General features: G+C 71.4%; 42 protein-coding genes and 1 pseudogene (1 of these 43 running past the window's edge). 20 read left to right on the forward strand and 23 right to left on the reverse strand.

From position 1 onward, the window contains the following. The coding region (locus ACWCYO_RS17695; protein WP_449784703.1) for a hypothetical protein at positions 1–478 on the forward strand (478 nt) is incomplete at its 5' end. Positions 479–1,123: 645 nt separating this feature from the next. Here ACWCYO_RS17695 and ACWCYO_RS17700 read toward each other — a convergent pair. Then, positions 1,124–1,306, reverse strand: a complete 183-nt coding sequence (locus tag ACWCYO_RS17700) for a hypothetical protein (protein ID WP_449784704.1) — start codon at positions 1,304–1,306, stop codon at positions 1,124–1,126. A gap of 98 nt (positions 1,307–1,404) precedes the next feature. Between ACWCYO_RS17700 and ACWCYO_RS17705 the strand changes: the two genes are divergently transcribed. From ACWCYO_RS17705 to ACWCYO_RS17715, 3 genes are all read left to right on the forward strand, one after another. After that, positions 1,405–1,722, forward strand: a complete 318-nt coding sequence (locus ACWCYO_RS17705) for a heavy-metal-associated domain-containing protein (protein WP_449784705.1) — start codon at positions 1,405–1,407, stop codon at positions 1,720–1,722. Between the two features lie 67 nt (positions 1,723–1,789). Next, positions 1,790–2,110, forward strand: a complete 321-nt coding sequence (locus tag ACWCYO_RS17710; RefSeq protein ID WP_449784706.1) for a metal-sensitive transcriptional regulator — start codon at positions 1,790–1,792, stop codon at positions 2,108–2,110. A gap of 101 nt (positions 2,111–2,211) precedes the next feature. Continuing rightward, entirely contained in the window at positions 2,212–2,580 is a 369-nt protein-coding gene (locus tag ACWCYO_RS17715; RefSeq protein WP_449784749.1) for an aromatic-ring hydroxylase C-terminal domain-containing protein, read from the forward strand. 37 nt (positions 2,581–2,617) lie between these two features. Here ACWCYO_RS17715 and ACWCYO_RS17720 read toward each other — a convergent pair whose 3' ends face one another. Next, positions 2,618–3,040, reverse strand: a complete 423-nt coding sequence (locus ACWCYO_RS17720) for a DUF4345 domain-containing protein (protein ID WP_449784707.1) — start codon at positions 3,038–3,040, stop codon at positions 2,618–2,620. A 119-nt stretch (positions 3,041–3,159) separates the two neighbouring features. Between ACWCYO_RS17720 and ACWCYO_RS17725 the strand changes: the two genes are divergently transcribed. Next, positions 3,160–3,777 (forward strand): TetR/AcrR family transcriptional regulator, encoded by a 618-nt coding sequence (locus tag ACWCYO_RS17725; protein WP_270148500.1) that lies wholly within the window; start codon positions 3,160–3,162, stop codon positions 3,775–3,777. Between the two features lie 277 nt (positions 3,778–4,054). Here the strand turns inward: ACWCYO_RS17725 and ACWCYO_RS17730 are convergent, their stop codons facing one another. Then, on the reverse strand, positions 4,055–5,254 hold the full coding sequence (locus tag ACWCYO_RS17730; RefSeq protein ID WP_449784708.1) for a Dyp-type peroxidase: 1,200 nt from the start codon (positions 5,252–5,254) through the stop codon (positions 4,055–4,057). A gap of 31 nt (positions 5,255–5,285) precedes the next feature. Here ACWCYO_RS17730 and ACWCYO_RS17735 point away from each other — a divergent pair, with 31 nt between their 5' ends. From ACWCYO_RS17735 to ACWCYO_RS17775, 9 genes are all read left to right on the forward strand, one after another. Further along, positions 5,286–6,635, forward strand: coding sequence for a right-handed parallel beta-helix repeat-containing protein (locus tag ACWCYO_RS17735; RefSeq protein ID WP_449784709.1), 1,350 nt, complete (start codon positions 5,286–5,288; stop codon positions 6,633–6,635). Between the two features lie 181 nt (positions 6,636–6,816). Continuing rightward, positions 6,817–8,013: an MFS transporter gene (locus ACWCYO_RS17740; protein WP_270148496.1), complete on the forward strand. Its 1,197-nt coding sequence runs from the start codon at positions 6,817–6,819 to the stop codon at positions 8,011–8,013. A 43-nt stretch (positions 8,014–8,056) separates the two neighbouring features. Continuing rightward, positions 8,057–8,479 carry a GlcG/HbpS family heme-binding protein gene (locus tag ACWCYO_RS17745; RefSeq protein WP_270148495.1) on the forward strand — a complete coding sequence of 141 codons (423 nt, stop codon included), beginning with the start codon at positions 8,057–8,059 and terminating at the stop codon, positions 8,477–8,479. A 250-nt stretch (positions 8,480–8,729) separates the two neighbouring features. After that, a complete protein-coding gene (locus ACWCYO_RS17750) occupies positions 8,730–9,458 on the forward strand; it encodes a TSUP family transporter (protein WP_449784710.1) in 729 nt (242 codons plus the stop codon). Between the two features lie 133 nt (positions 9,459–9,591). Beyond that, positions 9,592–10,842, forward strand: a complete 1,251-nt coding sequence (locus ACWCYO_RS17755) for an MFS transporter (RefSeq protein ID WP_449784750.1) — start codon at positions 9,592–9,594, stop codon at positions 10,840–10,842. 113 nt (positions 10,843–10,955) lie between these two features. Further along, positions 10,956–11,582 carry a hypothetical protein gene (locus ACWCYO_RS17760; protein WP_449784711.1) on the forward strand — a complete coding sequence of 209 codons (627 nt, stop codon included), beginning with the start codon at positions 10,956–10,958 and terminating at the stop codon, positions 11,580–11,582. Positions 11,583–11,614: 32 nt separating this feature from the next. Beyond that, positions 11,615–11,968, forward strand: a complete 354-nt coding sequence (locus ACWCYO_RS17765; protein ID WP_449784712.1) for an ArsR/SmtB family transcription factor — start codon at positions 11,615–11,617, stop codon at positions 11,966–11,968. Between the two features lie 131 nt (positions 11,969–12,099). Next, a complete protein-coding gene (locus ACWCYO_RS17770) occupies positions 12,100–13,464 on the forward strand; it encodes an MFS transporter (RefSeq protein WP_449784713.1) in 1,365 nt (454 codons plus the stop codon). A gap of 164 nt (positions 13,465–13,628) precedes the next feature. After that, complete coding sequence (locus ACWCYO_RS17775; protein ID WP_449784714.1) at positions 13,629–15,086, forward strand: hypothetical protein; 1,458 nt, start codon at positions 13,629–13,631, stop codon at positions 15,084–15,086. A 43-nt stretch (positions 15,087–15,129) separates the two neighbouring features. Here ACWCYO_RS17775 and ACWCYO_RS17780 read toward each other — a convergent pair whose 3' ends face one another. The 4 genes from ACWCYO_RS17780 to ACWCYO_RS17795 all read right to left on the reverse strand — a co-directional run bounded on the left by ACWCYO_RS17780 (position 15,130) and on the right by ACWCYO_RS17795 (position 17,331). After that, positions 15,130–15,456 (reverse strand): hypothetical protein, encoded by a 327-nt coding sequence (locus ACWCYO_RS17780; RefSeq protein ID WP_270148485.1) that lies wholly within the window; start codon positions 15,454–15,456, stop codon positions 15,130–15,132. A 10-nt stretch (positions 15,457–15,466) separates the two neighbouring features. Beyond that, positions 15,467–15,664, reverse strand: coding sequence for a helix-turn-helix domain-containing protein (locus ACWCYO_RS17785; protein WP_270148484.1), 198 nt, complete (start codon positions 15,662–15,664; stop codon positions 15,467–15,469). A 38-nt stretch (positions 15,665–15,702) separates the two neighbouring features. Next, positions 15,703–16,701, reverse strand: a complete 999-nt coding sequence (locus ACWCYO_RS17790) for a DUF3048 domain-containing protein (protein ID WP_449784715.1) — start codon at positions 16,699–16,701, stop codon at positions 15,703–15,705. Between the two features lie 150 nt (positions 16,702–16,851). Continuing rightward, complete coding sequence (locus ACWCYO_RS17795; protein ID WP_270148481.1) at positions 16,852–17,331, reverse strand: hypothetical protein; 480 nt, start codon at positions 17,329–17,331, stop codon at positions 16,852–16,854. A 193-nt stretch (positions 17,332–17,524) separates the two neighbouring features. Between ACWCYO_RS17795 and ACWCYO_RS17800 the strand changes: the two genes are divergently transcribed. After that, a complete protein-coding gene (locus ACWCYO_RS17800; RefSeq protein ID WP_449784716.1) occupies positions 17,525–18,511 on the forward strand; it encodes an IS481 family transposase in 987 nt (328 codons plus the stop codon). A gap of 315 nt (positions 18,512–18,826) precedes the next feature. On the opposite strand, the gene ACWCYO_RS17805 is transcribed toward ACWCYO_RS17800, so the two are convergent. Further along, positions 18,827–23,515: a DEAD/DEAH box helicase gene (locus tag ACWCYO_RS17805; RefSeq protein ID WP_449784717.1), complete on the reverse strand. Its 4,689-nt coding sequence runs from the start codon at positions 23,513–23,515 to the stop codon at positions 18,827–18,829. Between the two features lie 45 nt (positions 23,516–23,560). After that, positions 23,561–26,623 carry a hypothetical protein gene (locus ACWCYO_RS17810; protein ID WP_449784718.1) on the reverse strand — a complete coding sequence of 1,021 codons (3,063 nt, stop codon included), beginning with the start codon at positions 26,621–26,623 and terminating at the stop codon, positions 23,561–23,563. Between the two features lie 239 nt (positions 26,624–26,862). Here ACWCYO_RS17810 and ACWCYO_RS17815 point away from each other — a divergent pair, with 239 nt between their 5' ends. Then, the gene (locus ACWCYO_RS17815) at positions 26,863–28,392 is read left to right on the forward strand and encodes a sigma-70 family RNA polymerase sigma factor (protein WP_449784719.1); all 1,530 of its coding nucleotides are present in this window, start codon (positions 26,863–26,865) and stop codon (positions 28,390–28,392) included. A gap of 22 nt (positions 28,393–28,414) precedes the next feature. On the opposite strand, the gene ACWCYO_RS17820 is transcribed toward ACWCYO_RS17815, so the two are convergent. From ACWCYO_RS17820 to ACWCYO_RS17840, 5 genes are all read right to left on the reverse strand, one after another. Beyond that, positions 28,415–30,631, reverse strand: coding sequence for a UvrD-helicase domain-containing protein (locus tag ACWCYO_RS17820; RefSeq protein ID WP_270148476.1), 2,217 nt, complete (start codon positions 30,629–30,631; stop codon positions 28,415–28,417). Then, the gene (locus tag ACWCYO_RS17825; protein ID WP_449784720.1) at positions 30,565–37,251 is read right to left on the reverse strand and encodes a DEAD/DEAH box helicase; all 6,687 of its coding nucleotides are present in this window, start codon (positions 37,249–37,251) and stop codon (positions 30,565–30,567) included. The genes ACWCYO_RS17820 and ACWCYO_RS17825 overlap by 67 nt, the downstream gene beginning before the upstream one ends. Positions 37,252–37,260: 9 nt before the next feature. Next, the gene (locus ACWCYO_RS17830; RefSeq protein WP_449784721.1) at positions 37,261–42,255 is read right to left on the reverse strand and encodes an Eco57I restriction-modification methylase domain-containing protein; all 4,995 of its coding nucleotides are present in this window, start codon (positions 42,253–42,255) and stop codon (positions 37,261–37,263) included. After that, positions 42,252–45,224: an SNF2-related protein gene (locus ACWCYO_RS17835; protein ID WP_449784722.1), complete on the reverse strand. Its 2,973-nt coding sequence runs from the start codon at positions 45,222–45,224 to the stop codon at positions 42,252–42,254. The genes ACWCYO_RS17830 and ACWCYO_RS17835 overlap by 4 nt, the downstream gene beginning before the upstream one ends. A 113-nt stretch (positions 45,225–45,337) precedes the next feature. Then, positions 45,338–46,534 (reverse strand): serine/threonine-protein kinase, encoded by a 1,197-nt coding sequence (locus ACWCYO_RS17840; protein WP_270148470.1) that lies wholly within the window; start codon positions 46,532–46,534, stop codon positions 45,338–45,340. Positions 46,535–46,612: 78 nt separating this feature from the next. On the opposite strand from ACWCYO_RS17840, the gene ACWCYO_RS17845 reads away from it, so the two are divergent. After that, positions 46,613–47,047 (forward strand): transposase, encoded by a 435-nt coding sequence (locus ACWCYO_RS17845; protein ID WP_270148467.1) that lies wholly within the window; start codon positions 46,613–46,615, stop codon positions 47,045–47,047. Here ACWCYO_RS17845 and ACWCYO_RS17850 read toward each other — a convergent pair. The 3 genes and pseudogenes from ACWCYO_RS17850 to rpe form a co-directional block, all read right to left on the reverse strand. After that, a pseudogene (locus tag ACWCYO_RS17850) lies at positions 46,993–47,414 on the reverse strand (transposase); the annotation flags it as partial. The gene ACWCYO_RS17845 and the pseudogene ACWCYO_RS17850 sit on opposite strands and share 55 nt — an antisense overlap. Before the next feature lie 149 nt (positions 47,415–47,563). Then, positions 47,564–48,523: a pirin family protein gene (locus tag ACWCYO_RS17855; RefSeq protein ID WP_270148466.1), complete on the reverse strand. Its 960-nt coding sequence runs from the start codon at positions 48,521–48,523 to the stop codon at positions 47,564–47,566. Positions 48,524–48,713: 190 nt separating this feature from the next. Beyond that, complete coding sequence (gene rpe, locus ACWCYO_RS17860; protein WP_270148465.1) at positions 48,714–49,397, reverse strand: ribulose-phosphate 3-epimerase; 684 nt, start codon at positions 49,395–49,397, stop codon at positions 48,714–48,716. Positions 49,398–49,611: 214 nt separating this feature from the next. Here rpe and ACWCYO_RS17865 point away from each other — a divergent pair, with 214 nt between their 5' ends. Then, the gene (locus ACWCYO_RS17865; RefSeq protein ID WP_270148464.1) at positions 49,612–50,475 is read left to right on the forward strand and encodes an SCO6745 family protein; all 864 of its coding nucleotides are present in this window, start codon (positions 49,612–49,614) and stop codon (positions 50,473–50,475) included. A gap of 200 nt (positions 50,476–50,675) precedes the next feature. Continuing rightward, positions 50,676–51,527, forward strand: coding sequence for an SCO6745 family protein (locus tag ACWCYO_RS17870; protein WP_449784723.1), 852 nt, complete (start codon positions 50,676–50,678; stop codon positions 51,525–51,527). A gap of 81 nt (positions 51,528–51,608) precedes the next feature. Here ACWCYO_RS17870 and ACWCYO_RS17875 read toward each other — a convergent pair whose 3' ends face one another. The 6 genes from ACWCYO_RS17875 to ACWCYO_RS17900 form a co-directional block, all read right to left on the reverse strand. Continuing rightward, positions 51,609–52,265: a C39 family peptidase gene (locus tag ACWCYO_RS17875; RefSeq protein ID WP_270148461.1), complete on the reverse strand. Its 657-nt coding sequence runs from the start codon at positions 52,263–52,265 to the stop codon at positions 51,609–51,611. Between the two features lie 36 nt (positions 52,266–52,301). Next, entirely contained in the window at positions 52,302–52,874 is a 573-nt protein-coding gene (locus ACWCYO_RS17880) for a DUF4188 domain-containing protein (RefSeq protein ID WP_270151367.1), read from the reverse strand. A gap of 94 nt (positions 52,875–52,968) precedes the next feature. Continuing rightward, the gene (locus tag ACWCYO_RS17885) at positions 52,969–53,595 is read right to left on the reverse strand and encodes a TetR/AcrR family transcriptional regulator (protein WP_449784724.1); all 627 of its coding nucleotides are present in this window, start codon (positions 53,593–53,595) and stop codon (positions 52,969–52,971) included. 407 nt (positions 53,596–54,002) lie between these two features. Next, positions 54,003–54,989, reverse strand: coding sequence for an aldo/keto reductase (locus tag ACWCYO_RS17890; protein WP_449784725.1), 987 nt, complete (start codon positions 54,987–54,989; stop codon positions 54,003–54,005). 60 nt (positions 54,990–55,049) lie between these two features. Beyond that, the gene (locus ACWCYO_RS17895) at positions 55,050–55,871 is read right to left on the reverse strand and encodes an ABC transporter permease (protein WP_449784726.1); all 822 of its coding nucleotides are present in this window, start codon (positions 55,869–55,871) and stop codon (positions 55,050–55,052) included. Beyond that, on the reverse strand, positions 55,871–56,860 hold the full coding sequence (locus ACWCYO_RS17900) for an ATP-binding cassette domain-containing protein (protein ID WP_449784727.1): 990 nt from the start codon (positions 56,858–56,860) through the stop codon (positions 55,871–55,873). The genes ACWCYO_RS17895 and ACWCYO_RS17900 overlap by 1 nt, the downstream gene beginning before the upstream one ends. 98 nt (positions 56,861–56,958) lie before the next feature. On the opposite strand from ACWCYO_RS17900, the gene ACWCYO_RS17905 reads away from it, so the two are divergent. Further along, a protein-coding gene (locus tag ACWCYO_RS17905) for a TetR/AcrR family transcriptional regulator (protein ID WP_270148456.1) crosses the window boundary here: on the forward strand, positions 56,959–57,671 show its 5' portion. The gene runs 22 nt beyond the window's last position; only the first 713 of its 735 coding nucleotides appear in the window; its start codon is at positions 56,959–56,961; the stop codon falls past the right edge of the window.

The following is a 57,671-nucleotide window of genomic DNA, read 5'->3' on the forward strand; positions in this document are numbered from 1 at the left end:
CGGCGGACGCGAAGGCGGCGGACGCGAAGGCGGCGGACGCGAAGGCGGCGGACGCGAAGGCGGCGGACGCGAAGGCGGCGGACGCGAAGGCGGCGGACGCGAAGGCGGCGGCCACGAGGGCGGCGGACGCGAAGGTAGGGGACGCGAAGGCGGCAAACACGGCCACCACCACAAGGAGGGAAGGATCTTCTTCAACGAACGTACGTTCTCCGCCCACACCGAGGGCTGCATCACCACGGCCAGCGGCCTGGGTGCCACCAGTTTCAACATCTTCAACGACAGCTGGAAGACCATCGAGGTCTTCCGCGGCTTCAACTGCGACCGCGGTGGTCCGGTCGCCACCGTGGGCCCCCACAGCTCCACCAACGGCGTGATGGCCCGCCACTTCGACGAGGACGAGTTCGGTTACGGTGGCGCCTTCGATTGCGATGGCGTCGTGGGCAGCTTCCGGGTGATCGGCCACCGCGGCGAGTGGTGACAGCACCGTCCGGAGCACGGGAGCGATCCCGGCCCGCCGGAAGCGGGCGCGACACGGCTGCGAGGCCGCCGCCCACTCGCATCAGCACCTGCCCCTCCTGGCCTCCGTTGGGACGGCCGCCAATGGGCACCGGAGTCGATCGCGGCCGACTACCCCGTTGCCCCGCGGGTGCTGAACGGGATCGAGGGCGATGGGGTGGTCCACATGTCGGCACCTCAGCCACGCAAGACCCGCGTGCGCAAGCAACCGCAAGACCTGATCCACCCGGGCACACGAGATGCCCCTCTCCGCTGCGAAGAGGGGCACCTTTGCGGCGCCCGGCGCCGCGTCCGACCTGACGAAGTCGCCGCGGGAGGTGGCGGTTCTACCCGGCGGTCGGTTGCGGGGCACAAGCGACGATGGCACCAAATCTCGAGCCCTGGGCGGCGCTGATGGCGCGCGAGACTCTGGCGGCGGACCGTGAGACCGCCGCGCAGCAGCTGCGGGACGTGGGACTGCGGGCGACCGGGCCCCGGCTGGAGGTGCCGCAGCTGCTCGCGGCCAGCCGCACCAGGAGTGACCCGCCGACGCCCCTGAGGTTCCGCAGCCACGTCCGTGCCGTACGGGCGCCGTCCCGCACGGTACGGACCTGGCCGCCGGGTCGGGTCAGCCGGCGGCCGGGACGGGGTGGCCGAGGTCGTGCAGAACGTCGAAGTAGCTGATCAGGTCGTAGTCGCGGCCGGGGAAGGCGTCGGCGGGGGCGACCTCGGAGCGCACCCGGTCGGCGAGGCCGGCCTGCCGGGCCAGCGGCCTTGGCGGAGAGCTTGCGGTGCCGAGCAGGCAGCGCACGTCCGTTACCCTAGGGGGGTATGGTATTTTCTCACACGAAGCAGCCGCCCGGGGCCGATCCGGAAGGCGTCGCACGCACCGACGACAGGGAGCACACCATGAGCGAGACCACCGTCACCGTCGACTCGTCCTCCGCCGAGGGCTCCTGCTGCGGCTCGTGCGGGACCGGCGTCGCCAAGGCCCCCGCCACCGCGGCCGCCGAGCGCGCCGTGTTCCAGGTGAAGGGCATGACCTGCGGCCACTGCGTCAGCTCGGTGACCGACGAGCTGAAGAAGGTCGCCGGCGTCACCGAGGTCGCCGTCGACCTCGCCACCGGCCAGGTCACCGTCGACAGCACCCGGCCGCTGACCGACACCGACGTCGCCGCCGCCATCGACGAGGCCGGCTACGACCTGATCGGGCGCCTCGGCGCCTGACCCCCCGTCGGCCCGGACGCCCCCCCGGACATCCGGGCCGACTCCCCGCCTACCGCGCCCCAGTAGAGTGAGGGAACTCCTCACCGCACAGGAACCGGAGGCGGCCATGGCCAGCTACAGCCCCCACAAGGACGACTTCCTCAAGCGGCTCCGCCGCATCGAGGGCCAGATCCGCGGCCTGCAGCGCATGGTGGAGCAGGACACCTACTGCATCGACGTCCTCACCCAGGTCTCCGCCGCCAGCCGCGCGCTCCAGTCCTTCGCCCTGCAACTGCTGGACGAGCACATCGAATGCTGCGTCCGCGACGCCATCGCCGAGGGCGGCCAGGAGGCGAACGCCAAGGTCCGCGAGGCCAACCAGGCCATCGCCCGGCTGGTCCGGTCCTGACCCTGCGGTACCGCACGCACGAAAAGGCCCTCCAGTTACCGAGGGCCGCCATCACCAGTTCGACCCGGTTCGGCCAGCGGCGGTAGAGCACCGGTTTGCTGGTGCGGGCCCGGGCGGCGACGCCGTCCATGGGTGAGCCGGCCGTAGCCGTTGGCGTCCGGGCCGGCGACCGGGCCCCGGACGCGCCCTGCACCACCGCGGACGGCACCCCCACCCGGCTGTTCGACCTGTTCCGCGGCCCGCACTTCACCCTGCTCGCCTTCGGCGACCACCCGGCCCTCGCCGAGCTCACCGACCTCCCCGGCGTACGGGCGGCCGCCGTCCACGACCCCGACGGCCACGCCGCCCACGGGTACGGGCTGCGCGGCGACGCCGTGGTGCTGGTCCGGCCGGACGGCTACGTCACGCTCACCGGGGCCACCGCCGACCGGGCCACCGTCGCCGAGCACCTGCGGACCTTCGGGCTCTGACCGTCGGGGGCGACGACGACCAGGCTGCCCGCCCTCCTCAGGCCCGGGCCGCCCGCTCGTCCGTCCGCTCGGACGTCCGCACGACCGCCCGCTCGTCCGCGTCGGCGAACCAGAAGTACACCGGCGGGAGCCCGAGTTCGATCCCCATCAGCACCAGCTGGAACCAGTGCGGCCGCCCGTCCACCGCGATACCCAGCACCCGGCCGAGCCCGCCCAGCAGGAACACCGCCGTGAGCCACCGCACCGCCCGCGCGGGCACCGGCGCCTGCCGGGCGGCCCAGATCCACGCCGCGCCGTACCCGGCGAAGATCGCGCCCATGAAGCGGCCGAAGCTGTCGACCGTCGGCCCGGGGTCCGCGATCCCGGGGAACGCGGCGCTCCCGCCCAGCAGGTGGAGGAAGCCGATCGCCACGCAGGCGACCCCCATCGTCCACGCGAGTACCCGCAGTGCCTTCGCCATGGCCCGACCACCACTCCGCTCGTCGTCCGGTTGACCTTGATCGACCGTCAGGTGTTAGTTGACACGCGTCTACCAAGCTAGCGCCCACTGGTAGACGCGTGTCAAGTAACCTGTCCGGCATGCCAGTCCACGAACGCCGCCGACGCCTCTCCCCCGACGAGCGCCGCGCCCAGCTGCTCTCGGTCGGCGCCCGGGCCTTCGCCGCCCGGCCCTACGAGGAGGTGCTGATGGAGGAGGTCGCCGAGCAGGCCGGGGTCTCCCGCGCCCTGCTCTACCGGCACTTCGCCGGCAAGCACGAGTTGTTCGCGGCGGTCCACCGACAGGCATCGGACGAGCTGCTGGCCCGGACCAGGTTCGACCCGGCGGACAGCCTGGTCGAGCAGCTGATCGAGGGCCTGGACGCCCACCTCGACTACTTCATCGCCAACCGGCACACCGTGCTGGCCGCCAACCGGGTGCTGGCCGGGGACCCGGTCATCCAGACCATCATCACCGAGGAGCTGGACGCCCTGCGCGGACGGCTGCTCACGGTGCTCCCGCTCGCGGACGAGGGCGCGCGGCTCGCGGTGTCCCAAGTGCTGCGCAGCTGGCTGGTGTTCGTCCGGGTTCTGGTGGTGGACTGGCTCACCGAGCCGAGCTGCACCCGCACCGAGCTGCGCGACACCTGCATCGGCGCGGTACTGGGCGCACTGCGCCCGCTGCTGCCGGTCGACCCGGCGCCCGAGTGGGGGCGTTGAGACGCCGCTTGGAGGGTTCGGGGGCGTACCATCGGGCCGAAACGGGAAGACGCCTGAAAGATCCAATTCCCTCAGAAAATACGACAGTTGGACGCCAGTGCCCCGCAGAGCCCCCGCACCCGAGCACCCTCCCGAACCGACCCCTCCTGCACCCGAGCACCCTCCCGGTCAGCGCCCCGGCCTGATCCGTCACCCGCTGCCACGACGCCCGGCCGGTCCTCGGCGGCCCCCGCCCCACCCGGACCGGCCTGCGCGGGTCAGCCGATGAAGCCCCGGCTCACGCCCACAGCCCCTCGCCCAGCACCCCGCCCTCCCGCACCCCCGGCAGCACGTACACCACCGCCGAAGCCGTGTGCACCAGGAACGGGTTGAGCGCGTCCTTGGCCGCCAGCCGGTTCTGCACCCGGGTGAACTGCTCCGGGTCCCGCACGAAGGCGCAGAACAGCAGTCCCCGGTCGTCGGGGCCGTCGTCGTAGCTGTAACCCCGGCGCAGCATCCGGGCGCCGGAGTCAAGCCGGGGGCTGGTGAGCCGGACGTGGGCGCTGTTGGGGATGACGTACGAGCCGTCCGGGTTCTTGGCGTAGATGTCCGGGTCGTCGCGCTCGGCCGTACCGGTCAGCGGGGCGCCGTCGGTGCGGCGGCGCCCCATGGCCAGGTCGCGGCGGTCCTCGGGCAGGGCGGCGAAGCCCGCGGTGTCCATCCGGATCCGGCGGTAGACCAGGACGGTGCCGTGCTCGTACGGGCCCGGCGGGCCCCAGACCCACTGCTTCGCCTCCGTGGCGTCCGGGTTGGCGGTGCCGTCCTTGAAGCCGAAGAGGTTGCGCGGGGTGGTGCCCGACGGCGTGCGCGGCAGGAAGCCGGGCTGGGTCCACCGCACGGTCGCGCCCGCCGATCGGGCCGCGGTGCCCAGGAGTTCGGCGACCACGGTCAGCGGCCAGCGGTCGGCCGCGCACAGCTGCACCAGCAAGTCCCCGCCCCCGCGCGCCGGGTCGAGCCGGTCGCCCGGGAAGGCGGGAAGCTCCGCCAGCGCAGCCGGAACGTTCAGCCCGAGCCGGGCGGCGAGCCCCGGCCCGACCCCGACCAGGCTGCTCAACTGCGCGGGCTCGCCGCCCTGGAGGCGCGGATCGGCCGAGGCCCCGCCCGCCGCCTCGGCCAGCACCCGGGTCAACTCGCCCAGCAGGGACCGCAAGGCGGCCCGCCCGTCCGAGGTCGCGGCGGGCGCCAGGTCGAGGGCCAGCAGCAGGGTGGCCGGCTGCTGCGGGGCGATCACCCCGGCCTGCCGCTCGCCGTGGAACGCCACCGCGGGTGCGGACGGTGGCGGCGGTGCGGCCGCGGTCCGCCCGCGCCCCAGCGCCACGACCCCCGCGCCGACCCCGGCGGCCAGCACCGCACCGCCGCCCGCGATCAGGGCCCGCCGGTCCACCCCGCCCCTGACGGCTCCCGGCTGTTCCTGCGCCTTTCCGGTTTCGGCATGCATGACCGACATTGGAGACGATAGAACACCCCGTATGCAACTTTTGACCGCCCGTCAACTCGCCTGCGGAGCATCACCACGCCGTGGCCACGGCCTCCCCGCCCTGCTGACCGCCGCCGCCCTCGCCCTCGCCGGCTGCTCCGCCGCCACCGGCCCGTCCTCCGACGCCCACCACCCGGACGGCACGGTGGTCCGCGTCCCGCAGGACTTCCCGTCCGTCCAGCAGGCGGTGGACGTCGCGCGCGAGGGCGACACCGTGCTGGTCTCCCCCGGGACGTACCGGGAGAGCGTGCGGGTCAGCAAGCCCCGGATCGTGCTGCGCGGCACCGACCGCAACACCGTGGTGCTGGACGGCGGCGTGAAGCTGGTCAACGGCGTCACCGTCACCGGCCCCGGCTCGGTGGTGGAGAACCTCACCGTGCACGGCTACCTCGCCAACGGCGTGCTGTTCACCGGCGTCACCGACGAGAAGCTCCAGCAGCGCGGCGCCGGCGGTTCCGCCTACAACCCGCTGGACACAACCCGCTTCCCCGCCCTCCAGGGCTTCCGGGCGACCAATGTCACCGCTTACGACAACGGGCTGTACGGCATCTACGCCTTCGACGCCCGGGCCGGGATCATCGAGGACTCCTACGCCTCCGGCGGCGCCGACTCCGGCATCTACGTCGGCCAGTGCAAGCCCTGCGACACCCTGGTCCGCGGCAACACCGTCGAGCGCAACGCGGTCGGCATCGAGATCACCAACGCCTCGGACAACCTCTACTTCCTCGGCAACCGGGCGACCGGCAACCGGGTCGGCGTCACCGTCAACTCCAACGACCTGGAGGCCCTCGCCCCCCAGCACGGCGCCGTGATCGCCGGGAACGCCGTCACCGACAACAACGCCTCCGACACCCCCGAACAGGCCGACGGCGGCTTCGGCATCGGCATCGGGATCGGCGGCGGCACCGCGAACCGGGTCGAGCGCAACCTGGTCCGGGGCAACCGCTCGGCGGGCGTCATCATCACCGACCCGCCCGGCCACCCGGCCAGTGCCAACCGGATCCGGGGCAACCGCACCGAGGGCAACGGCGCCGACCTCGTCCTCGCCTCCGCCGACCCCGCCAACTGCTTCACCGGCAACCAGCCCGGCACCCAGAGCCCCGACGACCTGGAAACCCTGGCCGCCTGCGACGCCCGGAGCCGCAGCCCGCTCACCGCCGGTCGCGCGGCCCCGGTCCAGGCCCCGCCGGGAGTCCCCTTCAACCAGGTGCCGGCCCCGCCCGCCCAGCCGTCCCTGCCCGATCCCAACGCCCCCGGCCGCCCGGCCACCGACCTTCCCGGCCCGGTCGACCCGGACGCCTACCCGCTCCCCGCCACCGCCGACGCAGTACCCCGACACTGAGCCGCGCCGGCATCCGCCCGGAACGGGCGGGCCCCAGCGCCGAAGTGCTGGGGCCCGCCCGACTTCCTTCACCGGCCGGCTGGAGGCCGCTCCGACCAATACCTGCTTTTGCAGTTATACGGCGCATGCAACTATTGTTGAGGCACGTAAGGCGCACTAGCAATCGCACGGAGGTCGCGCCATGCCCCTCGCACTACTCGCCCTGGCCATCGGGGCCTTCGGGATCGGCACCACCGAGTTCGTGATCATGGGTCTGCTGCCCCAGATCGCGGGCGACTACGGGGTGACCGTCCCCACCGCCGGCCTGCTGGTCACCGGCTACGCGCTCGGCGTGGTGATCGGCGCCCCGCTGATGACCGTGCTGGGCACCAGGATCAGCCGCAAGACCATGCTCATGCTGCTGATGGGCCTGTTCACGGTCGGCAACCTGCTGTCCGCCGTCGCACCGAGCTTCCCGCTGATGCTGGCGGGCCGGATCGTGACCTCGCTGGCCCACGGCGCCTTCTTCGGCATCGGCTCGGTGGTCGCCGCCGAACTGGTGACCCCGCAGAAGAAGGCCGGCGCCATCGCCACCATGTTCACCGGACTGACCGTCGCCAACATCGTCGGCGTCCCGCTGGGCACCTTCATCGGCCAGGCGGTCGGCTGGCGCACCACCTTCACCGTCGTCGCCGCCCTGGGCCTGGTCGGCCTGCTCGGCATCGCCAAGCTCGTCCCCGCCCTGCCCCGCCCCCAGGGCGCCCACCTGCGCGGCGAGCTGACCGCCTTCCGCAATCCCCAGGTCCTGCTCGCCATGGCGATGACCGTCCTGGGCTTCGGCGGGGTGTTCGCCGCGATCACCTACATCGCCCCGATGATGACCCACGTCGCCGGCTACTCCGACGGCGCCGTCACCTGGCTGCTCGTCCTCTTCGGCGTCGGCATGTTCCTCGGCAACCTGCTCGGCGGCAGGTTCGCCGACCGCCGGCTGATGCCGATGCTCTACGCCACCCTCGGCGGCCTCGCCCTGGTGCTGGCCCTGTTCACCCTGACCGCCCACGACAGGATCGCCGCCGCCGTCACCATCCTGCTGGTCGGCGCCCTCGGCTTCGCCACCGTCCCGCCCCTGCAGAAGCGCGTCCTCGACCAGGCCCACGGCGCCCCCACCCTCGCCTCGGCCGTCAACATCGGCGCCTTCAACCTCGGCAACGCCCTGGCGGCCTGGCTCGGCGGCATGGTCATCTCCGCCGGCCTCGGCTACACCGCCCCCAACTGGGTCGGCGCCCTGCTCGCCGCCGCCGCCCTCGTCCTCGCCCTCTGGTCCTCCGCCCTGGAGCGCCGCGACCACGCCCGCACCCCGGACCTCAGCGAGACCCCGCGGATACCCGCCCACCGCTGAAACCCCTCCTCTCCCCCTCCCGTCCCCCAGGAGAAGCACCACCGTGAGCACCACCACCGTCACCCCCCTCACCACCGCCGACGCCGAGACCCTGGTCGAGGCCGCCCGCACCGCCGCCGAGGCGGCCGGGGTCACCGTCAGCGTCACCGTCCTGGACGCCGGCGGGAACCTGCTGGCCTTCCGCCGCGACGACCGCGCCGTGCTGATCTCCGGCGAGACCAGCACCCGCAAGGCCTACACCGCGCTCCAGCTCGACGCGCCGACCGCCGACCTGGTCGACCTCGTCAAGCCGGACGGCCCGTTCCACTCGCTGCCGACCGCCCTGGACCGCCCGCTGCTCTTCATCGCCGGCGGCGTGCCGGTCCACCGCGACGGCCGGCTGATCGGCGCCCTCGGCATCGGCGGCGGCGCCCCGGACCAGGACCACGGCTTCGCCACCGCCGCCCTGCGGGCCCTCGCTTCCTGACGACTCACCGAACGGCCGTGGTCGGGTGGACGGTTCACGTGCCTCGTGAACCGTCCACCCGACCACAGTCCTTTCCCCGTCCTTTGCCCAAGCACAACCGGGCCCTGCGGCATGATCGGTACGGATCGACCGCCGACCGAGGAGCCCGGATGAACCACCCCGCACGCACCGCCGCCGCACCGACCGTGCCGACCCTGCTCGCCGCCGCCGGCTTCGCCGACTCCTCGCTCTCCGCCGGCCTCCCCCACTGATGGACGGCTGGGCCGGCGAGCTGGTCCTGGGGCTGGTGGTCCTGCTCGGCGCGACCGTCCAGCGGCTGGCCGGCATCGGCTTCGCCCTGGTCGCGGCGCCCGTACTGGTGCTGCTGCTCGGCCCGAACAGCGGGGTGACGCTGGCGAACTTCGCCGCGCTGGCGATCAGCGCGGTCGGGCTGGCGGGGAGTTGGCGTCGGGTCCGGCCCGGGGCGATGCTGCCGCTGCTGGTCGCCGCCGCCTGCGCGGTGCCCGCCGGGGCCTGGGTGGCGGCGACCGTACCGACGGCCGAACTGCTGGTCGGCATCGGCCTGCTGGTCAGCGCGGCCGCCCTGCTGGTGCTCCGCGGGGTGCGGGCCGCCGCGCTGCGCGGGGTCGGCGGGGCGGTGGTCGCGGGGGCCACCAGCGGGCTGATGAACTCGGCGGCCGGGGTGGGCGGTCCGGCGATGTCGCTGTACGCGGTGAACTCCGGCTGGACGGCTCAGGAGTTCGTGCCCAATGCCCAGCTGTACGGCGTGGTGGTGAACGCCTTCTCGCTGGCGACCAAGGGGCTACCCGAACTGAGTGTTCCCGCCTGGGGGTTGGTGACCGCGGCGCTGGCGGTCGGGGCGGCGGCCGGCCGGCTGCTGGCCGCCCGGGTGCCGGAGCGGCGAGCGCGGATGGTGGTGCTCGGACTGGCCCTCGCGGGCGGGCTGAGTACCCTCGTCAAGGGGGTTTCCGGACTCTGAGACCTCCGGCTGGGAATGGTCTGTGAAGGGACGTCCAAATCTGTAGCGGTCATGCCATACTGCGTCGGTGACCTCAGCCAGCCCAGCGACGCCCCCGAACCGCACCCGGCCCCAACTGGGCCGGAAATTCGCCATGCTGTGGTCGGCTTCGTCGATCTCAGCGGTCGGCGACGGCATGCGGGACTCATCGCTTCCGCTGCTCGCACTGGCCATCTCGGACTCCCCGTCCTCGGTGTCCGTGGTCGCCGTGGCCGGATCGCTGCCCTGGCTGCTGATGGCCCTGTTCGGCGGGGTCATCGCCGACCGCTTCGACCGCCGCCGGCTGATGTGGACGATCGACTTCGGACGCGCCGTCATCGTGCTGGGCTTCGCCGCCCTGGTCTTCTCCACCACCCCGCCGCTCGCCCTGCTCGCCGCCCTGGCCTTCGTCCTCGGCTGCGGTGAGACGGTGTTCGTCAACGCCGCCACCTCGAACATCCCGGACGTGGTCCGCTCCGACCAGCTGGACGTCGCCAACGGCCGGCTGCAGGGCGGTCTGCTGGTCGGCCGGATGGTCGGCCCGCTGGTCGGCACCACGCTGTTCGCCGTCGCCGCCGGCTACCCGTTCACGGTGGACGGCGCCTCCTTCGCGCTCGCCGCCGTCCTGGTCGCCGTGATCGGGCGCTCCGGCGCCCCCCGGGCGAAGTCCGAACGCCGGGTCATCGCCGAGGTCCGCGAGGGCGTCCACTGGCTGTACCGGCACAAGCAGCTGCGCCTGGTCGCCTCGCTCTCCGCCCTGGCCGGCGGCGCCTCCTCACTCGGCATCACCATGCTGGCGCTGCTGGTCACCCGCACCCTGCACGAACCCACCTGGGCGTACGGCGCCGTCCTCGCCACCGGCGTGGCCGGCGGCACCGCGGCCAGCATGGTGGCCGGGCGGATCAGCGAGCGGATGGGCCGACGGGCCCGGATCACCCTGTCCTTCGTGCTGATGGGTTCGGCGCTGCTGCTGATGGGCCTGAGCCCCTCGGTGTTCGTGGTGGCGCCGCTGTTCGCGCTCGGCAACTTCGGCGTGGTGACCTGGAACGTCCAGGCGATCTCGCTGCGCCAGCAGACCGTGCCGAAGGAACTGCTCGGCCGGGTCAACAGCTGCTACCTGATGCTGACCCGGATCGGGATGCTGGTCGGCGCGAGCCTCAGCGGTTGGATCGGCTCCACCGCCAGCGTCCGCACCCCGATCGTCATCTCCGGCGCGCTGCTCCTCGCCGCGCTGTTCGTGATCCCGCGACTGGGCGACCTCGAGCCCGCCCCGGCGCCGGCCGCCGAGGAGCAGCCGGCCGAGCCGTCGGTCGTGCAGCCGACCGAGCCGACGGTCGACCAGCCTGCCGAGCAGTCGGCGAACTGACCGGCCCGCTCCCCCGCCAGGGGGAGGCGGTTCCTCCCCCCGGTCGAGGTCCACCTCCCGGTCCGGCTGCGAGCGTTGGGGCACAGCCCTCCCGCCGGACCGGAGAACCCCGCATGACCACCGCCCACCCGTCCCCCGCCGCTGCCCACGCATCCCCCACCGCAGGCCGCCTGCGCACCGCCTGGGCCGCCGCCCACACCCCCGTCCCCGGCGTGCCGCGCTGGGCCCGGATCGCCGCCCGGGCGGTGCCGTTCACCGTGCTGCCGTCCAGCGCCTGGCGGATCGCCACCTGCACCTTCCACGTCCCGCTGGACGGCGGCGCGGTGCAGGACTCCGGCAACCTGCCGTGGTGGCTGCCGCTGGAGCTGTACGTGGTGCTGTTGTCGGTCGTCTCCGAGCTGTTCGCCTTCGCGGCGCTCGGCCTGGTCGCCCGCTGGGGCGAGGTGTTCCCGCGCCGCCTCCCGCTGCTGGGCGGACGCCCCGTCCCGGTCGCCGCGGCGGTCGTCCCGGCCGTGCTCGGCGCCACCGTCCTCACCGTCGGCACGGTGCTGTTCACGGTGATGCTCTCCACCGGCCGCACCATCCAGGGCCGGCCGCTGCGCGACGGCATCCCGGTGTTCACCGGCGACTGGCACACCGTCGTCCTGATCGCCTGCTACGCCCCGCTGCTGCTCTGGGGCCCGCTGCTGGCGGCCGTCACCGTCGCCTACCGGCGCCGCCGCCGCGCCCGGCAGTCGTGAACGCACATGCGCACGCGCTCTAGGATGGCGGAATGAGCTCCGGCACCGATCTGGCAGATGCACACCGCTCGCAGCAGCGGGCCGAGGCGCGGCTGGACGTCGCCGCGTCCGTGCTCGCCCTGCTGGCCGACCGCACCCGACTGGCGCTGCTGGAGCGGCTCGGCCGGGGCGAGGCGGACGTGACCACGCTGACCGAGGCGACCGGCGCCGCCCGGCCCTCGGTCAGCCAGCACCTGGCCAAGCTGCGCCTCGCCGGGCTGGTCACCACCCGTAAGGACGGGCGACGGGTGGTCTACTCGCTGCGGCACGGGCACCTGCGCCGGCTCGTGGACGAGGCGCTGAACGTCGCCGACCACCAGATCGCCCACCTGCCCCCGCACGACTGAGCTCAGCTACCGCGGCACGACCGAGCCCGCCCGCTCCGCCCGGGGCCGTTCGATCCGACCAATAGGTGCACACGTACGCACGCATTAACTATGCTGGACCCTGACCCCCATCGCCGCCCCGGGACGGGCCCATGCTGACCGTGCTGCGCAACCGCACCTACCGCCACCTGTTCACCGCCCAGCTCGTGGCCCTGATCGGCACCGGCCTGGCCACCGTGGCGCTCTCGCTGCTGGCGTACTCGATCGCCGGGCGCAACGCCTCCGCGGTGCTCGGCACCGCCCTGGCCATCAAGATGGTCGCCTACGTGACCATCGCGCCGATCGCCGGAGCACTCGCCGGGCGAATCCCCCGGCGCACCCTGATGGTCGGCATGGACCTCACCCGGGCCGGAGTCGCCCTCACCCTGCCGTTCGTCGACCGGGTGTGGCAGATCTACGTGCTGATCTTCCTGCTCCAGGCCGCCTCCGCCGCCTTCACCCCGACCTTCCAGGCCACCGTCCCGGACGTGCTGCCCGCCGAACGCGACTACACCCAGGCGCTGTCGATGTCCCGGCTGGCCTACGACTTCGAATCGTTGTTCAGCCCGGCACTCGCCGCCCTCCTGCTGTCGGTGGTCTCCTACGACTGGCTGTTCGCCGGGACGGCCGCGGGCTTCCTCGCCTCCGCCGGCCTGGTCGTCTCCGCCGTCCTCCCCAAGCCCCGACCGGTCGAACGCGGCGGCGGCCTGTACCGCAAGGCCGCCTTCGGCACCCGACTGTTCCGGGCCACCCCACGGTTGCGGGCCCTGCTCGCCCTGGACCTCGCCGTCGCGGCCGCCGGCGCGATCGTCTTCGTCAACACCGTCAATGTGGTCCGCGACCACTTCCACCGCCCGGCCGGAGCCGTCTCGCTGGCCCTCGGCGCCTACGGCGTCGGCTCGATGCTCACCGCACTGCTGCTGCCCCGACTGCTGGCCAGGGTCAGCGACCGGTCCGTCATGCTGCCCGCCGCCTTCGCCCTGCCCTGCGTGCTCGCCGCCGTCACCGCGATCACCGCCGCCCCGGCCGGCACCGGCAGCTGGCTCGCCCTGCTCGTCACCTGGGCCCTGGTCGGCGCCGCCAGCTCCGCCGTCCTCACCCCCGGCGGCCGGGTCATCCGCCGCTCCGCCGCCGACCCCGACCTGCCCGCCGCCTTCGCCGCCCAGTTCTCCCTCTCCCACGGCTGCTGGCTGCTCACCTACCCGCTGGCCGGATGGCTCGCCGCCGGCGCCGGCCTCCCGACCACCGCCGTCGTCCTGGGCACGATCGCCCTCGCCGCCGCCCTGTCCGCCACCACCCTGTGGCCCACCCGCGACCCGGACGCCCTCAGCCACCTCCACACCGACCTCCCCGCCGGCCACCCCCACCTCGCCGACGCCCACCCCACCCCCACGGGCGCCTGGCAGCACGGCCACCACTACGTCATCGACCAACACCACCCCACCTGGCCCCACCCCCACCGCGCCGCCCTCAACTGACCCGCCGCCCACCACCGGACACGGCGAGGCCGGACCGCTCCCGGCGCACGGCCGCGCCGCGGAGGATCAGGACCAGCCAGGATCAACCAGCCGCCGGGGTCTTCCCATTGCCCGTCACGGGCTGCACTGTGGTTGACGCGGATCCGTCGGACGGGGTGGGTGGCTTGGGCGATCAGCGCGACACACGGAACGAGATCAGCCACAGCACCATTCACGGCAACGTGTTCATGGGCGGCATCGTCTCCCTGCTGGGGGGCCGGCGACCGCGCCCGCGTCTGCTGGTGGCCGTGGTGTGCGCGCTGGCCCTGCTGGGCGCCGGTACGACGTACTGGGCGCTGCACGGGAGGACGGACGGAAGCAGCGGGCCGGAACTCAGCGCCCACTACGACCCCGAGCACGGTGACTCCAACACGACCGCGGTCGTCCCGAGGACCGTGAAGCCGACCGAGCTTCCCGCCGTCACCGACTGCGGCGGCGCCCGGGCGTGGTCGCACGCGCAGGGCGGCACGGATGTGGGAGCGTCGCCGCTCTCGGTCTCGATGGTCGGCAACGGCCACACCGTGGCGATCGAACAGGTGCGGGCGACCGTCGTGGGAGAGCCCCGGGACCCGATGCCCGGTACGGTCGTGGACTGCACCGGACAAGGGGAGGGCAAGAAGATCGACATGGGCGTCGACCTGGACTCCACCAACCCGATCGCGCTGATCGCGGGCCCCGGACCGGTGTCGTTCGCCCCGTACTTCACCGACAGGTACCTGTACCTGGAGAACCAGAAGCCCGAGATCGTCAGTCTCACCGTGCTCGCGACCCGGCACAGCTACGACTACGTGCTCACGGTCGAGGGCACGGTCGACGGCAAGCACCACACCTGGACGGTGCGGGACGGCGACCACCCGTTCCGCATCTCCGGGGTGCGGATGGAACGCGGCACCGTGCTGGACACCCTCGGGAGGGGCTGGGAGACCGTCTACGACAGGGGCTACGGTGAGCGCGTCCGGTGCAATCCGTGCTTCGACCAGGACGAGAAGGAGATCCCCGGCACCGCGGTCGCCGTCGCTCCGACCGGCTACACCTTCACCTCCGCGCCGGGAGCCGACCCCGCGGAGCCACCGGCCCCGCCGAAGGAGCGACCGGCCGCGCCGACACCGCCGCTGACGGTCGACGAGCACGACGCGGAGTCCGTCGGTATCGCCTGGGCGGTCACGTCGGGCAGCTTCGACCTGTCCCGCGGTGACACCGGGGCGGCGGTCCTGAGCCGGGTCCGCAGGTATCTGACACCCCAACTGGCCGACGCCGGAGGCGGGTTGAACGCGTGCGCGGCGGACAGCTCGGCCTGGCCGGCCGAGGTGACGGCGCATCGAGGCTGGTCGGTGGTCATGCGGGCGCGCGCGAGACCATTGGAGGGCCACCCGGATCCGCGCGAACTCACCGGTGACACAGTGGGGTTGGAAGTCCGGATCGACTGCGCCTACGTCGCGGAGGACGGCTGGTCCCACACGCCCAAGGGCCTGTTCGTCGCGCTCCTGCGGCTCCAACGCCAACCTGGCGGCGGCTATCTGATCTCCGACATCGGCAAGAAGTACGACATCCCGGCGCTCACCGACCCGACCTTGCAGCCCTGACCCGCCCGCCCACCGACCGGGGGTAGGGCTCGTCGAACCAGCCCTACCCCCGGGTCACCGCGATCCGGTGCTCGGCCAGCGCCGCCACCAGCCGGTCCGGGTCGTCCGGGGTGATGACCGGCTTGACCCGCCCGCCGAGGTCGACGACGAAGGCGACGCTCTTGTCCACCCGCCCCAGGTCGAGGTTGAAGTAGTGCACGAAGTCCCCGGTGCCCCAGATCCGCCACCGCCCGCCGAGCCGGGTCAGCGGCATCTGCTGCAACCCGCGGATCCGCCCGTACGGGATGCGCTTGGCGGAGGCCGTCGGAAAGTAGTACCGGCGAATCACGAGCTCCCGCGCGGTGCACGTCACCAGACCGTCGTTGTACATGCGGGCCAGGCTAACCACGGGCCGCGCCCCACGCCCCACCATCGCAGGCCCGTCCGGGCAGGTCCGCCCGTACGGCCCTCTCCACCGCGTACATCGCCCGCTCCCGCACCGCTTCCCCCGCTTCCGTCACCCGCCCCCGCTTCACCCGGCTGTCCACCGGATCCGGCGCCCGCCCGACCAGCCCCTCGCCCTCCAGGGTGCGCAACACCTGCAAGACGCAAGGAAGCGGCCCGGCCCGAGGACCGCTCACGGCACCATGACCACCAGTACGGGCCCGGTGGCAAAGGCCATGCTGCTGCCGTCGGGCAGGGTGAACGACGTGCCCGCGGCGGGGTCGGGCCGGCTCCAGCGCACGTTCCACACCCTGCCGTCGCGCAGCACCTCGGCCCGGCCGGAGCCGGTGGTCCGGGTGAACACCTCGTTGTCGGGGTGGCCGGCGTTGAAGTCGGTGAACCGGCCGGGGACGATGCTGACGTGCTGGACGAGCACGGTCGCCGTCCCGGACCAGGCGGGGTGGCCGTCCAGGCTGACGTCGTAGGTGCCGCCGTTGAAGCGGACGCCGAGGGACGCGGCGGGCAGGTGCCAGGCCATGGCACCGAGCGCGTCGCCGCCGCCCGGTGCGGCGCCGAACCCGAAGCCGGGCGAACGGGCGGGCACGGACGGAAACTTGGCAATGATCTGGTGCGGGTCGACGAAGGTCGGATCGACGGCCCGGTTGGTGAACGCGCCGGGGTCGGTGAACGGAGTGACGTTCTGCACGTCGGCCTTGTCGAGCAGCGGGAGGAGCCCGCTGATGGCGCCGCTGTAGGCGAAGTCGAGGTGCCCGTACTGCTGGAGCAGCGGGATGTCGGTCTCCCGGGCGGAGCGCACCGGACCGATCAGGGCGGGCAGGTGGTTCGCGTCGTACAGGGCGAGCAACCGTGACTGGCCGCCCTCGACCTCGACCCAGTACACGATGTCGGCCTGGGCCAGCCCCTGATGGATCGCCTGGATGTGGGCGCCGACGTTGTCGATCTTCACGGCGAGCGTGTTGCCCGCCGTGCCGACGTTGTCGAGCGGGTTCGCGGGGAGCGGCGGCGCCGGTTCACGCGACGGCACCGGTTCGTGCGTGGTGCCGGCACATCCCTGGACGCCGGCGAGTCCGATGCCGATCACGGCCGCCGCGAGTGGCAGTCCGATCCTCTCAGGGGCGTGCCGGCCGCCGCACCCGGCTGCCGGTGCACGGGCCGTGCTGCGGACGTTCATCAAGGCGCCCCTTCCACCCGCGGCGGCCCGGGTGAGCACGAGTCGGACGGCGCGGGCCCGGCCTCGCGCTCACCCATCGGTACGAACGCCGGCCCCGGATTGCTCAACCGGCGGGCCGGCCACCGGCCGGCCGCGTCCCGACCTCACGGGTCAGTACGTCTGGCCGACACTGCCGGTCGCGGACTTGGCGTCCTCGGCGGCGTTCAGCCGTGCGACGATGTCACGGGCGTCCTCGTAGGTGGCGGGCGCGGCGCGGGGGCCGAGTTCGTCGTGGAGCGCACTGGTGATCTTGGAGAGTCCACGCTTGAGGCGGTCGGCCGGGATGGACGGTTCGGCTGGACGGTGGGCCCGGAGCAGCTCGGCGTCGGCGCGCAGCTGCTCCAGGGTGAACCGGGCCCGGTTGGTCCACCAGGGGAGGTCGGAGGTGACCTGGTAGGCCCAGTGCCGACGGCAGGCCTCTTCGAGGAGGTCGCGTACGGCTTCCACGCGCTTGCGGCTGAGCCCGCCCATCGTGTAGCGGAACTGGTCACGGTTGAGGTTGAGCAGCTTCTGGTCCTCGCCGGTCACCTGGAGCCCGGACAGCTGGTGGAGGGAGGCGGCGCGTCCGGGGCCCGCCGGGTGAGCCGACACCCCCACCAGCGCAGAGCTCGCCCGGTGCCGTCGGGAGACGCGGCGAGCCCGCTCCTTGCTCTTCGTCGCCGTGACCGGTCAGATGACTAGATGTATTGACCACGAGCGTTGTTGACAGTGGCAGGGCTTGATCAAAAGTGAAGACCTCCGGTGTGGTGGAGCTGTCTAGGACTGCACCGCACCGGAGGTCTTCGTGTCCCACCGTAACGCCCGCCTGACCGTGCACGGCAGGCGGCTCCTCGTCGAGCGCGTCCGAGCGGGACGGCCGGTCGCGCACGTGGCTGCCGAGATGGGAATCTCCCGCACCACCGCACACAAGTGGGTCCGACGGTGGCGCGCGGAGGGCGAGGCAGGCCTGCACGACCGCCCCAGCAGGCCGCACACCACCCCGCACCGCACCCCGGACGCGATCGAGGCCCGGATCTGCGACCTGCGACGGGAGCGCAAGCTCGGCCCCGCCCGGATCGGGCCGATCATCGGCCTGCCCGCCTCCACGGTTCACCGGATCCTCACCCGGCACGGCCTGAACCGGCTGCGGTGGATGGACCGGCCCACCGGACAGGTCATCCGCCGGTACGAACGCGAGCGCCCCGGCGAACTGGTCCACGTCGACATCAAGAAGCTCGGCAACATCCCCGACGGCGGCGGCCACCGCGTCATGGACCGCCAGGCCGGCGAGAGCAACCGCCACGCCACCACCGGCCTGCGGACCCCGAGCGGGACACCGAAGATCGGCTACAGCCACATCCACACCGCCGTCGACGACCACACCCGCCTGGCCTACAGCGAGATCCTTCCCGACGAACGCAAGGAGACCGCGGTCGGGTTCTGGCAGCGGGCCCAGGACTTCTTCGCCAGCCTGGGCATCACCGTCGAACGCGTCCTGACCGACAACGGTTCCTGCTACAAGTCGCACCTGTGGCGCGACACCCTGCGGGCATCGGGCATCGCCCACAAGCGCACCCGCCCCTACCGCCCGCAGACCAACGGCAAGGTCGAACGCTTCAACCGCACCCTGCTCGACGAGTGGGCCTACCAGCGCCCCTACACCAGCAACCAGGAACGAGCCGAAGCGCTGCCCGACTTCCTCCACCGCTACAACTACCATCGCTGCCACACCGCACTCGGAGGACAACCCCCGATCAGCCGCGTCAACAACCCTGCGGGTCAATACAACTAGAGGATCGGCTCGCAGCCGATCGCCTTACCTCCGGCCTTGAGGAACTTCCGCACGAGATCGTCGATGTCGGAGATCCTCCCTGGCCCAGCAGATCGTGCACCTGGTCCGCCGTGACGGCTCCGTCGCACACGCTGTCCGGGCCCCCAAGGTTCGTCAGCCGGTACAGCGCGAAGCCCACCGCCCCGACCGGGACGAGCGAGAACGCGAACAGCACCACCGCCAGCCGTATCCGCAGCCTCCGCATGGTGAACCCGAGCCGATTCAGTGCCACACCGACCTTTTCAGCTGACCCGACGTCGTCGGGAGACCCGCTTCTCAGGTTCGGACTCCGCCCGTGCCGGCCAGGACCGACAGCAGACTGAGGGCGTCGCCACGCGAGAGCTGCTCGTGGAAGCGCTGGTTGCGGAAGTTCCGCAGACACGCATAACAGCTGGTCTCGGGGCCGCACTCACACGACTGCACACGTCGGCTTGCCTCGGCGAACACCTCCTCGAGGCGGTGGGCGACGCGCAAGGCGTTCCCCGCGCCGCCCGGGGTGGTGTCGAAGAGGATCAGCGAGGTGCCCTCCAGTCCCGTGTGGACGGTGCCGTCGATGTCGTCACGGCTGATCTCCAAGGTGGATGCCGCTCCTTCGAGCAACGCGTAGAGGGTCGAAGAAAGCTGGTCCTGCGGTGTCATCAAAGCCGTGAAGGGATCGAGATGCAGCTGCAGGAAGTCGGTCTGGTAGCGGTGCGCCAGCGAAACCAGACGAAGCCGGCCGTTGCAGTCCTGGTCCTTGAGCAGGTGCGGGTGCGGGCCGCTGCGTCCCTTGGCCGCAGTAACGTGCGGGCGGCCCCAGCCGCACCAGTCGCAGATCTCGTAGCCGGCGCCCGCCGGTCCCTCCGAGACGGCAACCATCTCGCCGCGTGCTCCGGCGGTCCAGCGCATGGAGTGCCCGGACGAAAAGTGAGTGACTGACTGTTCGACGTCGGCGCTGTCCGTGCGCATGTGGACCGCCCCGTTCCAGGCCCGGCTGGGAGGCGTCTGTCCCGGCCTGCGAGGGGTCCCGCGCTGCGCGACGAAGCCGTAGACAGGCTCCACGTACCGCCGCGGAACGCCAGTACCCGACTGGTTGCAGGCGGGGCAGAGCAGGTCGAGCGGATCAGGGTCCTCCCGGTAGTGCCCGCAGTGGCCGCACACGGTGTAGTAGCGACTCACCAGGTCACGGTCGGGAAGGCGGTAGACACCTGCTGAAGCCCAGACGTATCCACCCGCCACGATCTCCGCGCCGGGGGCGTACTCGTACACGGCCGAGCTGAGGTCACGGGTGAGTTCGAGGTGGGCGGCCGTCGAGTTCTCCTGCATGATGCGCAGTTCGACGGTATCGACCGGGAAGCCGTACTTCGGCAGGACGTTGTGGTTCGCTAGGTAGCCGAGCAGCTGCCGTTTGGTGAGGTTGTGGATGATCCTCTGGTACAGCTCAGCCAGCTTGTACTTCTTCTCGGTCGCTGCCCGGTCGCGCCGCTCCTCGTATCCCGCGACGTCCTGGCTCAGGGAGGTCTGCGCGGCCCTCAGCAGCCGGTCGAGCTCGTCCACCCAAGCCCCGGAGGCGAGGCCGATCTCCTCCTGCACCGAGGATGGGAGCACAGCTCGGAGCGAGTCCTGCACGTGCGACGGGACGGGAGTGAGCCAGTCGCGTACCTCTAGCGCGGCAACCGCTCCACTGTCGTCAGGGAGGAAGAACTCGCCGGCGTGTCGCCAGATCCGCCCGCGCCGGTCCTTCATGGCGCGGAAGAAGGCCGCCATCGCGACGGAATGAGCGTGGCGGCGGTCAATCCGCACGTTCTCCAGCGGCACGAGCGGCGCACGCACCTCGCCGGAGATCATCTTCTCGGGTTCGGCGAACCTGGAGAGATCGTGCGGTCGGCGCTGCGCATAGGTGAGAACGAGCGCTGCCGACTCCGTGCGCCGTCCGGCCCGCCCAGCGCGCTGGACGTAGTTGGCCGTCGTCGGGGGCATGTTGCGCAGCACGACGCTCTGCAGTTCACCGACGTCGACGCCGAGCTCGAAGGTGGTGGAGCAGGACAGTGCGTTGATCTCTCCGCGGACGAATGCGCCCTGGATCTCCGCCGCCTTCTCACCGCTCCACTGCGCGGTGTGCTCCTCGACCCGCAGTGGAACCGGTTCAAGGCCCAGGTAGAGGGAGCGCAGGTGGTCGTCGCCCTGCTCCGCGTCGCCCTGCTTGAACTCCTGGAGCTGGCCGACGCAACGCATCGTCGTGCAAACCCCCCTGACGGATGCCGTGCTGATGCGCCGACACCGGTCGCACTGCTGCAGCGGGTCGCCTTCCAGGACCGGCCGCAGGCGCAGCCACTCGTGGTCGAGCCGCCGCACCACACCGACCCCTTGCCGGTTCTCACTGTGCAGCCAATCGGCGAGCCGGCCCCCGGCCAGTTCGTCCCATAGCTGTTCGAGGATGCCGGACGCATGCTGCTGCCGATCCGCCGGATGGCCGATCGCTTCCAGGAGCCGGACGAGATAGTCCAGACGGCGGTTGGTGCCGCTCACCGGCTTCCAGCTCAGCACCTTGCGCTTGCTGTCCGAACCGTTCCCGCGCACCCAGACCGGACCGCGCCGGGGGGCGAAGGCCTCGTCGTCGGCGTCCACGCCGTCGGGCATGGTCAGCGACCCTTGGGTGCGCACGGTCCGCAACAGCTCGGAGACGACCTGCCAACACTCCTCCTCGGCCAGCCCCAGGTCTGCCAGGCACCGGGGCGGCTGCCAGAACGGCTCACGGTCGATGTCGACACGCAGCAGGCCGAGACCTTCCAGCGACTGCCGGTCGTCGATGCTCAGCACTTCCTGCATCACCCACAGACCGGCCGCGCGCCGCCGGTGTTGCCTTGAGTCGTTGCGCCGGAAGACACCGGCTCGTCCGGCCGCCCGCATGACGTGCTCGGTGAGGTCATCGATGTGCAGCGGCTCGTCCGGATCGTCGTAGCCTTCGCGCACCGCCTGGGTGATGAGGCGGCGGCGCTGTATCCGGGTGTAGGAATCCTCGAGGTAGGGCGCGAAGTAGGCGGCGGCCTGCCGGCTGTCGCTGAAGAACAGCAGTTTCCGCCCCTGTCCGGGCAGCCCGGCTGCGGCGGGGTCGACTGCCGGGGGTAGGGCCTGGTACAGCGCGGTGCCCAGAACGGAGACCGATGCCTCGTTACCGGCCTCGAACAGGCGGATCATCCCGTACCCACGGGCCCCGCAGGCCACGCAGGACGCCGGCTCGCCCTCGCGCGTGTCGAGAAGGTGGACGCTCCTGAGCTCCATGTCCTGGCACTCGGCGGAGCCGCAGATGGCCGCGGCTCCGGTGTGGAGCCGGCCACAGCCGGTGCACAACCGGCGTTCCGTCAACCCGGCCTGCCGAGCCTCGTCGAGCGTGTGATCGTCCTCGTCCACGACGGCTCCCGCCCCGTCCAGCATCAGCCAGGCGTGCCGGGAGTCCGGATTCTTCCGGTGCACGAGCCGGGACCCTCCGTCATCCGTGGTCAGGGTGCCGTGCAGGTGCACGGCACCGCAGCGGCGACAGGACGCGATCTCGAACGATGCCCGGCCGCAGTCGGCGCACGTCTCGTGCCGAGCCAGGTTCAGGTGTGGCCCCGAGGAGTTGAGGCAGCTGAAAGCGCCCTCGGTCGCGCGTGCGAACATGTGGTAACGAGCCGAGAGCACCGGCGCCCCGTCGGTGTCGGTGACCCTGCTGGCGAGCTGGATCACCGCTGTGACCGTCTCCGGCCCGGTCGGGTCGTCGGGGAAGATCTCCGCTGCGATGTCGGTGACCGGACGCGGATCTCCGGCCAGCGCGCGGCGCAGCGCCGCAGTACCCGCCTCGTGGGCGAGCACGGCCGCAGGGTGCACGAGCGCCGTGAACCCGTGCGCACGGGCCAGCGCCACGAGCTCAGGGCCCGGTGATTCGGCGGCCGCCAGGCGGACGTAGTCGCCCGGGAGCATCGGGCCCCAGTACGGACCGGGTGGACTCGCGACCCGCGTGGCCGTCACCAGGTCCTGGCGTGACGGGTCGTCCGGCTCCCAGTCGAACGGCAGGTCGAACAGCGCCTGTGCGAAGGCCGTGACGGCATCCGGGTTCTCCTGTGCGCCCACGGTCGCGCTGGTGGCCATCGCTTGGACGGCGCCTTTCCCGCCCACCCGGTCGGCGAGTCGGCGCAGCAGCATGGCAAGCTCCGCTCCCCTCGCGCCGTCGTACACATGGGCCTCGTCCACGACCACGAAGCGCCAGCTGCCGGCGTGCTCGCCTTCGAAGAGGTCCATGTCCTGCGGCCGCAGCAGCAGGTACTCCAGCATGGCGTAGTTGGTGAGCAGCAGGTGTGGGGGCGACTGGCGCATCTCCTCGCGGCTGAGGATCTCGTTGCGCAGGCGGGGCTCACCGGGGTTGAGCTGCTCGAACGTCTCCGAAGCGGTGCGTGGATCGTTCTTGGTGTCACCCGTGTAACGGCCGAAGGTGATGTACGGCGCCTGCGCCAGCAGCCGCCGCAGCCGCTTCATCTGGTCGTTGGCCAGCGCGTTCATCGGATAGAGGAGCAGCGCCCGTACGCCTGGTCCCAGCCTGCCCTCGGCGTGCTCCGCCGCCAGCGCGTTCAGGATCGGGAGCAGGAAGCTCTCCGTCTTGCCGGACCCGGTGCCCGTCGCGACGACGATGTTGCGGCCTGAAGCGGCCTTGCGCAGGGCCTGCTCCTGGTGCCGGTACAGCGGGCGGTCGGCAGGCAGCGCCGGACCGGTGAGCCGGAGGAATTCCGGATGCAGGACTCCTTCGCCGACCAGGTCCGCCAGCGTCGCGCCCGGGGCGTAGGCGGGAGTGGCTTCCACGAGCGGCCCTTTGGTGAGCAGCGGGCTGGTGTCGACTGCCCTTGCCAGGGCCTTCGCCAGTGCCGGGTCACGCAGTGGCAGCAGCGAACGCAGATACCTGCGATAGGTGCTGCTGATCAGTTCTGCCGTGGCGAGTGGATCGAGGGTCTGCATGATGGGTCTCCGGGGCTGGCGGTCTCGCGTGATCGAGGTGGTCGGTCAGAGTCGTCGGCCGGCGTGGTCGGCGGCGGCCAGGGCCTCGGCCAGGGCCAGGTCCACCACTGTCAAGGCGGGGGCGATGAAGGCCAGCGAGGTCCACAGGGGCCGGGCCTGCCGTTCGAGGCCGGCCGCCTGCCGGTCGCCCCATGCGGCGAGCCGGGCCACCAGTGCGAACCCGAGAGACAGCTGGGGCACCAGCATCCAGGATTCACCCGGTTCCCTCAGCGGCCCCGGACTGCGGGCCTCGAACGCGGCGGCTGGAGTGCCCGGCCCCTCGCCCCGGCCCTCGCGCAGCAGTCGGTCGACGGCCTCGACCCACTCGGCGAACTGCCCGTCACTGTCGTACCGGCTCAGGGGCCTGCGCACCCGGAATGCTTCCCAGGCGGCAGCGGCCCGGCTTTCGGAGTCGAGCACCGCCTGCGGCACCACCCCGAGACTCTGCCACAGAGCCTCCTGCTGCCGCGGCGGCAGCTCGTTGAGGAGGCGGGTCGTCGCGTCGAACCTGCCGGTCCGCCCGGCCGGGTCCGTGCCGCCGGACACGACGGCGGACAAGGACGGACCGCAGAAGGCACCAGCCTCCGCGATCGTCGCCTGCTCCAGCGGATACAGTTCGTCCGCCGGATAGGCTCCCAGGCCGGACAGGTACGGCAGGAGCGGGCTGCTGAGCAGGAGGGCGGCAAGCGGTGCGGTACGCCAGACCTTCAGCACCTCCTCGGGCTCCGCGACCTCGACCGCGCCGTGCGCCGACAGGCCGCTCGCGACCATCACGGGCGCCAGCTCGGTCGACCGCAGCCCTGCCTCGGCCGCGGCGACCAGCGACTCCTCGGGAGCGGCGGCAAGCACGGCGCAGCAGTCCCGCAGCACCTCTGCGCGGACACCCGTCTCCCGCAGGTCGCGGCTCCGGGCTGCGAGCAGCCACAGTCTGGGCAGCGCTCCCGCCTCCGAGGGCAGCGGGCCGAGTCCGGCCAGATAGGCGCTCGCCTCCCGGTCCGCCGTGATGCTCTGCTCGGGCACCCCGTGGCGCTGGCGCACGGTCAGCGTGGCGCCGTCACGAAGGCGAGGCCAGAAAGCGGGCTGGACCTCATCGGCCCGGTTCCCGGGATGCAGCCGGACAACGAGGGGACCTGCGGACCGCAGCGACGAAGGAAGCGAGATCCTGCCGTCCGCGCCGACCTCAGCCAGCAGGGGCGGCAGCCACGGTGCGTACCCGGCGTACACGGCGGCGGTGAGCACGCCGGGGTGTCGCAGACCGTGCAGGCGCAGTCCGGCCCCGTCGACGCCGACGCCTTCGGCAACGGGCTGCGTTCGGATCACGCCGACCTTGATCTCGTGTCCGGCCAGGCGGACGCGCAACTCCGCGTGTGGGCAGCCGCGCATGGTGTCGGCGAACACCATCAGCGGGTACCGCAGGTCGCCGCGGCGCGAGCGGACCCGCCGCTCAGGCGGCGTGCTCTGCAGCACCGCGCTGCCCTCCATCAGCAGGAGCTCCGGCTCCACCGCCGTCGCCTGCTCGGGCAGCCGCACCGTGAGGGCGCAGTCCGCCGCCAGCTCAGCAGCGTCAACGTCCACCGGCCGCAGGCTCCACGGGCCGGGCACACCCCCCTTCTCCAGCCGCAGCTCGGAGAAGGGCAGCGATGCGACGACTGGCAACCGCTGTCCGTCGGCGTGAATCGTCAGCGACCGCTCCGCGTCGAAGGCGCCCAGAAGGACGCGCCTTTGCGAGACGGTGACGGTCGGATCGGTGTGCAACTCGATCGTGGCGGGCACCAGCCCACCGCCGGAGGCGAGCAGCCGCCACTGAGCCGGTGCGTCGGCTCGCACGCCCTCGGCAAGCACTGCGGCGAGCCGCTGCCCGCCGGCCCGCGGGTTGTTGCGCACCACCACCTCGAAAGCGCCGAACAGCGGCCCGGGCACGGCGGCCCACGGGTCGACAAGGGCTCCCGGCGCGGCCTGGAACCGAACCACCACTCGCCCGGTCCTGGCGCGCACCACCTCGACCGACAGCCGTTCCTTGTTGGACTGGCCGGGCCGCTGCCGTAGCCGGAGCAGCGGCGGCACGTTCCAGATGGGCGCACCGCCGGGTTCACTGAGCCAGGGCACCTGCGCCCCGCCCTCCCAGCGCATCCGTCCGGTCGAAGTGACCTCCGTCCACGCGCTGGAAGGGGCCGTCCCGGCACGCAGTCGGCGGACACCGGCCAGGGAGGCGCGAGTCAGCGTCCAGCCGGCCCAGCCGAACGGCACGGGCAGCTCGGTGCCCGGCACCGTTGTGCCGTCCGCGTCCAGTTCTCCGACGTGCAGCAGGTAGACCACGGCGGAGGGCAGTGGCTCGTCCAGCGGCAGCCGTGCGCCCTGGTCGTCGAATGCCAGCAACACCGTCTCCGGGTCCACAACAGGAACTTCGTGGGTCCGGCCGTCGGGTGCCGTGGCCTGGATCCGGCGCAGCGGACGCGGCAGCGCCCAGACCGGAGGGACGGCCTCGACTGCCTCCCCGTCTGCGGACAGCCGCCAGCAGTGCTCGCTGGTCTCCCCACCGAGCAGCAGGTGCACGCTGGAGGCTTCGGAGCCCAGCCGAAGCTCCGGAGCGGGCAGCACCGGCCACGTCCGAACCGACGAGGCTTCGAAGGAGGGCTCAGCGGCGGAGTCCAACGCCGCGCTGACGTCCCGAATCTCCCACCCCAGGATCCGAGCGGCGCCTTCGGCGGCGGATCGCCATGCGGCAACCCGCTCCTGGTCGGACACGCGGTCGGCCGCAATGTCTTCGGTACCGAGCATCGCGACGGCGGCCTTCTCCGCCCGTGCGACGGCCTCAGCGAAGGACCGGCTGGAACCGGCCGGTGCGTTCCAGGCGAACACGGAGACCGTGCAGGCGGGCCAGCGCCGGTGGACCTCGTCGACCGCCACGTCGTGCCGCTCGCACAGCACGCGGTAGGCCGCCAGTGCTTCCAGGGCCAGGTCAAGCCGGCCCAGTTCGGCGCTCAGTGACTCCGGACCAGGCTTCGCGGTCCAGCATGCGCGCCAGACGCGTTCGCAGTCATCCAGCAGCCGTGCCGGATGAACCGGCATGCCCCACCCCTCTTACCTCGACTCACAGCGGGCCGCACCCAGCCTGTGTCTCATTTCTCTATCACAGTTCGAGCGCGAGTGATCCCCAATCGCACTGGTAGGTAAGGTTTGTGCGATCGACACGAGTTCAACTCATCTACCGTGCGAGGGATGTCCGTCGTCAGCGGTCGATGCAAGGCTGTACGAGTAGGCGTGACGTTCGCAATCGAAGGTGATCCATGGCAGTCCCAGTCCCGCACGTGAGATCGCTGGACGCGGACGTTCGTCGCGCGCTGGTCGAAGCCGCCGGCTCCAGCCGGATCCTGACCATGCCTGGCATACGGCCGGTGGTACAACGGTTCAGCGTCGGTCTCGAGGACCTGCTACGACTACTGGCCGAGGTCCGAACACAGGGTGTGGCAATTCCACCGGAGTTGGCCGGGAGCCTGCCCACGATCCGTACGCGGCCGTCCGGCGAGACCTTGCCGGCCGCCCACGCGCACGCGGAAGCCATGCCGCTGCCCGATCAGCGCCCGTGGCCGCGGTCCCCGGATCCCGAGGCCCCGACCCGGATCACCTTCCTCCTGACCTTGCCGCCGGGCGCTCGGCTCGACTACTCGGCGATGAGCCTCAAGGACCTTTCCCCGCACCTGGAACCGGCGTCTTCCGAGAAGGTGACCGCGGCCCCGGTCCATGAGCCCTCGACCGACCGTCCGGCTCCAGGGTCCCCGGTCCCTTCGAGGACATCGGCTTCGACCGTCACCGATCCGGCGGTGGTGGAAGAGCCGGAGGACGAACCGGACCTCGACGGGTCCGGTTCGCCTCGCAGTCTCGCGGACGAGCTGTTCAACCTCTACCAGCGCCAGATTTCCACGGCCCAGCTGCTGAACGCGAAGACCGAGCGGGACCTCGCCCAGCGGATCGAAGCCGGGTTGCTGGCTCATGAACTCCTGGAAGCCAACGGCCCCAAGATGCCGCCCAGGCTGCGCCGGGAGTTGAAACAGCTGATCGCACGGGGCACGGCAGCCTTCGAGCACTTCGTCACCGCCAACCTTCGGCTGGTCACCTCGATCGCATGGCGGCACCAGGGACGCGGACTCGACCTGCTGGACCTCGTGCAGGAGGGGAATCTCGGGCTGATCCGGGCTGTCCAGAAGTTCGACCACACGCAGGGGAACAGGTTCTCCACCTACGCCACGTGGTGGATCCGCCAGTCGATCAGTCGCGCGCTCGCCGACAGCGGCCGGACCATCCGGCTGCCCGTCCACCTCGTCGACAACCTGAATCAGATCAAAAGAGCCGTACGTGAGTTGGGCCTTGACAGCGCGAGCGCGGATCCGGAGGCAGTGGCCGCCCGTGTCGGCATCGCGCCCGATGAGGTGACGAGGCTCCTCCGTCACGACCGTCCTTGCGCCTCCACGGACGCCTTCCTCGCAGCCGACTGCGAGGACGTCCTGCTCGACCAAGTGGACCGCAGCGTGGTCGGACACCAGGAGGAGGCCTACCTGTGCGGTCTGACCCCCGAGGAGGTCGACGGCCTGCTCGGACAGCTCCCCGACCGCGAGGAGCATGTGCTGCGTCGCCGCTTCGGCTTCAGTGGGGAGCCCGCGACCCTTGAGGCGATCGGCAACGAGCTCGGAGTGACGCGGGAGCGAATCAGGCAGCTCGAAGGCAAAGGACTGACGAAGGTCGAGCACGCGCTGCTGGAGCGAAAGGGTGTCCTCCACCATCCCCTGCCGACCGAGGTGGAGAGCACGCCCAAACGCCGGGCCAGGAAGGCGCGTTCCTAGCCCGGCGTACCGGCTCGGCGGCTCAGCCTTCCTGGTGCCGACGCAGGAAACGGCTGGGATCGCCCGACCAGGTGATGGAGAGCTGCTCGCGGGCCCGGGTGGCCGAGACGAAGAGCAGCGAGCGCTCGCGGCGCACGTCCGAAGCGTTCTGCTGGCGGTCCTCGGAAGGCGGGGTGACCGCGTGCGCCTGCGGTACCTCGTCCTCGCCGACGCCGATGACGGCGACAGCCCGGTACTCCAGACCCTTGATCCGGTGCATCGTCATCACGTGCACGCCGGCGTCCGGCAGCGGCGTCTGCTGCCCCGTCACCTTCACGGCCGCCAGTCCCGAGTCCAGCAACGCCTTCAGAGCGGCGTCCGCCGTGGCGTGGGTGCGCGCCACGACCACCGTCTCGTGGGGCTCGATGCCTTCCGCCTGCCACTCCCGCACGCGCTCCACCAGTGCGGCGACTTCCGCGGCCTGCGTGGGGAACCCGGCCAGTTCGGGAGCGGCACCAGCCAGGACGGAGCGGTAGCCGCGCAGTTCCTCGCGTTGCCCGTCCAGATCGTCGAATTCCTCGGTTTCGAGCAGTCCGAGCGACGCGGCGAGGATCTGGCGGGTCGTGCGGTAGTTCAGAGTCAGCCGCTTGGAGCGACCCCGGACGTTGATGCCGTGAGCGCTCAGTGACGTGCGGTTGTCGTAGATGCGCTGGTGGGCATCGCCGACGATGAACAGATCGTCATCCTGCTCAACGACGAGCGCGCGCAGCAACTTCCAGTGCGCGGCATGCAGGTCCTGCGCCTCGTCCACGACGACATGCCGGTACGGCGCCTCCTCCTCCGACCAGCCCGACGCGATCCGCGCCGCCTGCGCGGCCAGCTGTATGACACCGGCCGCGCGGTCCCGGTCCAACCTCCGCTCGAACTCCTCGACCAGCGCCCACACCTGGGCACGTTCGGGGCGGTTGAGCCGCCGTCCCCGGCCCGCCCGGCTGGCCGCGAAGTACTCGTCCCGGCTGCGCACGTCCTGCGCGAGGACGACCTGCTTCCACTCCGCGTCCAGGAACCGGCCGTCCCAACGCTGCGGCTCCTGCTCCTGCGCCAGCTCCTTCCAGCGGCGCTGGATCTCGTTGTCGAGCAGAGGTGTCGGAGAGTTCGCGCCGAAACTGTCACGGACGATGCCGAAGGCGACCTTGTCGATGTTGCGCACGTCCACCTTGGCCAGCAGCGAGGGGCCGCCGAGGTCCTCCAACAGCGAGCGCAGCTGGTTGGCCAGGTTCGTGGTGAACGTGGTCAGCAGAATGGCCTGGCCCGGCGGCAGCCGCTCCGCCAGGGCCTTGACCCGGTGCAGTGCCACGACGGTCTTGCCGGTGCCGGGGCCACCGGTCACCCGGGCCGGGCCCCGGTACGGGGTGGCGCGCTCGGCGAGCGCGCGCTGCGCCGGGTGCAGGAAGATCCGCCATGCCGACAGCGGCTCGGACAGGATGCGTCCGAACGCCGCCACGTCTCCCGTGACGGTGAAGGCCTCCTTGGTCGCCGGCCGTTCGATGGCCGCCTCGTAGTCCTCGGTGTCGACCTCGTCCTCGGTGGCGGCGGCGGAACTGACCTGTTCCCAAACGTCCTCCACCGTCATCCCGTCGGCCAGGCACAGGATGACGTCCCGGGCCAGCTTGGGCAGGGTCTCCACGATGCCCAGCACGGCCTCGTCGCTGCGGATCTCCCGCAGCGCCGGCACGATCGATCCGTGCACCCCCAGACGCTCGAAGTCGGTGTCGGACACGCCCTGGAACAGTGCCGGCGCGGCCTGATCCGCGGCCTTGTCTTCGGCCGACCGGCCGCTGAGCGTGCCGTAGAGGCTGCCCAGGTTGATCAGCTCGATACCCCCCGTCACCTTGTTGATGTCGAAGAGGATGCCTTCCGCCAGTCCGTACGCGTCGTCGTGCGGGAGCACTGCCACGAGGTAGTAGATCCGGTCCGCGTAGTGCATGAGGACCGCTCGGTAGTTGTCCGTGACGCGCGCGGTGCGGACACGCTTGTCCCGGGCACCCTTCGGCGGCTTGAGGTTGAGCCCGTTGGCGTCCGGGTCGCGCTGCATCTTCATGATGAACTGCAGCACCTGTGCCTGGACTTGGCCGTCGAGGGCTTCGTAGTACTTACCGAAGACGTCCGCCATCACCACTTTTGCCGCAGCCATCAGCCCTTCTCCAACATGTCGACCAGTTCTGCCACATCCACCGCGCCCGCGTGCAGGACGCGCCACCCGTGCTGCTCGTAGACCTCGGGGCCGTGCCCACCCTCGGCCACGAAGACCGCGATCCGCTCGTCCCGCCAGGCCAGTTCGGCCACCACCGCGGCATCCCCCAACTCGAAGCCCACCTCGGGAACGCGGTTCGGAGCCCGCTGGGCGAGCTCTCGCAGCACCGACTCCAGCTCCGACGACGCCCACGAGACGGCCTCGGCCCATTCCGCCGGGAGCGGCGCGGCGGCACCCGAATCGGTCGGCAGGGCCGCGGTGAGCAGCGCCACCGTGTGCGGGTCCACCTGTTCGGCCGTCGAGAGTGCCAGCTGGTGGAACGAGCGCGGCAACTCCGTGCTGGGCGCGGGCTCGAGGAACTGGAGCAGGCAGGACCAGCGCAGCCAGTCCGCCCACCGGTCCCGATGCGCCTCCTCGGCGCACCCCTGCTTGCTGTCGTCAAGCAGTATCAGGGTGGACCAGGCCAGCATGCCGGGCCGCCGGGTCACCGGTTCGGGGCGGCGGTCCAGCAACCCGAGGATGCGAAGCCCCGAGGCCGTGCGCGCATCCACCGCGACGGCGTCCGTGGCATGCGCGGACGCCGTCGGCGCGGCGCCTGCCAGCACTCCGGTCAGCTCCGTGCCCATCTGCCGCCGGTCCACGAACGGACGCGGCGCGACCGCTCCGAAGCCTGCCAGCAGGCCCGCCGCCCGCCGTGCCCATTTCACGTCGTCGGGGTCGGCGAGGAACTCCAGCAGTGTCTCGACCGGGTTGCGCAGCGCCGGGTCGAGCGTGTCGTCCCGGCGGGGCTGTCCGACCAACTGCTGGTGCACCGAGCGGGCCAACGACAGGGCTCGCTCGGCGTGCAGGTCCCGCACGGCGGCCCGCGACCGCTGTCCGGCGGCGGCCCCTTCCACCGCCTGGACCCAGGACCGGACGTCGTCCCAGGTCAGCTGCCACACCCGGATGCCCTGGGCTCGCAGTGCCGCCCGCTTGACGGCATCGTCCGCGATCCGGTTGACCCGGGGCGAGGCGTGGAAGGCGTAGCCGTCCAGGAACACCGCTACCTGCGTGCCCGCGTCCGTGCGGCGCAGCAGGAAGTCCGGCTCGCACGGCACCGCCGTGTCCATCCGCACGTGGTCGCGCATCAGCCATCGGGTCGTGCCGCCGTCAGGACGGGTGAAGCGCAACTCGTGCTCGACCCCCTGCCGACCGGCCCGTACCGCCACCGATCCAGGCTCCTCGTCGCGGGATCCCCAGGCCAGCAGGGTACGCACGAACTGCGCCTCCAGCTCGCTGTCGGCCAGCTGGTCGATGCGCACCCCGGACAGGGTGTCCACAGGCTCCCAGCCCCAGTCCTGGAGGATCTCGTCGAGCAGTTCGCGCGCGACGCGCACGGACACGTGCGGGTGCTCACTGCTGGAGACGAACGGCAGCAGGCAACGGTGGCACGGAGAGCGCATCTCGTCCCTGCACGGGCACTCCCGCAGCACCTGCTGTGCCAGTGTCAGCACCCGGTGCATCACCTGTGGCCGGGCCAGGTGTTCGAGGTAGCCCGTGCCGCCGGGCATCGAGTCGTGCAGGACGAGGAAGCGGCGGCGCAGTTCGCGGCTGTCACCGGGCATGGAGTCCTCGACGACTCGGATGTGGTCGGGCTCTCCGCCGAAGTACCGAGTGACGCCCAGCAGCAGCGCTGCTTTGAACGACGTCATCCGGTCCGCCAGGTCCATCGTGGAGACCGGGAGCAGGATCCGCAGTGCCTGCGTGGTCAGCTCATGGGCGAGGAGCAGCCGTTCCACGGGTTCGTGCTCGATGCCGTCTTCGCGGTGCGAGCACCAGTGGGCGTGCCGGACTCCGATCCGCTGCGCCACCCGGTCCCACGCCTGTGGGTGCGTGCCACGCACGGCACCGCACTCCAGGCAGGTCTCGAAGCCGGACGTCCGCACTTCCTGCCCGGCGATCACGTGCTCGGGGCCCGGTGCCATCGACGGTCCCAGGTTGACGGTACGAATGGTCGCCACCCGGGCGAACTCGACGCCGAACGGCATCGCCTTCTCGCTGCCCGTGCGCCGCCAGGCCCGGAGCCCCTGCGGCTGCTTCCGGTCGATGTCGACGAGGGTGAGGACGTCGAACGCCTTGCGCTCGCGCTCGTCGCGCTCGTCGGTCAGCCGGGCGTCCTCGCGTCGTTCCCGGGCCAGCACCCGCTCCGGCACCAGCACCTTGTGCACTGCGCCGGGGTCGGCGATCTGCGTCGCCCCGCAGCGCGGGCACGACGCGAGGTCCGGGCCGGTCTCCTCGGTGGCGACGAAACCGCACTCTGGACAGAACCGCCACAGCGCGTACGGATCCTCACCACCGCCCACCGCCGGGCCGAGGTCCAGGCCGTCGACGACGAACTTGTAGCCGTCCGAGTGGAAGTAGTTGCCGGGGGCGAGCTCCGACAGCGCCAGCCGCGATCCGCGACCGTAGTCGGTCGTGGACTCCTCGAACTCGCCGTCGCTGTTGCGCCACCACAGCGTGGCCTCCAACACGGTCGCATCGTCATGGAGCGTGTAGTTGGGCAGCAGGCCCAGCCGCACCAGGGCGTTGAGCGAGTGCTCACCAACCAGGGTGTCCCGGCGACGGCGCACCGACTTCTGCTCGGCGTACAACTGCCGTCGCTGCCGATCCCGCTCCGGGTCGCCGGACGCCGTCGACAGGTCGTCGAAGGCTCGGCCGATCTGCCGCATCCGGGCTCGCAGCGCGGCCAGGCGCCGGTTCCAGGCGTTCGCGGCCACAGCCACGGCCTCCTCCAGACCGCCGGCCGCGAACTGCTGCACACTCTGCAGGGCCTCGCCGGACATGCCGGGGAAGAGCGCCGCGAACGCCGCTGCCAACTCGGTGTGCCGGACGCCCGCGACGTCCAGGAACCGCCGGAACCAGCCGTCCTCCGCCAGCCCGGCCCCGAACAGTTCGCCGATTCGCGGCGGCATCGGCCGCTCCGGCATGACCGTGCCCTGCCAGAGGCTGGCGTCTGCGGCGCGGTCGAGCAGGAACGCCAGGTACTGACGGCGCAGGATCTCCGATGCGTCCAGGTAGCAGTCCGGCGGGATGATCCGGCCGGCCAGCATCCGCTCCGGCGCGTGCAGGAAGTAGTGGTTGCGCGAGCCGCGCGGCACGAAGGTGACCGTCAGCGAGTTGCCGGTGCTACGCCCGGCCCGGCCGATCCGCTGTGCGTAGTTGGCCGGCGCGGGCGGCAGCGAGGCCAGCAGCACAGCGGACAGGTCGCCGATGTCGATGCCCAGCTCCAGCGTGGGCGTGCAGGTCAGTACGTTCGGATCGAATGGCGAGGCCCGGTGCTTGAACGCCTGCTCGACCTGCTCCCGCCGACGCCGCGACAGCGCGCCGGTGTGCTCGGCCGTCAGCACGTCACCGGGCCGGTCGACCGTGTAGAGATGCCGGTAGTAGTCCGTGCTGTAGTCACGGTCGTCCTGGATGAAGCGCCCGGGGCACTGGTACCGAAGGCACGGCGTCCCGAGCCAGTCCCGGCGGCGGTTCGGCGGGACGGTGTGCCGCCAGGTGCACGTGTCGCACCGCACCCCGCACGCATTCGCGTCCAGGTCCTCCGGGTGAGCGACGCCATCCGACTCGGCATCAGAGATCCGATGGACCAGGACGTTGCGCGGACGCAGCGCGTACACCGTCTCACCGGCCTCGCCGGGGTAGGTGGCCAGCACCTCCTGTTGTGCCAGCAACCTCATGGCCTGCTCCGCCAGCGCCCGTGCCTCGCGCAGCTCACAGCCCAGCACCCGGCGGCCCCAGTCCGCGAACCAGGTGCCCTCGCGGGTCAACGAGTCGAACTCCGTCGTGCGGCCGCCCCCTGCGACCGGGAACCTCGGCGCTGCCATTCCCCGCGGGAACGCCGGCATGCCCGTCGGCCGCCCTCCCCACACCGGCCAGCGTCGGGCCCCGCCCTGCGCGATGAACGCCGCGAGCCACGGGTGGTAGAGCGCGCCGCGTAACCGCAGACGCTCCACCAGACCCCGCAGGTAGACGGCGTACTCGGCTTCGTCGGGAGGCAGCGTGATCTGGCCGGGGATCCGCTGGTGCCGATCGCGCAACAGCGCGCACAGTCCGGGCAGATCCGGCAGCAGGACCTCCGCGGCCGCGGTACGGGTCAACTCCAGGGTGCGGCCCAGCCGTGAGCGCAGCCCGAACTCCAGCAGCGTCTGGAACACCATGCGCGCGTGCAGCATCTCGGCACCGGCTTCGCTGAACTCGCTCGAGGAGTCCAGCAGCGTGAGGATGTCCGGGTTCTCCCGGAGGTCGGGCGGCACGATGGCCGCCAGCTTGGCACGTGAGCCCCGCCCGGCCGCCGCGACCACGGCGTCCGCCGCGTTGGAGGCCAGATCGTGCACGGCCACGGGCTCGCCCACACGCAGTTGCTCGCTGAGCAGACCGCGGAAGGTGAAACCGAAACTGCGGTTGGCGATGAAGGCCGCCCGGTGCGTGGCGTCCTGCACGGAGTCGGTGAAGACCAACAGCTTGCGCTCGTCGCCGTGCAGGCCGCGGTCGGAGAACAGCTGGGTCGTGGCCACCGAAGCGAGCGTCGCCGTGCCCGCGCCCAGGAACCGCATGCCGTCGTCCAGGCCGCAGGCCGGGCAGGTGTCCCCCAGGCTCGCCGGCAGCGGCCCGAGCGGGGTGATCACCGCGACCGTCTCGTGCGTCGGGTTGGCCAGCAGCCGCTCCTCCTCCGCGTGCAGGTGCAGCAGCGGGCCCTCGCCGTCGCGTGCCCGCAGCATCCATCGCACCGCACGGTTGCCCTGAGCCGAGGCCCGGTAGATGTCCAGGGTGTTGGTCTTCAGCTGCTGCCACTCCAGCTCGGTCGACAGCGCCGCCCAGCCCGAACGCCCGCAGTGGCGGCAGTACACGGCCGGCAGATGCCGCCGGAACGGCGGACCCACCGGCCGGCGGGCCGCGATCGGCCCGGCCACGTCCGGATCGAGCCCGTCCGGCTCGCCCGCGCTGTCGATCTCGGATCGCTGGTACACCGCCAGGTTGGCGGGGTTCGGGGCGGTGTCGCCGGTCGGGCCGTCGTCGTCGAACCAGCGGAAGTGCGGCTCCGGCGTTGCGGACCGGATCACCCGGCGTACCTCACGCACCCACAGTTGTGCCTCCACCCGCAGGAACGGCACGGCCTTACCGGTCTTCGGGTGCCGGGTGCGAGCGTGCGAGATCAGTGCGAGCAGCCGCGCGAACGCCCGCTCCACCAGGCCCGGGTCGGTGCGCGCCGCCTCGTCCCAGGGTGCACCGCCGCCGCGCTTGGCGAACTCGCGGGCGATGTCCGGTACCGTCACGGGGGTCTCCCCCGCCACGTCGAGGATCGCCTTGACCAGGTTGTGCTGCCGCAGTCGGTCGGCCAGGGCGAACGGGTCGCGCGCATCGGGCAGCCCGAGGACGAGACGGGCGAACGCGTCCAGGCCCGAGGAGTCGTCCAAGGGGTCCGGGAGCGCGGCCAGTTCGGCGGGAGACGGGGTTGGCAGCGTGAAGTCCGGCTCGGTGACCACGTCGACGGAGCGCTGACGGTCCTCACCGATCAACGACGTCTCGGGGAAGGGCCGCCCGAAGACCTTGCCCGCGAACTCCAGCAGCAGTTCCCGGTCGGAACGATCGGCCGCACCTGGCACCTCGACCGCGTCGTCACCGTCCGGGGCCGTGCTGGCGACGGGGGCCGCGGCGGCCTCGCCCAGGACCGGGAGCGGGGCGCTGCTGCCGAGCGTGGCGGAGGTGGCGACGGGCGTGATGTCGCCCAGCGGCTGCCCCTCGCGCGCCGAAGCCGTGGCCGCGCCCAGGCGGCGCAGCAGCATCGCCACGTCCGTGCCCTGCGCTCCGTCGTAGGTGTGGAACTCGTCCAGCACGACGTACGTCAGCGAGCCCGATGTCCACAGGTGCACATCGGAGATGCGCTGGAGCAGCAGGTCCAGCATCTTGTAGTTGGTCAGCAGGATGTCCGGCGGGTCCGCCCGGATCTCCTCGCGTTCGGTGATCAGGCGGGTCACCGTCGGGTCACCGGCGAGTGAGGTCGCGCCGAAGTCGCGGGCATAGGAGGCCGGGTCGTCCTCGTCCTCGTCCGTGGCCGAGCGGGTACCGGACGCACCGCCGATGTAGATGCCGGCCGTCACGTCGCCCAACGCCGGCTCCGTGGCGAGCAGTTCGTCGATACGGCGCGCCTGGTCGTCAGCCAGCGCGTTCATGGGGTACAGCAGGAGCGCCTTGACACCCTTCTGACCCTCGGCCTTTGCCCGGGCGCAGTGGTCCAGGATCGGAACGAGGAACGACTCCGTCTTGCCGGAGCCGGTCCCGGTCGTCACGATCGTCGGCTCAGGTGCGTGCCCCGCTTTGGTGGACAGCCGCTGCCAGGCGGCGGCCTGGTGGGTGTACGGCGTGAAGCCCCGGGGCCACCAGTCCAGTAACCGCTGCCACCCCGGCTCCGCTTCCCGGAAGGGTGTCCGAACCCGCAGGTAAGGCCCGCGGAACAGGCGGCTCTCCGGCCGCTCCAGGAACACCTCAAGCTCTTCGCGCACGTCGTCGTCGCCGAGCGCGAAGCTCGTCGTCAGATAGGCGGCGAGGGCACGACGCAGGTCCTCGGCGGCCAGAGAGGGAAGCATGGTGGGGTGTTACCGGCTTTCTTCCGGAGCGAAAGCGGACGTAGTAGTGGAAAGGGCGTGGGCGCCCCTGTCGCGACCGAGGAGATCGCCGTGGTCACCGTGCTCGGCGGCGTACGCGGCGTAGTCGCCGTACTCTCCGGCGAGCAGGCGCGCGGTGAAATCCGCGTGGGCGCGCGTCATCTCGGTTTCACGGTTCGGCTTGACCCAACCCTCCGGGATCTCGGGCGTCGGATCGCCGTTCCGGGTGGCCTTCACCCACGCCTTGACGACCGCCGCCTCCTCCGGGGTCTGCCGGATGCCGACGTTGTGCGTGGCAGCACCGATCTTGTGACCGTCGGGCGCGAAGAACATCTCCCACTCGTACTTGCGCAACACGGCGAACTGAGAGCGGTACATCGCGCACAACTGCTCCGCGGTCAGCCCCAACATCACTGCGACGAGCGCGTCGATCTCGACCAACGCCATCCGCCGGTCGTACTCCGTGCGCAGCGGCGTCGCCATCGACCAGGCCGGCTCCACGTCCTGGATGCGCGGACGGGTCGAGACCGGATCCGTCCACCGGTCCTTGAGCCACGCGTCCTCGAATAGTTCTTCCCACAGCGGCGCGTAGTCACGGGTGAGGCAGTTGAGGCGCAAGGTTCGCAAAAGGAGAGGAGAGGTAAGGGGATGGCTTAGCGGCGCCGGGAGGCCACGCAGAAGTGCAATGTTGGCCTCAGCTGAGCCGGAGACCTTGACCAAGTAGTCAATCACTAGCGAAGCCCAGAGTCCAGCTGTCACACCGGTGTTCCGAACTTCCGAGAATGCAAGACTATGCACTGTGTGGACGTGCGTCGGCCCGGGGGGAAGGATCGCAGCCTGCAGGGATCGCTCAGTATTGGATGTGATCATCCTTCGCCAAGCAACCCGAAAGAACCTACCCGAAGGGATATCATCCCAGGCTCGTCGAGCCAACTCGAAATCCTTAACCGAGCAGGCGCGAGCATAGTTAACTCGAGGGAGTGCAAATTCCGGAAGTTCCAGGAGATTCCAGGCCGAGTAGTCTTTATTTGACTTACATCCGGGATTGGCTTGCTTGGCAAAGGGTGTCGCAATGGAGAAATGAGGCCCTTGCAGAACTACTTCCGACCATGAACCTGGGGCATGGGTCCGCCACTCAATGATCCCGTCCGCCTTGGCACCCGCTTCGTCCAGCTCCCTGGACCACCAGAAACCACTGCCCATGCGCTCCGGGAACTTGGACAGGGCAAGGAGCGCCTGGTTATCCGCAGTGGACACCGGCCGCAGTGCACGCGCCTGCGTCGCAGGCGTGCCTGGCGGGTCGATCAACGCAGCCCAGTCGCCCAACGTACTGCCGGAAACGCGAACGATCCGTTCGCGGTGAGGTCGCCTGTCCCAGCCGCCCTCCGGGAACTGAATGCCTGGCAGTTCACCGCCTCCGGCATGCTCGAATGAGTGATCTACCACCGATGGGTGAACGACGCGCGCAATCTGCACGAACTCGATCTCTCGGGGCGACCCGTAGACGCTGATACCAAAGTTCTTATTATTGTCGACTTCCTCAAACAGCAAGAGGTTGTTGCCGAACTGGAAGTGACGCCGAAGCCTCGGATACGTCGCCGCGCGGAACGATCCGCCTGCCGGCACAGCGAAGTGGTTCTCCTCATGGATAAGAGCTGCAGAACCATATCGATTGAGATTTCGCCATGCCCTTTCCATGAAATTTACATACAAATTGGTCTGCATGCCAAACAACAGTGGGTGATCAATCGGAGACCCGAGATGTCCGCTGATTCCAGCCCAGGACGCCACATCAAGAAGATACGACGCCACAGCGGACGAATCGGCCAGGGCTGCCGCCCTCCGGTCCGACTTGAGCGCGACGGGGGCCTTCTCAACAAGGCCGAACCACGCGTCATGCTCGGCAACAGCCAGGTCGTCGTCCCATTCGAACTTCAGCCACGGCGGGTTCCCGACCTGAAGATCAAACCCACCGCTCGCGAAAACGTGGGCGAACTCCAACTCCCAGTGGAAGAACCCCTCCCGCTGGCGGATGACCTCCACCTCACTCAGCCACGGGAAGCGCAGCATCACCGACGGCATGTCAGCACACTGGCTCATCGTCCTGTCGAACGAGTCGTCGATCTCCAGCTTGTCGAAGTCACCGGTGTCGCCGAACAGGCCGAACGCGTCGTCGAGGCCGGCCGCGCTGCCGCCCTTCGTCGACTTCGCCTTGGCCTTCGCCGGCGGGACGCCGAGGACCGCCTCGCAGAAGGCCAGCCAGTCTTCCAGGGACGGCGGCTCGGGCATGTCCGGCTGACCGACAGGCCAGAACCACAGGGCACACCAGGCGTCCATGACCAGCTTCAGCCGCCCACGCGGGGCGCCGGGCTCGTGGAGCGCGGCCTCGACCTTCTCGCGCGGCACCGTCCCGGACGAGCTCGGCAGCGGCCGCTCGACCTCGACCTCCCACACCGCGATGTCGCGCCGCACCTCGCGTTCGCTGACGACGAGGCGGCGCTGTGTCAGCTCCCACAGCCGTTCGACGCGCGTGGCCAGTGCCAGCAGGCGCTTGACCTGCGCGGTGGACGGCGTCGCCGTGACCTTCTTGCGCCACTCGGCCAGCCGGTCGCGCTCGGCCCGCGCCAGCTCCTTGGCCTGCTTGGCATCGGCGACCGCACCCCACCCCTTCGCCGGCAGCAGGAAGTGGTGCACCTCCTCGCCGGCTCGGAAGGCACCCTCCTCCGCGCCGTCGAGGAGCGGCCGGTCCGTCGGAACGGTCGTCAGCCACGCCTTCTTCTTCAGTGCCTCCGCCGCGTAGACCGCGCGCCGTGCGCCGATCAGTGAGTTTCCTCGGCGCAGGTGCAGGCCGAACCACGGGGCCTTCAGCCCCCTGTGCATGGCGTTGAGCCACAGTGAGACCTCGGCCAGCTCCACGGCGGTCTGGTTGAGGTCCACGCCGTAGCAGTTGTGCAGCGCCAGGTACGCCTTGACCTTCTGCAACTCCGCCTCGTACCGGTCGGGCGGCAGCTGGCGGTCAACGCCGGTCTCGGCGGTCAACTCCGCCGCGCGTCGGCGCAGGTACTCGGCCGCGAGCTGGTTGATGGCCTCGTTGAGGAAGGCCCCCGAACCCAGCGCGGGCTCGCACACCGAGAGGTCGAGGATGTCACGGGCACGCGTCGTCGTGGCGTCCTGGTCGAGCAGTTCCGCCAGCGCGTGCTTGACCGTGCTGCGAGTCAGCACTTCAGGTGTGTAGTACGACGCGGACCGCTGTCGCTCGCGACCGGAGAGGCGATAAACGAACGAACCCTTCCGGTGCAGGACGCGCTTCATCGAACCGGTCAGCTCGTCCCGGCGCTTGACGAACACCTCGTCGTCGTAGTCGTCCGCGTTCCGGTACGGGACGACCCAGGTGCCGGCCAGACCGTCCGTGTCGGGCTTCGCCACCTCGAACACGTCCTCGGCGGCGAAGAAGCCTGTGTAGGACATCAGGCCCTCGTAGACAGCTCCGAGCTGGTTGATGCCCAGCTGCGCGTACGAGATGAAGCCGCGCCCGCCCTTGCCGTTCTTGGACCGACTCAGCATCAGCAGGTTGAGCACCTGCCACAACACCTTGTTGCGCAGCTTCGTCTCGACGCGCCTGCCCTCGATGCGTACCTCACCGATCAGCGGGGTGGCATCGGCACCGAAGAGGTCGCTGCGCAGCGCCTCGAAGCGGATGCCGTCAGCGTCGAGAGCCACCGTTTCGCCGTCCTCCGGCTCCGCGGTGCCCGCGCGGTCGGCATCCGCCGGGCCCTCGAAGGCCCGGTGGCCCTGGTCGACGAGGCGGAACAGCAGGTCCAGCGATTCGTGGAAGTGCGTGCCGTCCTGCGACTCCTCGGGCAGGTCGTAGGAGACCAGCTCGCCGAGCCGGGCCAGACCGTAACCGTCCTGGTAGGCGTCATCCTTGCTGGGCAGGATGCCCAGCTCCGGCCGGGCTTCGGCGTAGAGCAGGAAGAGGATGCGGTACAGGTAGCGAAGCGACTCGCGGGTGAGCCGGGAGGCCAGATCGGCGCTACCGCCGAGCTCGGCCGGGTCACCGCCGGCCTCGGTGATCCGGTCGAGGACCTCCTGCGCGATCAGCTCGACCGACTGCCGCAGACCCTCCCGCAGCTCCTTCGAGACGCCCACGGCGTGCTTGCGGCCCTCCTCGACCAGGTTGTCCAGGAACCCGGCGACGCCGCCCTCCGTGAGCAGGGACTCCGCCCCGAACAGGGCTGACACGGCCTCCAGTTCACCACCGTCGTCGGCGAGATTGCGGTCCAACGCGGCGTCGACGCTGACCGCCAGGAACCGGCCCTCGTGCCAGGCGGTACGGTCGGCCAGCACCGCGGCACCGCCTGCGAGCAGCAGGACGTAACGCGGCGCGGACAGGTCGTCGCAGCCGAACAGGTACGACACCGCCTCGGCAGCCCCGGTGATCTCCTGCTGCCCGTCCAGCGCGATCGGGGCCAGCAGCTCGGCGCCGCCGTCCGCCGGATCTGCGACGACCAGCTCCGCGTCGGTGCTCCAGCTGACGTCCAGGGCGATGAGCTCGATGCCGCTCGGCCCCTTGACCGCCAGGGACACCGGCACGCGGCGCACCTTGTCGCCGCGCAGCACCTCCAGCTCCGCCCGCCTGAGCCTGGAGTGGCCGCCGGCGCCCGTGTGGGCGGCTGCACTGCGGTCCACCACACGGTCGCCCTTGCCGTCGCTCTCGACGTACGCGAGCGCAGCCAGCAGCGCGTCGTTGAGCCCGCGGAGCTCGGTGTCCGGGTCGCCCTCGCCCTCGGTGATCCGTACCTTGGCACGGAAGTACTCGCGGCCCAGGCTGCGCACGCCCGAACGCGAGGAGGGCCGACCGGTGCGCTCAGCCGCCGCCCACGTCTTGCGCAGGCCCTTCAGCTCGTTCGGCAGCAGCTCGGCCAGGAAGTGCGCGGAGATGTACTCGCCGCGGTTGACGATCGCCTCGAACGCCACGATGGTCACGCGCCCTTCCGCTCGTGGTTCTTCCGCTGTTCCGGCCCGACGTGACCGTCCGGTCCGGCGGGAACGAGCACCCCGATCACTCGGACCATCGCATCGCCCTGGGGCGCGAGCTGCTCGATCAGCTGCTCGACCTCTATGGCCGTGTTCTGCACCTGCTGTTCCTTGTGCTCCCGGCGCACGCCGCCGAGCGTCAGCTGCTCGTAGGCCGCCTGACTTGCCCGCCGCCAGGAGACGAGCCGCTCCCCGTACTCGGTCAGTTGGTCGAGCAGTGGCCCTTCCTGTTCGTGCCGCAACTGCGCCAGGTGCTCTCTGGTTGCCGCCACGGCTGCTGGTACCAGCTGCTTCAACACTTGCTCGTCACCCGTGAACGGGCGGTTCACCATGCCGGGTCGAATCCCGGCCCGTTCCAGGACTCCCACCAGATCGTCGTCGAAGACCGGCGCCCCGCGCTCCAGGCCAGTGACGCAGGGCCAGGCCAGCACGGTCGGATGGCCCTTGGCGTTGGCGTACATGCCCTGCATCAGGAACACCGGGCCGGACACGTTGGCGGTGATCACAGGGGCGGTGTTGCGGGCCAGCCTGACCAGGACCTTGTCCGTCAACCACTCGACCACCGGGTGCTGGTCCGTCAGGAAGGAGACGTCGGGCCAGCCCGAGGTCTCGCGGCGCTCCTGCTTGGTGATTGCACCCTTGCTGCGGCCTCCGCTGCGTTCACGGGCACGGTCCAGGCGCTGCTGGGCGAAGCCACGGTCGAAGGTGACACGCAACTGCTCGAGCACGCCACGCTCATCCAGATAGGACTGCGGCAGCACCAGCAGGCGACGCTGAAGTTCGGCGTCCGGCCTGAACATCAGCATCTCGGGAAAGTCCGTGCTCCACGTCTTGCCGATGCGCTGCTCGGGGTTCTGGTAGACCTCCTCCAGGGCTTCCTCGACGAATGCCCGGGTGGAGGAGAACAACTGGGGAACGCGATAGTGCTCGCCGGAGCCGTCCACGGTGTGGTCGGCCATGAAGAGGTCGAAGGGGTCCAGCGGCTCAGTGGGCAGGATGGTGTCGAAGTCCTCGCCGTCCGCGAGTCCGTTCGTGATCCGTACCCGTTCCGCCTCCTCGTCGCGCAGTCCGAGGATCGACCCGGCGTCGCCGAGTGTGCGGTGCACCTCGTACTCGCGCTCCAGCAGGCGCTTGGAAACGAGCCGATCCGCCGAAGGTAGCAGCGGATCCTCGTCCTGCCGGACCATCAGCAGGGCTCGGATCTCTGGAGAGTGCTGCTGTCCGTACCGGTCGATGCGACCGTTGCGCTGCTCGATCGTGATGAGCGACCAGGGCAGGTCGAAGTGGATCAGCTGGTTGCAGTGACGGTGCAGGTTCACGCCCTCGGCCGCGATGTCGCCGGTCAGCAGCACCCGCAGGTCGCTGTCGCCCAGCCCGAAGTCCTTGACGATGCGCTGCTGTTCGTCGTCCGCAAGGCCGCCGTGGAGCTGGCGTACCGGGCCGCTGTTCTTCGCCTCGTCCGCCCCACCCACCGGGATGAAGCCCAGCTCGGCCGGCAGGGCCTGCTGCAGCATCTGCAAGGTGGCGCGACGCTCGGAGAAGATCACCACGCGCACTGGCGAGCCGGGGCCGACGCCGAGTTGCTTCAGCTCCGCGACCAGGCGCCGCACCTTCGCCGCGCTCTGCACAGAGACGTCCCCGGCCAGTTCCCCGAGTTCTACCAGCGCCGCACGCTCGGCCACCCGCTTGTCGCGTTCCGGATCGCGGTCGATGGCCGCGACCCGGTTGCGCACCGTTTCGGCGAGCGCCGTGTGTGAGGACAGGAACGCCTTCAGCAACGTGTAGGGAAACAGCCTGGCGCCCTTGCCACTCACCGGGGCCGGGCGACCACCAGTCGGCTTGACCCACACGTCGTACAGCTCTTCGAAGACGCGCTGCTCTGCGTCGCTCGCGACACAGTCCAGCGCCTCGGACGGCCGACGGGAGGCCCACATGTGGCCGATCTCCGCCGAGACGTCCGAGGACATCTTGTGGCGGCGCACGTACAGGTGCTCCAGTTGCTTCTCGTCGTAGTCGCTCGTGTCGGGGATGGCCGTGGGATCGAGCAGGCTCAGCAGCTCGCCGAAGGACTCGCGCTGGCCGTTGTGGGGCGTTGCACTGGCGAGGACCAGCGCATCCGTCTTGGGTGCGAGCAGCTGAGCAAGCCGGTTGTTCTTCGTGCCGGTGTTGATCAGCTTGTGCGACTCATCGATGACGACGGCGTCCCAGGTCACCTGCATCAGGTGACTGCGCCAGCGGTCCGAACGCAGCGTGTCGATGGAGATGATGGCGCGCTTGTAGTACGAGAACGGGTTGCGGCCGGCCGGGATCCGCTGCCGAATGCGCTCGATGCCGGTGGAGTCCAGCCGTACCAACGGGATCGCGAAGCGCGTCCACAGCTCGTGCTGGAACTGTTCCAGGATGTGCTTCGGAGTCACCACGAGAATGCGCTCGCCCCGGCCGCGCCGGATCAGCTCGGAGAGCAGCAGACCGATCTCGAGCGTCTTGCCCAGACCGACCGCGTCCGCGATCAGCAGCCGCGGGCGCAGGCCGCGTAGCGCCGCTCGGGCCGGCTCTCGCTGGTAGGCCAGGTCGTCAACGAGGTGGCTACCCACGGTGGCCAGGCGCTGCTCGGACAACGGCAGTGGCGTCTTGCGAATTAATGCGTCGATGAACAGGCGCGACTGGCGACACTCAGCCGACTTGTCGGGAACCAGTTCGGTGTCCTCGGGACGCAGCGGTGTGACGTGGTCCAGTTCCTCGTGCACGAAGAACACCGCGCGCTGATCACGGACCAGGGGAGAGGTGCCGCGCACGTCCAACCGAGTACCGTCCTTGGCGGTGTCGTTGACCTCTACGACAAGCCAGTCCTCGTCGCGTGCACGGACCTGCATGCCGGCGGCGAACTTTGCCCGTACAGGGTCAGCGGCGGTGGTCACCGGAGTCTCTCCCTGGGTCACTGTGAACGTCATCATCGTGCGGCGGGTGGTGCGGTGGCGGTGCGGTCGATGTCGACCAGGCGTGTTGAGGCCGGAGCCGAGCCGGTAGGCCCTCAGCCGCCGAAGTCGGTGCGGCGTTCGCGAATTCGCTCACGCCAGTGGTCACTCCACGGGGCCGGGCCGTCCTGTGGCTGCTGGCCCGATTCAGGACGGGCCGGCGGCAACGGCACAGCTGCGGGCGGCGGTTGCGGCGCTTCCGCGAGCGGCGTGGCGGCCTGCACAGCGGGCGCTGCGAAGGGCACGGGCGGCGCGGCGGCGATCTGCAGGACGTCACCGATGAAGGCGTCCGGCAGCGGAGGATAGGGCTGGCCGCTGACCGGCACACCGCTGCCGGCCAGCTGGTCCATGGCATCCTCCAGCACGCTCCGCGCTGTCGGGCGGTCCGCAGGGGCGTAGGTCAGCGCGCGCACGACCAGCGGGCGTAGGCCGTCCGGCAGCCCGTCCAGATCCGGCTCCACGTCCAGGACCCGTTGTGGCGCGATGTCGGCATGGAACGGCTGGTGGCCGGTGGCCGCGTACACGAGCGTCGCGCCCAGGCTGTAGACGTCAGCAGCCTCGCTGGCCCGGCGAGCGTCTCTCGCCTGCTCGGGTGCCATGTAGGCGAGGGTTCCGAGTGTCGCATGACCAGTCGTCAGCCCGGTCGCGCCCCCGACGTGCGAAATCCCGAAGTCGATCACCCGCGCACCGTCAGCGGCCACGAGGACGTTGCTGGGTTTGAGATCGCGGTGCAGCAGCCGCACCGAGTGAACCCTCATCAGCGCATCAGCCAGCCCTGCCGCCAGCCACCAGGTCCCCAGCTCGGTCACAGGACCGTGCTGCTGGACCAGATCCTCCAGCGAGGGTGCGTGGATGTACTCAGTGGCGATCCACGGCCGCTCGGACTCGGTGTCGGCGTCCACCAGCGCGGCGGTGTGGAAGCCACCGACGCGCCGGATCGCCTCCACCTCCTGCCGGAACCGCTGGCGGAAGTACGGGTCGTCGGCAAGCGCCGGCTTGATCACCTTGACGGCTACGGGGCGTGTGGTGCGGTACCCGAGGTAGACAGCGCCCATACCGCCCTGGCCGAGCCGCTGGGTGAGTCGGAAGCCTCCGATCGTTCGGGGGTCGCTTTCCCGCAGCGACTCGAACACCCTTGCCCCCGTCCCCTGCCGGCCCATGGTGCCGCGCCCCGCTCCGAACACGCTGCCGTCCACGTCAGTGGCAGTGAGGCTATCAGGGGCACAGATCACCGTCTGCACCTTCTGCGACATCGTTGGTGGGCGGAACGCCTCTGCTCCGCACTCCAACCGAGCTGTACGCGGCGGGCCGGGCCAGCACGGCGCCGGCAGATGGGCGCAACACAACGTTCGCCGGGCCCTCGGGTGAGCGCTACAGCCCGCCCCCGAGCCGCAGTCCGCAGCCGCGCTGCTTTACTACCGGGGGGCGACCGCGTACTGCGGGGCTCGGACCTGTTGCCACTTCCGCCGACGCTGCCAAGGCCCTGCGGGGTGGAGCCCTTCATCAAGCTGCAGCGCACCATCGTCAGGCACCGGGGCGCCATCACCGCCGCTGCGGACCACCGCATGAGCAACGGGATCGTCGAGAGCTTGAACACCAGAATCCACCTGATCACCCGCATGGCTTTCGGCTTCAAGGACAGCCCTGCCCTCATCGCCCTCGTCTTGCTCACCCTCGGCAGCCACCGACCCTACCTGCCGGGCCGTCACACGTTTGTGTTCTCGTTGCTACCGCACTGCCAGGGGCTGTGCGGGGCGGCGAAGTAGGTCCGCAGCCCGGTGTCGATGCGCAGTTGGGCGTGCTGGGCCACCTCCGCACCTGGTCCCAGGACAGCGATCTGCGCAGGTCCTCGGGGAGGTCCGTGATCGTGGCGGTGATGGCGTCGCGGACGGCCTCGGCGCCGCGCCCGGCGAGAGCCGGCACGTTCTCGGCGCGTGGCCCGCCGTGGCCGTCCATGGGCGGCAGGCACAGCAGCATCGTGTACCGGGTGGTGCGCTCCAGCAGAGTGCCGATCGCGGAGCTGTTCAGGCCGAACATGAATTCGCCCTCCCAATGCCCGGGAACCGCAGGATGGTTGGCCTCGGCGGGGCGTTGGCTGATGAGTACTGCCTCACTGGCGAACTGATTGCCACGAAGTCCTGAGTATCGGCGAGCCCTCATTTCGAACCTCCAGAGCGGCCCGCACGACGCTGAAGCGCCCCGCACGCCAGGGCCTGAGGCGCGCCCGGAGTCCCCCTTCCAGCAAGCACCGGAGACAATCCCGCAAGCGACGTCCCCACAGGTCAGCGCTCACGCCCGCGAGCCTTCAGGGGCGTGGCCGGCAGCTCCGGGGCGGGCAGCCGGGCACCGGCGTAGCCGTGGACCTGGCCGAAGCGGGTGCCGGTCATCCAGTCGGCGCGGGCCCGGGCAATGTCCTCGGTGGAGCGCCCGATGAAGTTCCACCACATGACGATCTTCTCCTCGAAGGGTTCGCCGCCGAGGAGCAGGACGGCGGCGTCGGAGCGGGCGAGGAGGGGGAGTTCCTGGCGGCCGCAGCCGAGGTAGAGCATCGAGCCGGGTTCGACCGGGACGCCGTCCACGTCGATCCGGCCGGTCATGGCGAGGACGGCGTACTCGAACTCGGGGACCAGCGGGAGGCCGAGGTCGGTGCCCTCGGTGAGGGCGAGGTCGGCGCCGACCAGCGGGGTGTGGGTGGTGCCGGGCGAGGTGGCGGTGTCCAGGGTGCCGAGGATGACGGTGGCGCGCAGGCCCCGGGCGGTGACCACGGGCAGGTCGGGGTGGTGCTCGAAGGCGGGGGCGGTGTGCCGGTGGGCGTCCGGGAGGGCGACCCAGAGCTGGGCGCCGTGCAGGTAGCGGGCGTGCGGGCGGGGGGACTCCTCGGAGTGGGAGATCGCCCGGCCGGAGGTCATCAGGCCCAGCTCGTACGGCCGGATGGTCTGCAGACTGCCGAGGCTGTCGCGGTGCAGCACCTCGCCCTGGTGGAGCCAGCTGACCGTCTGCAGGCCCATGTGGGGGTGCGGCGGGACCTGCATGCCGGGCTCGTCGGCGATGTCGTCCGGGCCGTAGTGGTCCACGAAACACCAGGCCCCGACCATCCGGCGGCCCAGGTTGGGGAGCAGTCGGCGCACCACGGTGCTTTCGCCGAGCGGGACTTGACGAGCCGTCAGCAGATCCTTCACCGGGCCGATGCTGGCCTCGCGGCCGCAGCTGGTCGGGGCGGGCTTGAGGTCGAGGTTGCTCATCGCGGTTCCACCACCGTACGGAGAGGGCCGGGCCGGGGGCGGCCGGGCGGGGCCTCGGAGGGCGTCGTCACCGATCATCCGTCACGGTGCGACGTTCCTCCACCCGTGCCCGGCCATCCGGCCGCAGTGCGACGAGCGAGGCCCCAGGGGCCACCAGGAGGCCCCAGGAGCCCGAGGAGCTCCAGGGGCCTCAGTGCTCGCAGGCCCACCAGGCGTCCGCCGACGCCTTGGCGGCGAGCTCGCGCAGGTTGCGGACGGCCTCCGCCGGGTCCTCCGCGCCGTACACCGCCGAACCGGCCACGAACACGTCCGCGCCGGCCTCGGCGCAGCGCTCGATGGTGGCCGCGGACACGCCGCCGTCGACCTGCAGCCAGACCTCCAGGTCGTGCTTGGCGATCAGCTCCCGGGTGCGGCGGATCTTCGGCAGCATGATGTCCAGGAAGGCCTGGCCGCCGAAGCCGGGCTCGACGGTCATGATCAGCAGCATGTCGAGCTCGGGCAGCAGGTCCTCGTACGGCTCGATCGGGGTGCCCGGCTTGAGCGCCATCGAGGCACGGGCGCCCTTGGCGCGGATCTCGCGGGCCAGCCGGACGGGCGCGGCGGCGGCCTCGACGTGGAAGGTGATCGAGCCGGCGCCGGCCTCGACGTACTGCGGGGCCCAGCGGTCCGGGTCCTCGATCATCAGGTGGCAGTCGAGCGGGATGTCGGTGGCCCGGGCGAGCGACTCGACCACCGGGATGCCCAGGGTCAGGTTCGGCACGAAGTGGTTGTCCATGACGTCCACGTGCAGCCAGTCGGAACCCCGGACGGCCTCGGCTTCGTCGGCGAGCCGGGCGAAGTCCGCGGACAGGATGCTGGGGTTGATCTGGGCCATGACCGACTACCTTCGTACGAGGGCTTGCGAGGGCTGGGCACCCGGGGGCGGGCACCTCGTCCCATCATCTCGCGCCGCACCACCGGCGGTCGCACCCGTCGACCTCCGCGTGACCGTGATCACATCTCACCGAGGGTTGCCGGGACCGCCGCCGTGGCGATCAGCTGTTTCGGCAACCACGGCTCCCGGCCCCTCCAAGGAAGGTGTGTCCCGCATGTCCGACCCTGTCCACCCCGTCCATCCCGCCCGCGCGCTGTGGCGGCTCTTCGAGCCGGTGTACGCCGTCACCTTCCTCCAGCCCGAGAGCCGGGCGGCCTTCGAGGCGCTCGGCCTGGACGGCGGCTGGCACGGCTACTTCGCCGCCCGCTCGGCCCCGCTGGGCGCGGTGAACGCGCCGCCGGTGATCGCCGCGTTCTTCAGCTTCGCCCCGGCGATGGTCGAGCGCGCCCTGCCGCAGGTGTGGACGCAGGCCGACCCCGAGCGGGTGCTGGCCGCCCGGGCCGGGGGTTCGGCGGCCGCGCTGGCCCGGCTGCTGGCGCCCGTGGAGCCCGAGCGGATCGAGGCGGCGGCCGCCGCACTGGAAGGGGCGGTGGCCCGACTGGACTGCGCGGGCCGGGTGCTGGCCGCCGCCAACGCCGCGCTGCCCCGGCCCGACGACGTGCACGGACGGCTGTGGCAGGCCGCGAACACGCTGCGCGAGCACCGCGGCGACGGCCACGTGGCCGCGCTGGTCGCGGCCGGGCTGGACGGCTGCGAGGCGCCGGTGCTCCACTGCGCACTGGACGCCAGCCGCGAGGTGCTCCAGCCGATGCGCGGGTGGACGGACCAGGAGTGGGTGGCCGCGACGGCGCGGCTGGTCGAACGGGGCTGGTTGACGGCGGAGGGGGCGGTGACCGAACTCGGCCGGAACCGGCACCGGTCCCTCGAGGACGCCACCGACCTGGCCGCCGGCCGGGTGTGGGAGGACCTGCCGGACGGCGAACTCGACCGCCTGACCGCCCTGTTGAGGCCGATCGCGGCGATCTGCCGCGATCGGATGCCGGTCAATCCGCTGGCGATGCCGCCGGTGGACCTGTGACACGAACGACGGCCATGTGACTGCCGTCACGCCCCGAGCGGGGATTACCGGGGCCTCCCGCGTGGTCATCAGCACTTGAGCGGCCCGAGCGCCCGCCCGGACGGCCCCGGTACCCCGCCGCCCGCGCGACCGCCCTGGGCCGTGCCGACCAGTCGAGCTCCCCGCGCCCGCCCGGAGCCCCGTCCGAGGAAGGTCTCCCGATGGCCGATCTCGTCCATCCCGCCCGCGCGCTCTGGTGGCTCTTCGAGCCGGTGCACGCCGTCACCTACTTCCAGCCCGAGTGCCGCGACGCCTTCGAGGAGGCCGGGCTGCGCGGCTTCTGGCGCGGCTACTTCGGCGGCCGCTCGGCCCCGCTGGGCGCGGTCGACGCGCCGCCGGTGATCGCCGCGTTCTTCAGCTTCGCCCCGGCGATGGTCGAGCGCGCCCTGCCCGCGCTGTGGTCGCTGGCGAGCCCGGAGGAGGCGCTGGCCGCCCGCAGCAAGGGCGCGGGCGCCGCGCTGGCCCGGCTGCTGGAGCACGTGGACCGGGAGCAGGTCGAGCAGGCGGTCGAGACGCTGGAGCAGGCCACGGCCCGGCTGGACTGCGCCGGCCGGGTGTTGGCCGCCGCCAACGCGGCGCTGCCGGCGCCGACCGGGCTGTACGAGCGGCTCTGGCGGGCCGCGACCGTGATGCGCGAGCACCGCGGGGACGGCCACGTCGCCGCGCTGGTGGCCGCCGGGCTGGACGGCTGTGAGGCCCTGGTGATCCGCTGCGCGATGGACATGCGGCGCGAGCAGCTCCAACCGGTACGCGGCTGGACGGACGAGGAGTGGGACGCGGCCGCTGCCCGCCTGGTCGAGCGCGGCTGGCTGACCGTGGCCGGCACGGTGACCGAGCTCGGCCGGATCCGCCACCAGGCCCTGGAGGCGGCCACCGACCTGGCCGCGGCCCGGGTCTGGGAGGACTACCCGCGGACCGAACTCGACGGGCTGGCCGCCGCGTTGAAGCCGATCTCGGCGCTGTGTCGCAGCGCCATGCCGTTCTACCCGGTGGGGCTGCCGGACAACGCCTGACGCTCCCGCCCTTCCTGCCCTTCCTGCCCTTCCCGCCCCTCCCGTCCCTTCCTGCCCTCCCGCCCCTTCCCCCCGACCGAGCTACCGTTCAGCGCCGGGCGGACCGAGCACGACCCCCCGCCCGGCGTAGAACGGCCCGAACGAGCGCCACGGGACGCGCGCGAAGGCCTGCGACTCCCCCGGGAAACCGGAGGGGTTGTGGATCAGCAGCGCCGTCTCCGTGGCGCCCACCGCCAGCACCAGGTGGCCGCCGCGCCGGACCGGCTCCGGCCCGTGCGGCTCCCGGATCGACGGGTGCACCGACACCATCACCAGCCGCCCGTCCGTCACCTCGGCCGCCACCTCCGCGGGCGTCAACTCCGCGGCCCGGGCGGCCAGCCCCCAGCGCCGCCTGACGTACTCCGCGAACGGCGCGTGGACCAGCCCGCGCAGGCTCTCACCGTCCCGGACGTACGCGCCGGCCGCCACGCACTCGCCCGCCAGTGCCATCGCCGTCGGGGTCACGCCCCACCAGTGCTCCAGCGCCATCCGCAGGCAGGCCACCCCGCACAGGCGCCAGGACCACCACGCGTACTCCTCCGGGGTGGCCGCCCCGGACTGCCCCCAGCGCGGGTCCCGCGCTGCGTCCAGTTGCCCGTCCACGATGTCCCGCACCAGCTCCGCGGACTCCCACTGCGCCCGGTACGGCACCTCGTGCACCACCCGCGCCGGCCGCGCGGCGCCGCCCTGATCGACCATGCCCCGACGCTCCCACACCGGGGCGGCCGGGACGACTCACGACACTCCTGGAGCGTCCGCCCGAGCGTCCGCACTGCCCCCCGAACCGTCCCCCGAGCCCTCTCCCGAGCCCTCCCCCGAGCGGAAGGCCAGCCGCTGGGCGGCGTGCCGGCCGCGTTCCTCCACCGGCAGCTGTCCGGTGGCACCGGCCAGGCCGAACGCCGGCATGTCGAAGTAGATCGACTCGTAGCCCCCCTCGGGGACGATGTACGTCTCGTGCCAGAGCCCGACGTGCCCGCGGGTCTTGCCCGCCCGCACCTTCCGGTTGGCGATGCCCCATACGGTGTGGTGGAAGCCGTCCGGCGCGGTGGAGTAGCGGTACAGCGCCTCCTTCGACTCCCAGTACTGCACGACGTAGTAGGTGCGCGGCGAGGCGGTGAGCAGGATGCGTCCGCGCAGGCCGCGTTCGGGGCTGCGGCGCAGCTCCCACAGCATCCGGAACATCGCGTACATCACCGGGCCCCAGTGGTGCACGGCCCAGAAGCGGTTGATCCGCATGCCGATCAGCAGCACCACGGTGTCGCCGGTGGCGGCGGCGGTGGTGTAGCCCGGTCGCGGCTTGGCGAACAGCGGCATCTGCGCCTCCCGGAACTCACTCTCATGCAATCGGTGATTACATCAGCGCGCACCACGCCGGTCAAGGCTCGCTACAGCTACAAGTCCGTTACTGCGCAGGCGGATTGATGGATCCGGCGATCCCCTGGCGGAAGGTGTCGAGCACCCGGACGGCCAGCTCCTCCGCCCGCTCGGCCGGCAGATAGCCGTCCACGATCATCTGCGCCAGCCCGTAGACCAGTGCCTGCCCGGACAGCAGCACCAGCTCCGGATCCCCGGGGCCGACCCGGCCGGCCGCCTGGTCCGCCACGACCAGTTCGGTGAACGCCCGGTCGATCCCGTCCAGTCGCTCCCGCAGCCGCGGGTCCCGGGTGGGCGTGAACACCCGCGAGCGCACCAGCTCGAACCGCCGCGGATGGCGCAGCGCATACCGGACGAACCCCAGCCCCAGCGCCCGCATCGCCGACCCGCCGACCGCCTCGGCGGCCGCCACCTCCGCCTGCTGCCAGCGGACGAAGTCCGCCAGCACCCGGTCCGCCACCGCCGTCAACAGCGCCTGCCGGTCGGCGAAGTGCCGGAACGGCGCCCCCGCCGACACCCCCGCCCGGCGCGCCACCTCCCGCACGCTCACCTTCTCCTGCCCCTGCTCGTCCACCACCTCGAATGCCGCCGCCACCAGCGCCTCCGGCAACGCCCCGTGGTGGTACGCCCCCCGCTCCCCAGTCCGCTCCGTCATGCCGTCCCCGCTCCGGGTGTCACTCGTCGTGATGGTTGAGTTACGCCGGCCCGGAACGATAACCGAGTTCCGGCCGGGCCTACGGTCGGGCTGGCGGGAAGTCCGGTCTGTGGAGCTGATGCAAGACCGATGGGCGGCACACCGTCCCTCCGCCGGTAACCCCAGGTCGGCAATCGGCCGCGAAGCGGAAAGCCCGACCCGCGAGGGCCGGAATCCTCCCGCGTCAGCCGGAGGGGGCTGTCAACCCTGCCTTGCCGCCACAGCGATCCGGACGGGATCCCGCTGCGCCGGGCGAGCCCTGCGACGCACGGCCGCGGACCCCGCAACGGCCGACGCTCGCCCCGGCCACACGGCCGGGGCGAGCGAACGGCTTGCCGAAACACCACCCTTCGGGCCGACGGCCGGTCCTACCAGGCGTAGTCCTCCGGGGCCGGCTGGTGGCCGGGGAAGAGTTCGTCGAGGCGGTCCAGGGTCTTCTGGTCGAGCTCGAGGTCGAGCGCCGCGAGGGCGGCGTCGAGGTGGGCGGGGGTGCGGGGGCCGATGATGGGGGCGGTGACGGCCGGGCGGGAGAGCAGCCAGGCGAGGGCGAGGTCGGCGGGGTGGGTGCCGAGTTCGTCGGCGAAGTCCTCGTAGGCCTGGAGGCGCTCGCGGTGCTTCTCGGTGAGTTCGCTCGCGTAGCCCAGGGCGCTGCGGCCGCGGGTGCCCTCGCGCTCCTTGCGCAGGACGCCGCCGAGCAGGCCGCTGCGCAGCGGGGACCAGGGCAGCAGGCCGAGGCCGTAGTGCTGGAGGGCGGGGATGACCTCCAGCTCGACGGTGCGGTCGAGCAGGTTGTAGAGGGACTGCTCGCTGACCAGGCCGAGGAAGTGCCGGGAGCGGGCGGCTTCCTGGGCCTGGGCGAGGTGCCAGCCGGCGAAGTTGCTGGAGCCGACGTAGATGATCTTGCCCTGGGCGACCAGGACCTCCATCGCCTGCCAGATCTCCTCCCAGGGCGTGTCCCGGTCGATGTGGTGCATCTGGTACAGGTCGATGTGGTCGGTCCGCAGCCGCCGCAGGCTGGCCTCGACGGCCTTGCGGATGGCGAGCGCGGAGAGCCGGCCCTCGTTGGGCCAGTCGCTCATCTCGGCGTAGGCCTTGGTGGCGAGTACGGTGCGCTCGCGGCGGCCGCCGCCCTGGGCGAACCAGCGGCCGATGATCTCCTCGGTGCGGCCCTTGAGGTTGCCCTCGGGGTCGCGGCCGTAGGTGTTGGCGGTGTCGAAGAAGTTGATGCCGCGCTCGTGGGCGGTGTCCATGAGGCGGTGGGCCTCGGCTTCCTCGGTGTGGGGGCCGAAGTTCATGGTGCCGAGGCAGAGGCGGGAGACGGTCAGGCCGGTGCGGCCGAGGTGGGTGTACTCCATGGCGTCCCACCTAAAGCCACACCGGCCGTGGTGTCCAGCACATTCGCCGGACCGGGCGGGTCACCGCCCGTGGGTGGCGAACTTCCGTACGGCCAGCGGCCCGCAGAGCAGGAGCAGCACGGCGCTCCAGAGCAGCGTGGCCGGCACGGCGTGCTGCATCGGCCAGGCGGTGCCGGGCGCCGCCGGGTTGCCGAAGAGCTCGCGAGCCGCCTCGACCACGGAGCTGATCGGGTTCCAGTCGGCGATCACCCGCAGCCAGCCGGGCATCCCGCCGGTGGGCACGTACGCATTGGTGACCATTGCCAACGGAAAGACCACGACGGAGAGTTGACCGGCCGCTTCCTCCTTGCCGACGGCCAGGCCGAGCAGTGTGCCGGCCCAGGTCATCACGAAGCGGAAGAGCAGCAGCAGCGCGAAGGCTTCCAGCGCGTCGGCCGCGCCGTGCCGGGCGCGCCAGCCGGCGGCCAGCCCGACCAGGGCCAGCAGCGCCAGTACGACGACGCTGACCAGCAGGTCGGCGAGGGTCTGCCCGAGCAGCAGGCCGGTGCGGGAGATCGGCATCGAGCGCAGCCGGTCGGTGACCCCGCGCCCGACGTCGCGGGCGGCGCCGACCATGGTGGGCATGATGCCGTTGGTGGCGACCATGGCGAACAGTCCGGGCATCAGGAACTCCCGGTAGTCCCCGCCGCCGGGCACCTGCATGGCGCTGCCGAAGACGTACCCGAAGACCACCACCATGACCACCGGCACGCCCAGCGAGGCGGCCAACAGGCCCGGCGAGTGGCGGTAGTTGAGCAGGACGCGGAGCATCGAGGTCCCGGTGTCGGAGACCAGCCGGGCCACGACGGACGGACGCGCGGCGGTGTGGGCGACGGCGGACATCAGGCGGCCCTCCCCAGGGCGGCGGACTCACCGGTGAGCGCGAGGAACACGTCGTCGAGCGAGGGCGGGCGCACCGCGACGTCCTCGGCGACGACCCCGGCGGAGTCCAACTCCCGTACCAGCGACGGCAGCAGGACGGACGCGCCCGGCGCGGTCAGCACCGTGACCGTCCGCTCGGCGACGTCCACGTGCGCGTCATTGCCCGACAGTGCCGACAACACCACGGCCGTGGCGGCGAGTTGACCAGGTTCGGCCAGGGTGACGGAGACCTCGCTGCCGATCGCCGCCTTGAGCCGGGCCGGCGGGCCGGTGGCGATCGCGGCGCCGTGGTCGACCACCACGATGTCGTCGGCGAGGCGGTCGGCCTCCTCCAGGTACTGGGTGGTGAGCAGCACGGTGGTGCCGCCGTCGGCCAACTCCTTGACGGTGTCCCAGATCTCCTGGCGGCTGCGCGGGTCGAGCCCGGTGGTGGGCTCGTCCAGGAAGAGCACCGGCGGACTGGTGACCAGACTGGCGATCAGGTCGAGGCGCCGGCGCATGCCGCCGGAGTAGGTACGGACGAGCCGGTCGCCGGCCTCGGCGAGGTCGAAGCGGTTCAGCAGTTCGTCGGCGCGCGCCCTGGCCCGGCGGGCACCGAGGCGGTGCAGCCGGCCGAACAGGTGGAGGTTGTCGCGGCCGGTGATGCCCTCGTCCAGCGCGGCGTGCTGCCCGGCGAGGCCGATCGCCCGCCGGACCTCCTCGGCGTTGCGGACGGCGTCGTGCCCGGCGACCCGGACGGTGCCGCGGTCGGGGGCAACCAGGGTGGCCAGAACCCGGACGGCGGTGGTCTTGCCGGCGCCGTTGGGACCGAGGAGGCCGCAGACGGTGCCGGCCGGGACGGTCAGGTCGAGGCCGCGCAGGGCCTTGGTGGCCCCGAATCGTTTCTCCACGCCCGCCATCTCGATGGCGGGGCCCGCCGCGTGGGCGACGGGTCGGGTGGCGTCGGACATGGCTCCGCCCTTCTCTAGGTACAGCGTACGTAGAAGCTTGGGATGATGCTACTACGTACGCTGTACCTATCTAAGATGGACGGCGAGGTGATCTTTCCGTGCCGTCCAGCAAGCCCCCCGCCACCGGCGACAAGCCCGTGCCCCCCGAGGCCCCCGAACTGATCTGGCTGCGCCCCGAGCGCACCGGCCGCGGGCCCCGCCCGGCCCACAGCCGCGACTCCATCGCGGCGGCCGCCATGGCGATCGCCGACGCCGAGGGCCTGGACGCCGTCTCGATGCGCCGGGTCGCGGCCGCGCTCGGCGCGGGCACCATGTCGCTCTACAACTACGTGCCGAAGAAGGAGCACCTGCTCGACCTGATGCTCGACGCGGCCTGCGCCGAGTACCGGCTGCCCGCCGAGCCGAGCGGCGACGTCCGGGCCGACCTGACGGCCCTCGGGCACGAGCAGCTCACCATCTTCCGCCGCCACCCCTGGCTGCCCGCGCTGGTCGTCGCCCGCCCGGGCATCGGCCCCAACGCCCTGCGCTACACCGACCACTTCCTCGCCGTCACCGCCCCCACCGGCCTGCCGGGCGGCGCGCGGATGGAGGCGATGGCGATGTTCAACGGCTTCATCTGCCAGTTCGCCCAGTACGAGCAGACGGCGGCCGCGAGCGCCAAGTGGCAGGCGGAGATGGTCGGTTACCTCACCCAGGCGGCGACGAGCGGCGCCTACCCCAACCTGGCCCAGGCCTTCGCCACCGCCGGACCGCCGGCCGACCCGGACCAGGCCTTCGACCGCACCCTGGACCGGGTGATCTCCGCCATCCT

The sequence above is a fragment of the Kitasatospora sp. NPDC001683 genome (assembly GCF_053596495.1).

Bases quoted from the DNA above. Each gene is read 5' to 3' on its own strand.
- ACWCYO_RS17705 (WP_449784705.1), top strand. From the start codon at position 1,405: ATGAGCGAGACCACCGTCACCGTCGACTCGTCCTCCGCCGAGGGCTCC.
- ACWCYO_RS17720 (WP_449784707.1), bottom strand. From the start codon at position 3,040: ATGGCGAAGGCACTGCGGGTACTCGCGTGGACGATGGGGGTCGCCTGC.
- ACWCYO_RS17725 (WP_270148500.1), top strand. From the start codon at position 3,160: ATGCCAGTCCACGAACGCCGCCGACGCCTCTCCCCCGACGAGCGCCGC.
- ACWCYO_RS17730 (WP_449784708.1), bottom strand. From the start codon at position 5,254: ATGCATGCCGAAACCGGAAAGGCGCAGGAACAGCCGGGAGCCGTCAGG.
- ACWCYO_RS17735 (WP_449784709.1), top strand. From the start codon at position 5,286: ATGCAACTTTTGACCGCCCGTCAACTCGCCTGCGGAGCATCACCACGC.
- ACWCYO_RS17740 (WP_270148496.1), top strand. From the start codon at position 6,817: ATGCCCCTCGCACTACTCGCCCTGGCCATCGGGGCCTTCGGGATCGGC.
- ACWCYO_RS17750 (WP_449784710.1), top strand. From the start codon at position 8,730: ATGGACGGCTGGGCCGGCGAGCTGGTCCTGGGGCTGGTGGTCCTGCTC.
- ACWCYO_RS17755 (WP_449784750.1), top strand. From the start codon at position 9,592: ATGCTGTGGTCGGCTTCGTCGATCTCAGCGGTCGGCGACGGCATGCGG.
- ACWCYO_RS17760 (WP_449784711.1), top strand. From the start codon at position 10,956: ATGACCACCGCCCACCCGTCCCCCGCCGCTGCCCACGCATCCCCCACC.
- ACWCYO_RS17765 (WP_449784712.1), top strand. From the start codon at position 11,615: ATGAGCTCCGGCACCGATCTGGCAGATGCACACCGCTCGCAGCAGCGG.
- ACWCYO_RS17770 (WP_449784713.1), top strand. From the start codon at position 12,100: ATGCTGACCGTGCTGCGCAACCGCACCTACCGCCACCTGTTCACCGCC.
- ACWCYO_RS17780 (WP_270148485.1), bottom strand. From the start codon at position 15,456: ATGTACAACGACGGTCTGGTGACGTGCACCGCGCGGGAGCTCGTGATT.
- ACWCYO_RS17790 (WP_449784715.1), bottom strand. From the start codon at position 16,701: ATGAACGTCCGCAGCACGGCCCGTGCACCGGCAGCCGGGTGCGGCGGC.
- ACWCYO_RS17805 (WP_449784717.1), bottom strand. From the start codon at position 23,515: ATGCAGACCCTCGATCCACTCGCCACGGCAGAACTGATCAGCAGCACC.
- ACWCYO_RS17810 (WP_449784718.1), bottom strand. From the start codon at position 26,623: ATGCCGGTTCATCCGGCACGGCTGCTGGATGACTGCGAACGCGTCTGG.
- ACWCYO_RS17825 (WP_449784720.1), bottom strand. From the start codon at position 37,251: ATGCTTCCCTCTCTGGCCGCCGAGGACCTGCGTCGTGCCCTCGCCGCC.
- ACWCYO_RS17840 (WP_270148470.1), bottom strand. From the start codon at position 46,534: ATGTCGCAGAAGGTGCAGACGGTGATCTGTGCCCCTGATAGCCTCACT.
- ACWCYO_RS17845 (WP_270148467.1), top strand. From the start codon at position 46,613: ATGGGCGCAACACAACGTTCGCCGGGCCCTCGGGTGAGCGCTACAGCC.
- ACWCYO_RS17855 (WP_270148466.1), bottom strand. From the start codon at position 48,523: ATGAGCAACCTCGACCTCAAGCCCGCCCCGACCAGCTGCGGCCGCGAG.
- rpe (WP_270148465.1), bottom strand. From the start codon at position 49,397: ATGGCCCAGATCAACCCCAGCATCCTGTCCGCGGACTTCGCCCGGCTC.
- ACWCYO_RS17865 (WP_270148464.1), top strand. From the start codon at position 49,612: ATGTCCGACCCTGTCCACCCCGTCCATCCCGCCCGCGCGCTGTGGCGG.
- ACWCYO_RS17870 (WP_449784723.1), top strand. From the start codon at position 50,676: ATGGCCGATCTCGTCCATCCCGCCCGCGCGCTCTGGTGGCTCTTCGAG.
- ACWCYO_RS17875 (WP_270148461.1), bottom strand. From the start codon at position 52,265: ATGGTCGATCAGGGCGGCGCCGCGCGGCCGGCGCGGGTGGTGCACGAG.
- ACWCYO_RS17885 (WP_449784724.1), bottom strand. From the start codon at position 53,595: ATGACGGAGCGGACTGGGGAGCGGGGGGCGTACCACCACGGGGCGTTG.
- ACWCYO_RS17890 (WP_449784725.1), bottom strand. From the start codon at position 54,989: ATGGAGTACACCCACCTCGGCCGCACCGGCCTGACCGTCTCCCGCCTC.
- ACWCYO_RS17895 (WP_449784726.1), bottom strand. From the start codon at position 55,871: ATGTCCGCCGTCGCCCACACCGCCGCGCGTCCGTCCGTCGTGGCCCGG.
- ACWCYO_RS17900 (WP_449784727.1), bottom strand. From the start codon at position 56,860: ATGTCCGACGCCACCCGACCCGTCGCCCACGCGGCGGGCCCCGCCATC.